Below are 56,003 nucleotides of genomic sequence, written 5' to 3' on the forward strand. Positions count from 1 at the left end.
CCTCGCGCCCGCAGGCCCTTGACAGCCCGCCCCAACCGCAAACTTCACGGCCTTGCGACTAGCCCGAGGCCGGTAGCGTTCGGAGTTTTCGGTGTGGTTCACGTTGACGACCTAAGCCCAGTCAGTTGGCGGCGGTCATGAACCGGTGGTCGCGCGCCGCGCACTCGGCCCTCACCCGACGCTCGGGTCGGCGCCGTCATCGGCGGGTCGTGGGGCTGCGGCGGTGGCCGTCAGGACGAGGACGGCGAGGTCATCGCGCAGTCGTTCGCCCCACCAGCGCTGGGCGTCGTCCATCAGGGCGGTGGCCATGTTCGCGGCGTGGCCTGCCGTAGTGGTGGACGGCAGAGAAGCGAGGATGGCGGTGAGGTCTTCCGGGTCGCGCTGGTCTGCGGCGCCGGCTCCTTCGGTGAAGCCGTCGGTGTAGAGGACCAGGGTGTCGCCGGGAGCCAGTTCCACTTCGGTGACCGGGTGGTGCGGCGTGTCCAGGACGCCCAGCAGGGCACCCCGCGTCTCCAGCGGTGCCGTAGCACCGTTCGCTCGCTGCAGGAGCGGTGCGAGGTGGCCGGCGCTGGCGATCTGCAGGCGGACGGGGGTGCGGGTGGTGTCGATGACGACGTAGACGAGGGTGCAGAAGGGGGCCTTCTGGCGGCGCAGTGCGTCATTGACCAGGTTGAGGACGTGGGTGGGGTCGCTGGTGTGCTGGGCGGCGGCCCACAGGGTGTGGCGGACCAGGCCGGTGATGGCGGCCGCGTCGGGGCCCTTTCCGCAGACGTCCCCGAGGACCAGGACGTGGCGGCCGTCGGGAGCGGTGAAAGCGTCGTAGAAGTCACCGCCGACGTGCAGGCCCTGACTGAACGGGGTGTAGCGGGCGGCCAGCTCGAGGCCGGGCAGGTCGGGCAGAGTGGGTGGGAGCAGGGGGCGTTCGAGGGCGCGGGTTGCGTCGCTGAGGCGGTTGAGCAGGCGGTCCTGTTGTGTTCCGACGGCTATCTGGTCGGCGATGTTTTCCAAGGTGGTCAGGGTCGAGCCGGGCAGTGCCAGGCGTGTGGTCAGCGACAGCACGCCGAGCAGCTCTCCGCCCGAGACAAGGGGGAAGGCGGCCAATGAGCCGGGAACGTCTGTGAGGTGTGAGGCGTGCGAGCCGGTCGGGGGCGAGGCGTCCAGTTGCGGACGGCGTGCCGCGACGACCTGTTGCACCAGGGCGCGTTGAGCCGTCTGACAGAAGGATGTTTCGGGCGAACCGGTGTCGTCTGCGGCGCAGATGGAGTGGGCCAGTTCACCGCGGGTGTTCAGGTTCCAGATGCAGACGCGGTCGGCGCCCAGGCGGTCGGTGGCAGCACGCACGCACCGGCGCAGGCGTTCGTCCAAGGGCCCTGGCGCCGTCATGGCGGCGGCGACTTCGGCGGTGAGCAGGGCGTGGCTGGTGCGTTCGGCGAGTTTGCGCTGGGCGTGCAGACGGTCGGTGACATCCTCGATGAGGACGAGGGTGCGGCTACGACCCTCGGTGTCCAGGACGTGTCGGACTGCCACGCGCAGGGCCTGGGACGTGCCGTCGCCGCGGACACGTTCGAAGACCGTGTCGGGCTCGGCCTCCCGGTGCTGCCCGGGGGTGGTCAAGTGGTGGTGCAGCGCGGTGCGCTGGTCTTCCGGGAACAGGTCGGTCACCGGCCGGCGCACCGAGTCCGGCTCGGTCAGCTCCAGGACGTCGGCGGCTCGCTGGTTCCAGGCGATCACCTCGGTGCCGTCCAGCATGAGCGCACCGATCGGGGCCTGGGCCAGGAACTGGCCCATCAGCCGCTCCCCCAGCTGCCGGGCGATCGAGGTGCCCGAGGACAGCCGCTGCTGGGCTGCCGCCTGCGCCGCGGCGTGCGTCTGGCGGTGGGTGAGCTGCTGCAGCAGCTCACCCACCACGTGGGGTATCCGCTGCGCTGTCGCGCGGTCTTCCACTCGGTGAACGACCTCGGAGGAGAACAGAAGCGGGAGTACGGCGAGCTCCTCGTGCGTGGTGGGAGTGGCCGTCACGACTACCGTCAGATCCGCAGGATGCGGCCGCAGGGAGTGGACGACGCCGGCAGGCGCCGTGACGTTCTCCCCCAGTACCGCCAGCGTGGGCCGTCGCAAGCCGGGCGTTCCGCCGGTGTAGGCCAGCACGTCCTCGGCGGTGCTCTGGATGATGTCGGCAGTCGTGGCCAGCTCGGCGGTGATGGCGTTGGCCGTCTGCGGGGGGAGGTCGACGAGCAGCAGCAGGGGCAGACTCGGGTTCACCGCTTCAGCCCTCGAGCAGGGGTTCGTCGAGCTGGGCACGGCCGGTCCACACCCGCAGCAGGTCGGTCGTGGGGGACATCACGTGCGCGGCGCGGGCGTCGCGCAGCATGCGGTGCAGGGGTGAGTGCTCGCCGTATCCGATACCGCCGACCAGGGTGAGGGCGTCGTTGATCGTGGCTTCAGCTGCGTCAGCGACCTCCGCTTTGGCGGAAGCCAGCCCGAGCAGAGCCTCCGGGCCGCCGATCTCCGCCTCGGCGGCGGCATGGTAGATCAGCCGTCGGGTGCGTTCCACGCGCGCCCACATCGTGCCCAGACGATGCTGGACGACCGGCTGCCCGGCAGCGGACCGGCCCACGCGCGACCCTTTGCGCCGCAGCAGATGGGTACGGGCCTCCACCAGGGCCGCCGCGGCGACACCGAGGTAGGTGCCGGCCATGGCCATTAGGAAGTAGGGGGCGACGACGTTGAAGACATACCAGATCTCATCGCCCTCCTTTCCCAGAAGGCACCAGTCGGCGATTTCGGCACCATGCAGCTTCAGCCCGCGTGAGGCGTTACCGCGCATACCGAAACCCTGCCAGGCCGGCCCCCACTCCAGTCCCGGCACGGTGGCGTCGACCACCGTGCACGAGAACTGTCCCGGCGGCTTTCCCGGGCCGGCAGCCAACGTGGACAGGACATAGGAATGCGCGTGGCCGGCATTGGTCACGAAGCTCTTCGCCCCGGTCAGCCGCAGCCGGTCGCCCCCCACACGCTCCATACGGGTCTGCGGCAGCCAGAACTCCCCACCCGTCCCCGGCTCGGACAAGGCCAGAGTCGTCAGATGCTCGCCGGCCCCGATCGGCTCCAGATACTGCTCCCGCTGCCGGCGGCTGGCCTTCGCAGCGATCACCGCCGAGCCGACAAGGTGCATACCAAAACAGATCGACGTCGAGGCACAGGCGCGCCCCGTCGCCTCACCGACCTGCGCCACCGCCAACAGGCCGTGTCCCATGCCTCCGCACTCGGTCGGTACCACCAGCCCACCCAGTCGGTACCGCAGCACGGCCATACCCTTGTCCGGCCATCTGTGCTCCTCGTCCACGGCCGCAGCCTCTGGGGCCAATACCTCCTCGGCGATCTCCCTGGCCATCGCCACCGCAGCCCCGAGCTCCACTCGCACCACCGCTGCACTCCGTTGCTTCACAGGGCCCGGTCGACAGCGTCAACGGGCACGACACTCCTCCTCGGCGCACTACTGCCAGACGCCCGTACCCCTCAACCGTACGGCGTACTCGATCGTCACCGAGTAGGCAGTGCCCGCTCGCAGACGTTGAGGTCGATGACCCCCTGACGGAAAAACAGGCTGTTACCTGCCGTAGCACCCGGGAACACGACCCCCGTCCACCTGGCCGCCGCCCCCGCACCACTCGTGCGGAGGCGGCACAGCGGAAGAGGAGACTCCATGACCAAGGCGCGAGACATCATGACCGGCGGAGCCGAGTGCGTCGGTGCCGAGGAGACGGTGTTGGACGCGGCCCGCAAGATGAAGGACCTCGGGGTCGGGGCGCTGCCCATCTGCGGCACGGACAACGAGCTGAAGGGTGTTCTGACCGATCGGGACATCGTGGTGAAGGTGCTGGGCGCGGGTAAGGACCCCGCCACCTGTCCGGCCGGGGAACTGGCCCAGGGTGAGGCCGTCACCATCGGCGCCGATGACGACGTGCAGGAGATTCTGCGCACCATGACCGACCACAAAGTGCGCCGCCTGCCGGTGATCGACGGCCACGACCTGGTCGGCATGGTCGCCCAGGCCGACGTCGCCCGCTCCCTGCCCGACCCACAGGTCGGTGAACTGCTGCAGGCGCTGTCCACTGACTGATACCGTCCCGCTGCCATGCCTCGGCCGCCCTCATCCCGGCGGATACGAGGAATCGCCGGGATGGGGCTCGGGGCAAACGGGACCGTACCTGCCCAGTGCGATCGCCCACACCGCCATGTGATGCCTCGGCATCGGTCGTGTCACGCTCTCACCATGGGCTGTGCGTGAAGGCGTCATGCTCACACAACTCAGGGACACGCTCCGCTCGGGGGTCTCCTGGAAACGTCGGCGCCGGTCAGTGAGGCGCACCCGGAGGGCTGCCCACCGGAGTCGGCTGAGCGACCGGCGGTCCGGCGGTTCGCTCGGTCGCCGGTAGTCGAGGGCTGACATCGGCCAAGCCACGTCCGCACGGTGTCGGCAGGGATGGCCAGATCGACGAGGCCGTTTACCCGCCCCGGCGCAGGCAACCCGTCCCTGCGTCATCGGGTGTTCGAACGACCGGTGCCAGGAGGAGACGACCATGCCTGCAGGATCCAGTTCCAAGCGCGAGCGTCAGTACGAGCACATCAAGGACAGCGCCGAGGAGCGCGGGGCCTCCCAGGGCCGGGCCAAGGAGATCGCCGCCAGGACCGTGAACAAGGAGCGTGCTCGCTCCGGTGAGGCGAAGTCCGCCAGCCGTAGCTCCACCAAGGGCAAGTCCCCGTCGCAGCGCGGCGGTGAGAAGTCCGGGTCCTCGCGCGGCGGAGGCTCGGACGGGGGCCCCACGCGGGAGCAGTTGTACCAGGAAGCGAAGAAGAAGGGGGTCGAGGGCAGGTCCACGATGAACAAGGACCAGCTCGCCAGGGCCCTCGGCCGGAGCTGACCCCTCCTCGCGCCCTGCCTCAGCCTTCTTCCAGCTTCCGCGCCCTGGGAGGCTGAGCGTGCTGGGAGGCTGAGCGGAGGAAGGATGCCGAACGCCCCGTCGGCCAGGCGGGACCGGCGCTGCCGGCGTCGGCTCGGCCGCCGACAGCGCCGCCCGCTCAGGACTTGTTGTCCGGTTCGTTGCGGCGAGTACCGAACTCTTTGTGCCCGTTCGGGCAGGTGGGGATCTTGTCCCCTTCCTCGACATGGACTTTCTCGCTGCAACTCGCGCAGTAGAAGTCGCCCGTCTTCTGTGCCTTCTCACCCGCTTTTGCCGTCATGAGCGGTCACCTCCGCGCTCCTGGTCCGTCGCAACCCGACCCTGCGTGCCCGCTGTGGTCGCCGCTCCCGTCCCTGCCGCTTCACCGAGGCCGGGTGCGACGGAGCCGTCCCCCGCGACGCCGAGTGCGACCTTCGTCCAGCCGGGCTCGCGCCGGTCGAAGCTCCGGTAGGCGTCCAGCGCGTCCTCGGTTCCGACCCAGCGGGTGATCAGCGGCGTGGGGTCGAGACGGCCCGCGGCGACCATGGACACCAGGTCCGGTACATAACGGCGGTGATTGCAGTTGCCCATCTTGAGCGTGAGGTTCTTCATGAACGCCTCACCGAACGGGTAGTGCTGCACCTGGGGCGGGTAGACCCCCACGGTGCCGATCGTGCCTGCCTTGGCCGCCATCCGCACCGCCCAGCGGGCCGCCAGCGACGGCGCGTCGCCCGGCACCCACGTCCCGCCGTCCGGGTTCTGTTCCGGGGCCGCCTCGTCCCGCTCGTGGTCGAACTGCTCGCCCTGACTGCGCAGGGCGTCGGCCGCCGGCCCGTGGGACGGGCGCTGGGCGTCCACACCCACGGCGTCGATCACCCGGTCCGCGCCGATGCCGCCGGTCAGCCGCACCACGGCCTCGACCGGGTCCTCGGCGTTGAAGTCGACCGTCTCGGCGTGCTGGTCACGGGCCAGCTCCAGCCGGTCCCCCACACCGTCGACGACGATGATGCGTCCGGCGCCCTGGATGCGGGCGCAGGCGATGGCGGCCTGTCCGATCGGCCCGGCCCCGACGATCGCGACCGTGTCCCCCGCGCCGATCTCGGCGAGCCGCGCCCCGAACCAGGCGGTGGGGTAGATGTCGGAGAGCAGGATGGCCTGGGCGTCGTCCACGGTGTCCGGCAGCGGGACCAGCCCGACGTGGGCGTACGGGATCCGGGCGTACTCGGCCTGGAGCCCGTCCAGTCCCCCGGCGGCCTCGGGACCGCCGAAGAAGACGGTGCCGGCCCGCGGGCCGCCGGGGTTGGCGTTGTCGCACTGCGCGTAGTAGCCGGCGCGGCAGTAGCTGCACGTGCCGCAGGCGACGGTGGACGGCACCACCACGCGGTCACCGGGTCGGAGGTTGCGCACGCCCGGCCCGGTCTCCTCCACGACTCCGACCGCCTCGTGGCCGAGGATGCGGCCCTCCCGCATGCCGGGCATGGTGCCGCGGATGAAGTGGAGGTCCGTGCCGCAGATCGCGGACGTCGTGATGCGCACGATCGCGTCGTGGGCATCCTCGATCTTCGGCTCCGGCACGTCGTCCAGGCGGATGTCCCCCAGTCCGTGCCACACGACAGCCTTCATGCGTGCCCTCCGTTCCTCACGTGCCCGGCCGGCCGGCCGCGGACGGGACAAGCCCGACCGCTGCGGCCGAGATGCGCAACCGCTCCCGGAGTTTCCCTCCCGCCCGGCTTGAAACGGTGGCCGGCTCTGGCTCTCCCGGGCCGCTCGGGGCACGGCTCACTGAGGCGGAGCACCCAGCGGGCTCGCGGCCAGCGCACGCGCGGTGCCGTACAGGTTGGCGGCCATCGCGCGGCCGGTCTTGTGGGCCCAGTCGTGACCGCGCCCGTCATCGAGGTAGTCCGGGCCCGGGCCGGGGCCGAGGTGCCAGTAGGTCCACGACTGACCGGGGATGGTGGAGCCGATGTCGCACAGGGCCCCGTTGATCTCGCTGATCAGGTGGTGCGCGCCGTCCTCGTTGCCGGTGACGACGACTCCCGCGACGCGGTTGTAGGCGACGGGGCGGTCCTCGTCGTCCGTCTCGGACAGCATGGCGTCCATGCGTTCCAGGACGCGCTGGGCGACCGAGGACGGCCTGCCGAGCCAGGTCGGGGACGCGACGACGAGGATCTGCGCCTGCAGCAGCTTGGCGTGCACCGCGGGCCAGTCGTCACCGGCGGCGACGGCTTCGCTGACCACGCCGGGATGGATGTCGAGATCCACGGCCCGGACGTACTCGACCTCGACGCCTTCGTTCTCCGCCAGCCAGTCGCCGACGACCTGGGCCAGTGCGGCGGTGTCGGACGGCTCGGGGGACTTTTTCAGCGTGCAGTTGACCACCAGTGCCTTCATGACACAGCCGTACCCCGCTGCGGGCGGGCAACCCGGTCGTGCACCCGACCGGGCCAAAACGGCACCGCCGTGTCTTCGCCTCTGCGGGCGACGGCATCAACGCTCTGCCGGCGGCCTGGGGGAACGGACACGGGAGTCATCCACTCCCCTCCTTCTCATACTCGTTCGACAGCCGACTCGTCCTGCGCAGGAGCCGGGTCCGCTGCTCGGCCCCGCCCGCGACGAGCCGTCTTCAGGTCGTTCCGTCACGGTCGAGAGTTCCCCAGTGACCGGGCTGCTCGGTGACGATGTTGCAAGCCTCCGCGATGACGCTGTCGGCGACCCAGCCCAGAGGTCGGACATCCCTCACCAAGGGTTCGTTGTCCGGGCCACGGGCCGCCTCCCGGCCCCGCAAGAGCCATGGCCGGGTACGAGCATCCTTGATCCGGGGCAGATGGCAGTAGTCGTAGAGTCGACGGGCGACCCAGACGCGCGCGGGCCGCTCTCCCCACCAGTCCTCCACGTCCAGTGAACTGGCCGACAGGCCCGGCAGCCTCAAGCCGGTCAAGTCGTCTTTGCTGCTCGCACGCGGCAAGTCACGCGCCGGGCCGAGGGACCAACGCACGTAGAGGCCACGGCGGCCGGTGACCAGCCGAGTCAGCTCGTCAAGGCTGGTCACGGTGGGCAGGTCGGCGGTCTCACCCATGCGGTGGTAGTCCTGTACGCGCAACGATCAGGCAGAGACCAGGGTGGAGTTTCCCTGCGGGCGAGCGGCGGCCAGCTGGCGGTGGGCAGCGACAAGCGCGGCATCGATGTCGCGGGTGCCGGTTGACACACACAGTGTGTAGGCGACATCGTCCATGCGCTGGCGCACGTCGGGGCTGCCCTTCTCCGCCTGCAGGGTCTGCAGGGTCTCGTACTGCTCGATCAGGTTCGTGAGTACTGCGGGGTGTGCCATGAGCATCGCTGGTCTCCTGACCGACATGAATCACGTGGCCTGTACATCGATCGCATACCCCCCAAGCCGACCGTCATTCCCAGCCCGACCGCGGGCAGGTTGTGACGCTTTTTCTCGTGCGATTCTGAACGAGGTGCTGGTCATCACGGTGAAAGAGGATCCGACCATTGGCGGCCGGGCCGTCCAGCCCGAGGAGATCACTGCTCTTGCCGGTGCCCACAGGACCGGACCTGAGGTGATCTCTCTGCGGGAATCCGCAGGAGGAGTCGCAGCAGTCAGCGCGGTCCTACGCGCTCGCCGTCTGTGCGGCGGCCTCGGCATCCCGTTGGCCGTGGCCGCCCCCAGCGTGGCCGCACGACATCTCTTGGAGGCGAACGCCGACACCACCACAAGCGTGGTGGTGCACGCCGGCGTCGGCACCGCTGTTGCCGCCTCCGCGTTCACCACGGCAGCGTGACCGGCTCGCACGCTGAGGCATGTGAGGTTTCACGCGGGCTCCGAAAGGTCCGGGCGGACAGGGCTGCATGCTGGGCGTGGCGGAGGACATCGTCTTCTGCGCGCGCCATCACTCAGTCGGTGGATACGGCCCGCCGGCTGCGCAGGACCGCGACACCGGCTCGCGGCCCTCTGCCACTCCTCGGCGGCGGCCTGTACCGGCTTCTGTTCTCCCAACGTCCACAGGAGCACAGACACGGCGCCATACCCCGGCCCTTCGAGGTCAGCCGCGGACGATGTTCTGCGCCTGCGGACCCTTCGGTCCCTGCCCGATGTCGAACGTGACGCGCTCGCCCTCGGTCAGCTCGCGGTAGCCGCTGCCCTTGATCTCCGAGTAGTGAGCGAAGACGTCCGGCCCACCTTCCTGTTCGATGAAGCCGAAGCCCTTTTCGGCGTTGAACCACTTCACGGTGCCGCTGGCCATGCCGTACGTCCTTCAGTTCACACAGGGAACCGCCCGGGAGGGGCCGCCCCAGCGCCTGTGATCAGGTGCCTCAACCGTTCTACCCGCTGCTGGAAGTTTCATCCGGTACACCCGCGAGCACCAGCACCGCTCATGGAGTCAGCTCGTCCTGATGACTGCCTCGCCATTCGGAGAGCAGGACCGTGGCGTCGTCGTCGAGTTTCCCGCCGTGGTGGTCCATGACGGCCGCCATCAGCCGGCGAAGGGTCTCGTGCACGGTGTGCCGGCCGGAGTGGTGACGCTTGACGAAGTCCGCGAAACGCGACCGTCCGAACTGCCTGCCGCGGGCGTCACGCGCCTCGATCACACCGTCGGTGTAGAGCAGTACGCGGTCGCCGGGTTGCAAGTGCTCGGTGCACTCGGTCACCGGCAGACCCAGGGCGGTGCCCATGGGACCGGCCGGCGGACAGGCCAACTCGGTCGTCCACCGGTTGTCGCGGATCACGATCGGGAGGTGATGACCGCGGTTGATCCAGGTCAGCCGTCCGGTGTCCATGTCGAGATCGGCCAGGATGCCGGTGACGTAACGACGGCCTTCGAACTGCTCCAGGAGCACCTGTTCCACCAGTTCACTGCTCTCGGCCAGTGACGCACCGTGGCGGCGGGCGTTGCGGCAGGCGGCGACGGCGACGTTCGCGGTGATCCCGGCGGTGGTGTCGTGTCCCATGGCGTCGAAGATCCCCAAATGCAGCACACTGCCGGCCACGGCGTAGTCGAAGGCGTCCCCGCCCACCTGGTAGGCGGGTTCCATGACCGCGCCCACGGTGGCGCTGTGCCCGGCGTACGCGGGAGGCGGGGTGAGGTTCCACTGCATCTCCGCGGCCACGTTCATCGGCTCGGTGCGCACCCGACGGGCGTAGGAGTCGCTGAAGGAGCGCTTGCTGAGCAGGAGCAGGGCCGTCATCGACGCCAGATCGCGTAGGGACCGGCGGGTCGGTTCGTCGTCGGCGTCGGTGTCGGCCCGCAGTACGCCGAGGCGTTCCACGCCGTCGGTGACGGCCACCCACCACCGCCGTCGCCCGTCCGGCGCGTCGCCCGTCGCCGGCTCGGCGAGCAGATCCACCCGCTGGTACGCCTGGCCGGGCAGACTGCCCTGGACGGTGAACTCCTGGCCACCGCTCCCGGCGTCGCGCCCCTTGCCGGTGAGCTGGCGCAGTACCGTCTCGCGGATGTCGACGACGAAGACCGCCGTGTCGTATATCCCGACCTCGGCGACGCGGTCGGCGATCAGTGCCGGGATCTCCTCCAGCGTGGCGGTGTGACTGGCCTGCATCAGCTCCAGAAGCGCCGACGCGGCCGCAGTCCTGTCAAGCACGGAGGCCATCGCTGGAGCCGTCACTGTCACCGTGCGCCGGGACCGGCACGGTCTCGTACATCCGGCACGAGCCCTGCTTCCGTCCGCCGCGCTGGGTCATGCGCGCGACATCGGACCCGGGTTCACAGCTCATAAGAGACATCGGAAGCACGGGGCGGATCATCGGCATCGCAGCTCCACTCCATCCGGCATATGCCGAACACTCGCCTACGGCGATTCATACCCACACCGATCAGTCACATGCGCCGTCGTGACACGCAGGACACACGGCGCGTGAGTGACGTCCTCCGTACGCCGGCGCACATCGACACGGACGCCCTTTCGGTGGCTGCAAGGGGCTCCCGTACCCGTGTGTGCCAGGTGCTCCTGGCCGGGATGCGGACGCTGTCACCGCTCACCGGTCCGGCCGGGACATCATGGGGAGGATGGTCCGGCCGTTCCGGCTGGCCGGGCAGACCCCGGAACGGCCGACTTTGGCAGCATAGTGTCCGTGTCGGCCTCTGACCACTTCGCGGCGCGCGGACAGGCACTGCCGTCCGGGGACGGGATCAAGCACGCCAGGGCCGCGGCGGCGCACACTCGTCGGTTCCGTCTGACGGTGGCCGAGACGATGTCGTCCGATCGTCTCCAGCGCTTCGATCCTCGGGTGTTTCAGCCTTCGACGCCGGTGGCTGAATGGGACGCCCCGACGGGCTTGGACTCGGGTGAACCTCGTTGCCTCAGGTAGATGGCGAGGATGGCCATGGAGGCGACGGCCAGCAGCTCGGACTGCCAGTTCTGCAGGGTGCGGCTCCAGAAGTCCGCGGAGGAAAGGTAGTCGGTCCACGAGACGGGGGCCTGCAGTTGACGCAGTTGCTGTTCGTTGTAGGCGGCGACGCCCGTGACGGACTGGGCCAGCCAGGACAGCAGGAAAATGGTTCCCATGACCAGGCCGAGCGAACGGGAGTACACGGCTGCGCGCCAGTCGGTGGCCGCGGCCCAGCGTGGGGAGTCGCCAGTGGCGTGCTCGCCGACCATCTGGTCCTCGTCCGACTCGGTACCGGCCTTGCCGAGTTCCTTGGATTCCGGTGAGCCTCGTTGCAGCAGGTAGACCGTGGCGAAGATGTAGAGGAAGAACTGCAGGTATTCCGACTGCCAGTTCTCCGTGACGTCGACGGCGAAGTCCGAGGTGGTCAGGTAGGCGCCCAGGCTGATGGGTGCCATACCCTCGCTGACGAGCTGGTTGTTGAACTCCGCGTGTCCGGCCACGGCCTGCCCGACCAGGGCGAGCAGGAACGTGAGCAGGAAGAACAGGCCCAGACTGTTGTGGCGCACGAACAGCCGCGCACGGCGCCTCCCCGGTGAGGTGCCCTTGCCGGACGTCGGTACGGCGTTCATCGGCGCATCAGTCCCAGCGCCATGAAGTACGCCAGTCCCACGGCTATCAGCAGGAGGGTCCCGACGAACAATGTCCTCACGGTCTTGTCACCCGCCTTTGATCTCGCACTGGTACGGCCGCTGGGGGCGCGGTCGGCATCCGGCGGCGGTCACCTTCCAGCCTTCGGGGAAGTGCGCCAGGAAGACGGTGTCGTGCTGGAGGACCACCCGGGCCTGGTCGCCGTACGTGTCCACGCTCCGCACGGCACCGGCCCGCGGAAGGTCCTGCTCACCGATCGCCTGTTCGCACCGGCTCTTGGTGGACTGCTCCAGCTCCTCCTTGGTGGAAGGCGCGAGGGCGGCGCACAGGACCGCACGCCGCCCGGTGTCCAACGCCCGTTCGAAGCGGACGACCTCCGCCGTGACGCCATCACGCCGCTCGGACGACGTCCCGCAGGAGCCGACGGTGACGAGAATCGCCAGCATCGCGGTCGCCACCCCGTACCGCCGTCTTGGATACCGCCTCCGCTGCTCCGTACCGGGACCGAGCGGAGCGCCGGCCCGTTCTGCCGTCTGCGCCGCCGTCATGCCGGAGTCGGCTCGTACGACCAGCGCAGCAGGGCCCCCAGCCCTCCGATCGGTACGTCCGGATCGTTGCCGTCCTCGTCCGAGGCGGGGACGACGAGAACGTCGGCGGCCGTGACGGCGGCGGCGCGCAGCAGCGCGTCGTCCGCGCGCACCGGCGTCGGCTCGCTCTCGCCGAGGGTCTGCGCGTCGGTCCGTCGCACCGCCACCTGGTCGGGCGCGGCACCCACCCAGGTCTCCCGGCCCAGGTCCGGTCCGCCGGGCCGGACCAGCAGGGTGTCGATGCGGTGCTCCCGGGCCGCCTCCACGAGGGCCGGCACGCCCTCGACCGCGTCCGTGGGCCGGTCGGCGCCCGCGCGTCCGGCGCGGAAGCGGTCGAGTGCCTCCTCGACTCGTCGGTGCCCGTGCCGGTGCCGGGCCTGCTCGACGGCCTCCTCCAGGGCTGGAGAGGAGGACCCGGCGGCTCGGCCTCCGTGTTCGGTCTGCACGGTGACCTGGCGGACGGCGTCGGGGAGCCGTTCGTACACGGCCGGCCGCTCGCGGGGATCGCCGGCCAGGACGACCAGATCGGCACCGCACTCCCCGTACGCGGCACTCAGCGCTTTGGCAATCTCGTCGGCGTTGTGCTCCCAGGTGTTCTCGACCTTGAGCTGGAAGTGCCGCTCGGACCAGTCGGACGACGCCGTACGGTGCACGGGATGCCGCTGTCCCTCGACCTGCCCCGCGTCCTGCGGGCCGGCCGCCCCGCGGAGCTCGAAGTCGGCGCCGGTCCGGTCGATGTACGCCACGAGGCAGACCGGGTCCTGGCCCGCCAGTTCCAGCAGCGGTGTCAGGCGGGGCAGCGGGGCCCAGGAGACGATCTGCCGCTGCGGCGGCCGGGACAGCCGGTGGCTGAGCACCACATCGCCGCCGGCCGCGAAGATCACTCGCCCCGCCGGGTCTTCCGCGGGCGTCATCCGCGTGAGGGCGTCGCGCACCGCTTCGACGGTCGCCGCGTCGGCACCCTCGTCCTCGAGCGTCCGGCACGCCTCGCGTACGGACAGCTCCCGACGCTTGGCGCCGGACTCGTCGTTCTGGGCGGGGTCGACGTACACGGTCGCCCACGGACCCGGGCGGTCGAAGAGCGGTTGCAGGGATGACAGCTGCACATTTCCTCCTTCGTTCACCCTCGTCGTCGGGCCGAGTGCCCTGGACGGGCGGGGCCACACGGCGCAGGTCATGTACCGGACCGGTCAGAGGCTGGTCAGGATCTGCGGGGCCAGATTCTTGATCATGGTGTTGGCCCAGCGCATCTGCCGCAGGGTCGCCGGGTGGCAGGCGGAGGCCAGGGCGAGCAGCTCGCCGTCCTTGCGGGCCTGTGCGGCCTGGGCGAGCATCTCCCAGTGCAGGGAGTTCTCCGCTGCGCCGAGGTGCAGTTCGCGCAGGTCGCGCAGGAGCAGGAGGCCGGGTTCGGGGCGGTGGGACAGCGCTTCGGACTCCTTCTCCCTGAGCGTGGACAGCAGGTGCGGAAGAGGCGTGCCGGTGGAATCGCCGATACCCAGGCCGAGGCGCCCGGCGGTGTCGGCCAGGCGCTGGGCGTGCTCGCGGGACCAGCCGGCCAGGTCCAGGGCGACGTGATGGACCTCGTGTTCCGTGCGGTGGCGCTCGGCCACGGTCGTCAGATGCCTGGCCAGATGCTTCTCGCCGTGGTGGAGGACCCGCAGGACGAATGTGATGCCGTTCACCGTGCCTCCTCCCGGAAGCTGTGCCACGTGGTGCCGGCCGACTCTGTGACGAACGCCGACCGGCCCCCGGTCGTGGGCGGCACGGCAACAGCACCTTGAGTCGGTGCGGGGGCGGACGCGGTGGTCGTCGGGGCGGGAGCCCTGTGGCCGTCGCCGCGTTCCACGAGGCGCAGCGCGGCCGCGGCGGTCTTGAACAGCGGCTGTTTGGAGACAGGGTCCCAGTCGGTGACGGTCGTCTCGTTCGCGGCCCGTCCAGGGGTGTCCCCGTCGGGGGCGTGCCCGGCTTCCGTGTCCCAGTAGCCGTAGTGGAAGGGGACGAAGAGCAGTCCCGCGCGGATGCCGGTGACACGCAGCCGTCCGCGCAGGGCGCCGCGGGGTGTGCCGACCTCCACCAGGTCGCCTTCGCCGAGTCCGAGCGCGGCCGCGTCGGTGGCGGACGCCTCCACCCATACGTCGGGGGCGGCCGCGTTCAGCTGGGGTGCCCGGGCGGTCTTGGTACGCGTGTGGAAGTGGTAGACGGTCCGGCCGGTGGTCAGCTGGAACGGGTACTCCTCGTCGGGCGCTTCGTGCGGCGGTAGGAATTCGGCCGCCTTGATCATGCCCTTGCCGTCGGGGTTGTGGGAGCGGTACTCGACGACCTCCTGTGCCGCGCCCGTCACCAGGTCCTTGCCGTACGACTCGCACACGTCGGGATGCGCCCAGCTGATGCCGTCGGTGTAGAGGCGCTCCGTTCCGTCGGGGGCCTGCTCGGTGCAAGGCCACTGGATGCCGCTCCCGCCGCGCAGCCGGTCGTAGGACAGACCCGTGTAGTCGCACGGCCGGCCCGCGCTGCACCGTTTCCACGCCTCGAACGCCGACTCGGGGTCGCGCCAGGTGATCAGTGGCCCGCCGTCCTTGTCGCGAAAGTCCATCCGGGCGGCGTAGTCGAGGAAGATGTCCAGGTCCGGCCTCGCCTCGCCGGGCGGGTCGACGGCCTTGTCGGACAGGTGCACCGTTCGGTCCGCGTTGGTGAAGGTGCCGGTCTTCTCTCCCCAGGACGCCGCCGGGAGGACCACGTCGGCCAGTTGCGCGGTCTCGGTCAGGAAGAGGTCCTGTACGACCACGAAGAGCCGGTCCTGCCCGAGGATCGAGCGGATCCGGGCCAGCTCGGGCAGGGACACCGCCGGGTTCGTTCCGCTGATCCACAGCATGCGGATCGAGCCCTGCTCGGCGTAGCGGAACATCTGCATGGCATGGGTGGGCGGCGCGTAGTGCGGGATGGTCTTCGGGTCGACGTTCCACACGCGCGCCAGGTCGGCGACGTGGTCGTCGTTCTGCCAGTTGCGGAAGCCGGGCAGGTCACCGTTGGCGCCGCACTCGCGGGTGTTCTGGGCGGTGGGCTGGCCGTTCATCTGCAGGACGCCGGCGCCGGGCTTGCCGAGCATGCCGCGGATCAGGTGCAGGTTGTTGATCTGGACGGCGGCCGCGGTGGCCTGGTGGGACTGGTAGACGCCTTGCAAGACCGTGGACAGCAGCCGGTTCGCCGTGCCGAGGAGTTCGGCCGCCTCGCTGATCCGGGCGGCCGGTACGTCGCAGATCCCGGCCGCCCATGCCGGGGTGCACTTCTCCACCCTGGCGGCCAGTTCCTCGTAGCCGACCGTGTGGGCCGCGATGTAGTCGTGGTCGACCCGGTCGGTTCGGATGATCTCCTGCAGGAGGGCGTTGAGCAGGGCGATGTTCGTGCCGAGGCGCGGGGCCAGGTGGACGGTGGCGTGGCGGGCCACCTGTGTGGGCCTGGGGTCGACGCAGACCAGGCGGGGCGGGTCGCCGCCGGCCAGCCGGTCCAGGACGCGCATCCACTGCACGGGCTGGGTCTCCGCGATGTTGTGCCCGAACAGGGCGATGACGTCGGCGTGGTCGATGTCGTCGTAGCAGCCGGGCTGCCCGTCACAGCCGAAGGACTCCTTCAGCGCCTCGGCGGCGGTGGAGGTGCACAGCCGGGTGTTGCCGTCCAGGTGGTTGGTGCCGATACCGGCGCGGGCCAGGACGGCGAGGGTGTAGTACTCCTCCAGGAAGAGCTGGCCCGTGGTGTAGAAGCCGATCGATCCCGGGCCGCGCTCCTCCAGCAGCTCCCGCGAGCGGGTGACCACCCGCCCCATCGCGGTGTCCCAGTCGCATTCCTCCAGGTGGCCGTCGCGCCGTACGAGTGGCCTGGTGAGGCGGTCGGGTGAGGCGTTGGCCTGCCAGGCGAAGAGGTCCTTGGGCCCGAGCCGGCCGTGGTTGACCCGGTCCTGTGCCCGCCCTCGCACTCCGGCCATGCGCCCGTCCACGACGGCGATATCCATGGCGTCCCCGTCGGAGTGGAGGACCGACGCGGTCTGCACCCATCGCTCCACCTGGTCAGGGCCGACACCTTCCGCCAGGTAGCTGTCGACGCGCGCGGGCCACGGCTCGTGCCGCCCGTACGGAGTTCGGGTACCCCAAGGCTCCGCGATCCGGTCCACCGATGAGTTCACGCTTGCCTCCCAGCACCCACTGCGGTCCCTGCGATGCCTCACGCACCACCGCCGCCGAGTACCCCCTTGCGGGAGGCGACGCACCCCGTTCCGGTCGCGGCGGGCTCACCTCGGTGACGTAGGGGAACCTCCCGAGGTGGCGTCGCCCGAACCGTGAGCGGACGGGCGGGATCGGCGGGCTGCCGGGAATCGGCCGGCGGCCGCCGGGACGGCCTGCCGACGATCCCAGGACTCCCCGCGCACGACGTCCGGGCCGAGCCCGACTGCCTGCCTCACCTGCGCACCGGCCATACGGGTCCCGCCATCAGATGGTCACGAGCAGCACGCGCATCCGGGTGCGCAACGGGAGTGTCATGAATTAGGTGGAAACTTCACCGGAAGGGACACCTGATGACGATCCAGAAGATTCACTCTCTCGAGACGGTGGGCGGCGTGTCGCTTGCCGTCGACGGGACGGCCGCGGACGGTGCGGACATGAGGAGAATGCCGGAGTCCGTGGACGGGCTGGGTCTGGACCTGCTGGACGCGCTGACGCTGCTGGCCAAGGAGAGGGTCCGCGGCGGCGGGCTGCGGCTGGTCGGTGAGGACGGTCTGCTGCCCGCGATCACGCAGCACCTGATGCAGGCCGCTCTGGAGGCCGAGCTGGAGGAGCACTTGGCCGCCGAGGCTGAGCGGGCCGGCGGGCGGGGCTCGCGTTCGGGCGGCAACGGCCGCAACGGGTACCGCACGAAGAAGGTGATGAGCGAGGTCGGGCCGATCACGCTGCAGATCCCCCGCGACCGGCTGGGCACCTTCCGGCCCCGCATCCTGCCCAAAGGGGCCCGTCGTACCGGCGCCCTGGACGAGATGGTCCTCTCGCTGACCGCCCGCGGCATGACCTCGGGCGAGATCGTCGCGCACCTGGACGAGGTGTACGGGATGAAGACGTCCAAGGAGACGATCTCCACGATCACCGACAAGGCGTTGGACTCGATGAACGAGTGGCGCACCCGTCCCCTCGACGCGATCTACCCGGTCGTCTTCATCGGACGCCATCCACGTCAAGATCAGGGACGGGCAGGTCGCCAACAGGCCCATCTACGTGGCCATCGCGGTCACCGCCGACGGCTACCGCGAGATCCTCGGCCTGTGGGCCGGCGACGGCGGCGAGGGCGCCAAGTTCTGGCAGCAAGTCCTCACCGACCTGCGCAATCGCGGGGTCAGGGACGTGCTCATGCTGGTCTGCGACGGACTGTCCGCCCTGCCGGACGCGGTCGCGAACGTGTGGCCCCAGACCGTCGTGCAGCGCTGCGTCGTTCACCTGATCAGGCAGAGCCTGCGCTACTCCTCGAGGCGGGACTGGCCCGAGGTCGCCGCCGACCTCAAGCCCGTCTACACCGCCGTCAACGAGGCCCAGGCCCGCGAGCGCCTCGACGAGTTCGACGCCAAGTGGGGCCACAAGTACGGCAGTATCGCCACCGTCTGGCAGCGGGCCTGGAGCGAGTTCGTGCCGTTCCTGGCCTTCCCCGACGCGATCCGCGAGGTCGTCTACACGACCAACAGCATCGAGTCCCTCAACGCCCGCTACCGCCGCGCGGCCACCGCCTGCGGACACTTCCCCAACGAACAGGCGGCACTCAAGAGGATCTACCTCGCCACCCTCGCCCTCGACCCCTCCGGCCGCGGCCGCAAGCGCTGGAACAACAAGTGGAAGGCAGCATTGAACGAGTTCGACCAGCTCTTCGACGGCCGCCTTACCGCCGGACGGGTATAGGCCAGTCGGACCAACCAAAAACCTGCAGGCCAAAGGGCCTAAAAACACCTAAATCATGATAGACCCTGCGCAACCGCATCCGGAAGCGGCGGCCGTAGGGCGGGGGGGTGCCTCTATGTCTTTGGTCAAGGCATCCCTGTCGGGTTTGGGGTGGTTCGGGGTTGCTGGGGTTATGCGGCGAGCTCGACGTCCGCGGGCGTGCGGGATTCGTAGAAGGTGCCGTCGCGGAGCATGGCGAACAGGACGCTGATGCGTTGGCGGGCGAGCCGGAGGAGGGCTTGGGTGTGGGTTTTGCCGCGGGCTCGTTGCTTGTCGTAGTAGATGCGGGAGGCTGGATCGGCATTCATGCAGGCGAAGGCGGAGAGGAACATGGCGCGTTTGAGCTGGCGGTTTCCGCCTCGGGGTGCGTGTTCGCCGTGGATCGAGGTCCCGGACGATTTCGTCGTGGGTGCGAGGCCGGCGTAGGAGGCGAGGTGGGCGGCGGTGGGGAAGCTGGTGCCGTCGCCGACGGTGACCAGCAGGACGGCGGCGGTCCTGACGCCGACGCCGGGCATCGACGTCAGGACCTTGGAAAGAGGGTGGGCCTCCAGCAGGCTGTTGATCTGGGCTTCCATCGCCCGGCGCTGGGTGTGGACGGCGGCGAGCTGGCCGGCCAGGGAAGGGATCACGATGTCCAGGGTGCCGGTGCCGGGGACGACGACGGTCTGCTCGTCCAGGGCGTCGAAGACGTCGTCGATCAGCCGGGTGGCCATGCGCGGGGCTTTCGGCCGGATGAGTTCGACGAGTCTGCGGCGTCCGGCTTTGCGCAGGGCGGCCGGGGATCCGTGGCGTTCCAGCAGCCAGGTCACGGCCTGGTGGTCGAGGCGCGGGCCCAGGACGCGTTCCAGGCTGGGGTGGAACTGGGTGAGCAGGCCGCGTATCCGGTTGGAGGTGCGGGTGGCCTCGGCGGCGAGGTCCTGGTCGAAGCCGGTCAGCACGGTCAGCTCGGCGGTGATCTCGTCGGTCAGTTCCAGCGAGCGCAGGGTGTGCGGCATGGTGCGGGCGGCGTCCGCGATCACGGCCGCGTCCTTCGCGTCGGTCTTGGCCTCGCCGGGGTAGAGGTAGGCGATCCGGCGCATGGCCAGGCCGGGCAGGTAGGCGACGCGGCAGCCGGCGTCCCGGGCCACGGTCAGCGGCAGGGCGCCGATCGAGGCGGGCTGGTCCACGATGACCAGGACCGTGCCGAACTTCGCCGCGAGCTTGTCGAAGACGGCCCGCAGCTTCGGCTCGCTGTTGGGCAGCGGCTTGTCGAAGACCTTCTTCCCGGCCGGGGTCAGCCCGTGGCCGTGGTGAGCGGACTTGCCGACGTCCAGGCCGAGGAACACGCCCACGTCTTCGATCTCGAACATCGCGCCCTTCCAGTGGCGTTGGTGGTGCCGGCCTCAGCTCGGGTGTCGTGCTCGCGCATCCACGTTATGCAGACCTGCCGCCCGCGAACCGTCCGGCATTGCACCGGACCGGGCGGTGGCCGGACCTCTGATCAGCGTCTCCGACGGACACCCCCGGACCCGGTGACACCACCCCCCAGGTCATGCCTTCGACAGGGGGACACAGTCATGCCGAGCCCGGAGGCCAGCGGCCCTCTTGCAGGACCGCGAAGAACATAACGGGGGCGGGGACTGCGGCGGGCGCGCAGCAACCCTTGCCCTGCCAGGCGTCCCGGCCTTTCCCTCACCGCGATTGCGGCGATCACGAGGGCGGCGATCGGGTCGGCCCAGGACCAGCCGAGGGTGGCGTTAAGCACCAGACCGACCAGCAGCACGGCGGACAGGTAGGTGCACAGCAGCGTCTGCTTGGAGTCCGCGACCGCGGAAGCGGAGCCGAGCTCACGGCCGGCCTTGCGCTGGGCGGCCGACAGGAACGGCATGATCGCCAGCGACAGAGCCGCGATGACGATGCCCGGGATCGAGCGGTCCGCCTCGCCGGAACCGGTCAGCGCGCGGACCGCGTCGAAGGCGACGTATGCGGCGAGGGCGAAGAAGGAGACGGCGATGACCCGCAGGGTCGTCTTCTCCCGCGCCTCACGCGTGGCGTGCTCGCGGGCGGAGAACTGCCAGGCGACCGCGGTCGCGGAGGAGACCTCGATGACCGAGTCGAGGCCGAAGCCGATCAGGGCCGTGGAGGAGGCGATCGTGCCGGCGGTGAGGGCGACGACCGCCTCGATGACGTTGTAGGTGATGGTCGCGGCGACCAGCAGCCGGATCCGGCGGGCGAGGGCCTCACGCCGGGCGGGACCGGGGCCCAGGGATATGGATATGTCCGCGCTCACGCTCAGCAGCAGCCCTTCGTCCCGGCGTCCGCGCAGGACCGGTCGGTCTCCACGGCCACCACCGCGGTCCGCAGGTCGTCCAGCGCGTGCCCGAGGCGCTCGTCGGCCAGCTCGTAGCGGGTGCGGCGACCGTCGGGGACGGCAACGACCAGACCGCAGTCACGCAGACACGCGAGATGGTTCGACAGCCGGGTCCGCGAGACACCGAGAGCGTCGGCAAGGTCGGCCGGATAGGCCGGCGCCTCACGCAGGGCGAGCAGGATCCGGCAGCGGATCGGGTCCGCGAGTGCCCGGCCGAATCGGGTCAGCGCGTCGAGGTCGGTGGCGAGTTGCAGCATGGCCATCACAATACACAGAATCCTGAACTCAGGTAATCGTGAACCATGATGGCGGTGCACCACGGGCGACAACCCGGGACCTCGCTCAGTGACGGGCCATCAGGGCGAGCGTCAGCTGAGCGTCAAGACTGCCGCGCCGTGGGCACGGGGATTGCCGCGCCACCCGCGCGGGCACACCGCACCACCTCCCGGCCCACAGGCGGCCCCCCAGGTCAGACAGTGTTCGCCGCACACACGGCACGCTTCACGTCGTGCACTTCGGGGAACAGGTCGAGAACAACCGGCCACACCTGCAGAGCGCAACAAAACCGCAGGTCAGATCCCCTTCATGGCGGGCTCAAGAATCGCGACGCACTCCACGTGCGACGTCATCGGAAACAGATCGAACACCCGCAGCGTCCGCACCCGGTACCCCCCGTCCCGGAAGTACCCGATGTCCCGGGCCAGGGCCGCCGGGTCGCACGCCACGTACGCGATCCGCCGGGCCCCCAGCGACGCCAGGTGCTCCACCGTCCGGCGTCCCGCGCCCGCCCGCGGCGGGTCCAGGACGATGAGGTCGGCCTCGGTGATCCCCGTGCGCGGCAGGACCGACTCGACCTTGCCCTGCTCGATCCGCACCCGGTCGAAGCCGGCGAGGTTGTGCCGCGCGTCCTCCACCGCCCGCTTGCCGGACTCGATGCCGAGGACCGCGCCCGACTCGCCGAGCCGGTCGGCCAGCGCGCCCGCGAACAGGCCCGCCCCGCAGTACAGGTCCAGCGCCATCTCGCCCTTGCGCGGCAGCAGGCCCTGCATCACGGCCGTGACCAGGGTGTCGGCCGCCTTCGGGTGGACCTGCCAGAAGCCCCCGGAGCCGACCCGGTAGGTCCGCCCGTCGGCGCGCTCCCGGACGAAGGGGCGCCCGTGGACGCGGTGCACGCCGCCGTCCTTCTCACCGACCCGCATCACCGACACCGGCCGGTCCAGTTCCACGATCGGCAGCCGCGCCCCGGGCCGCGGTGTGAGGATCACCTGCCGGTCCTGCGACCCGCTCGCCGCGATCGCCTCGACCGACGCCATGCCGGGCCACTCGCGCTTCTCGACGCCCAGCTCGCTGACGCCCTCGGCCGCGATCATGCAGTGGTCGATCGGCTCCACCTCGTGCGAGCGGTGCCGGCGCAGACCCGCGCGCCCCGCGCCGTCCACGGCGTACTGCACCCGCGTCCGCCACTGCGGCACCTGCCCCGCCGGCAGCTTGTCGCCCTCGGCCGGCATCACCGTGCCGTCCCAGCCCGCCTCCTCCGGCGTGAGCCCGGCGAGCCGCCGCAGCTGCTCGGCGACCACCTCGCCCTTCAGCCGCCGCTGCGCCCCCGGCCTGGCGTGCTGCCAGTCGCAGCCGCCGCACCGGCCGGGCCCGGCGTAGGGGCAGGGCGCCTCGATGCGGTCCTTGGACGCCGAGAGCACCTCGACCGCGTCCGCCCGCAGGAACCGGGCGTCCTCCTCGCCCTCGGTCACCCGGGCGACGACCCGCTCACCGGGCAGCGCGTGCCGGACGAACAGCACCTGCCCCGACTCGGTCCGCGCGATGCAGTGCCCGCCATGGGCGACGGGGCCGACCTCGACCTCGTACTCCTCCCCGACGAGCGATCCCACCTGCGGTTTCTTCGGTTCTGCCTGCATGGCGGGGGCGCTCCAGATACGAGAGGGGGTACGACCGGACAACAGCCCACCAGTCTACGTGCTCCCCCGCCCGCCGACGCCCAGCGCCGGCGCGCGGGCGGCGGCCCGCTCACTCCTTGCCGCTGGGCTCCCGGGGGCGCTCCTGCGCCGGCCCGCGCCGCACCGACCCGGGCGCGTTCCACTCCTGCCGCTTGCGGGCCCGCTTCTTGGCCACCTCCGACGACGCCAGCTGGTAGGGCACCGACGTCACCATCACACCGGGCGTGAACAGCAGCCGGCCCTTCAGCCGCAACGCGCTCTGGTTGTGCAGCAGGTGCTCGTACCAGTGCCCGACCACGTACTCCGGGATGATCACGGACACCACGTCCCGCGGCGACTCCCGCCGCAGGCTCTTCACGTACTCGATGACCGGCCGCGTGACCTCGCGGTAGGGCGAGTCCAGCACCTTCAGCGGTACGTCGATCCCGCGCCGCTCCCACTCCGCGTGCAGTGCCTTGGTGTCGGCCGGGTCGACGTTGACGCTGAGCGCCTCCAGGGTGTCCGAGCGCAGCAGCCTGGCGTAGGCCAGGGCACGCAGCGCCGGGCGGTGGATCTTGGAGATGAGGACCACCGAGTGCACCCGCGAGGGGCGGAGGCTGTCGTCGCTCGGGCCGTCGGGGGCGGCGAGTTCCTTGGCGACGTGGTCGTAGTGGCGGCGGATCGCGGTCATCGTCGCGTAGAAGATCACCATGCCGAGCAGCGCGACCCAGGCGCCGTGGGTGAACTTGGTGACCAGGACGACGACGAGGACCAGGGCGGTGAAGAAGGCGCCGAAGGCGTTGATCGCGCGGGAGCGGACCATGTGGCGGCGCTCGGCGGGGTCGGTCTCCGTGGCCAGATGGCGGTTCCAGTGCCGGACCATGCCGGTCTGGCTGAGCGTGAAGGAGACGAACACGCCGACGATGTACAGCTGGATCAGCCGGGTGGAGTCGGCCTCGTAGATCCACACCAGCAGGGCGGCGGCGCCGGCCAGCAGCACGATGCCGTTGGAGAAGGCGAGACGGTCGCCGCGGGTGTGCAGCTGGCGCGGCAGGTAGCGGTCCTGGGCGAGGATCGAGCCGAGCACCGGGAAGCCGTTGTACGCCGTGTTCGCGGCGAGGAACAGCACCAGCGCGGTGGCCGCCGCCAGCACGACGAACAGGAGGCTGCCACGGCCGAACACCGCCTCGGCGACCTGCGAGATGACCGGGTTCTGGACGTAGCCGGGGCCGACCGGCACACCGTTGTCGAGCAGGTCGTGGGCCGGGTTCTCGGCCATCCGCACGTCCGACGCCATGGCGAGGCCGATGATGCCGCAGAACATGGTGACGGCGAGCACGCCCATCAGCGTCAGCGTGGTCGCGGCGTTGCGCGACTTGGGCTTGCGGAAGGCCGGGACGCCGTTGGAGATCGCCTCGACGCCGGTGAGCGCGGCGCAGCCGGAGGAGAAGGCCCGCAGCAGCAGGAAGACCAGGGCGAAGCCGGCGAGCCCCTGCTGCTCGGGCTTGATCTCGAAGTCGGCCGTCGGCGCCCGCATGGTGTCGTCCAGCACCAGACCGCGGAAGGAGCCCCAGGCGATCATGATGAAGACGCCCGCGACGAAGACGTACGTAGGGATCGAGAAGAGCGTGCCCGACTCCTTGACCCCGCGCAGGTTCATCAGCGTCAGCAGCAGGATCACGGCCATCGCGCAGAGCACCTTGTGCTCGACGACGAACGGGATCGCCGAGCCGAGGTTCTCGATGCCGGAGGAGATGGAGACGGCGACGGTCAGCACGTAGTCGACCAGCAGGGCGCTGGCGACGGTGAGCCCGGCCTTGGGGCCGAGGTTGGTGGTGGCGACCTCGTAGTCACCGCCGCCGCTCGGGTACGCGTGCACGTTCTGCCGGTAGGAGGCGACGACCGTGAACATCAGCAGGACGACCGCGGCGGCGATCCAGGGGCTGAAGTGGTAGGCCGACAGGCCCGCGATGGACAGGACCAGAAGCACCTCGCCGGGCGCGTACGCCACGGAGGAGAGCGGGTCGGAGGCGAAGACGGGAAGTGCGACGCGCTTCGGCAGCAGCGTCTCGCCCAGCCGGTCGCTGCGCAGTGCGCGCCCGATCAGGATCCGTTTGGGCACGTCGGTCAGTTTGGACACAACAGAGGATCGTATGCCTTCGACCTGGAAGTCGCCCACCAGCCTCCCCGCATCTGCCCCCCGGGTGAAAAACCCGGCAGGTCAGGCCAGGGGTCCGGCGGGCGCCGACATCTTCATGCCTATATGACAAAACCTTCGTCGTGTGACCGCTCCCCGACCTGCTGGAGGCTCCATGCCCGCGACCGCAGAGCTCATCGGCGCCACCGCCGCCCTGGTGGGCCTCGGCATCCTCACCGTCCTCAGTGTCTGGAGCATCAGCCGCCGTTGATCAGGGGCGAAACCGTGCACGGGGGTCCCCGCCGCGGACCGCGCGTGTGTAGCTTGGTCAGCGGTCTGAGACCCTGTTTCAAGCCAAGTCAACATCTCCTGACCTCGGAAGGACGGTCGTGCACATCGTCATCATGGGCTGCGGCAGAGTGGGGTCCGCTCTCGCCCAGACCCTGGAGCAGCAGGGGCACACGGTCGCCGTGATCGACCAGGACCCCACCGCCTTCCGACGACTGGGCTCCTCGTTCGGTGGCCGCAGGGTCACCGGTGTCGGCTTCGACCAGGACACCCTGCGCGAGGCGGGCATCGAGGAGGCCGGCGCCTTCGCCGCGGTCTCCAGCGGCGACAACTCCAACATCATCGCCGCCCGGGTGGCCCGCGAGATGTTCGGCGTGGAGAACGTCGCGGCCCGCATCTACGACCCCCGCCGTGCCGAGGTCTACCAGCGCCTCGGCATCCCGACCGTCGCCACCGTCCGCTGGACGGCGGACCAGATGCTGCGCCGGCTGCTGCCGTCCGGGTCGGAGCCGCTGTGGCGCGACCCCACCGGCGGCGTCCAGCTCGCCGAGGTGCACGCCTCCAGCGCCTGGGTCGGCCACAAGATCAGCAGGCTCCAGGAGGAGACGGGGGTCCGGGTGGCGTTCCTCACCCGCCTCGGCGAGGCCATACTGCCCACCTCGCAGACGGTGCTTCAGGAGGGCGACCTGGTGCACGTGATGATGCGCAGTGACGATGTGGAGAAGGTCGAGGCGGCGTTCGCCGAGGGGCCCATGACGGGAGGCGGTCACTGATGCGCGTCGCCATCGCCGGAGCCGGCGCGGTCGGCCGGTCGATCGCCGGTGAGCTGCTGGAGAACGGCCACGAGGTGCTGCTCGTCGACAAGGCGCCGACCGCCATCTCGGTCGAGCGCGTCCCGCAGGCGGAGTGGCTGCTCGCCGACGCCTGCGAGATCACGTCCCTGGACGAGGCGGCGCTCCAGCGCTGCAACGTCGTGATCGCCGCGACGGGCGACGACAAGGTGAACCTGGTCGTCTCCCTGCTGGCCAAGACGGAGTACGGCGTCCCGCGCGTCGTCGCCCGCGTCAACAATCCCAAGAACGAGTGGCTGTTCAACGAGGCCTGGGGCGTCGATGTCGCGGTCTCCACCCCGCGCCTGATGTCGGCCCTGGTCGAGGAGGCGGTGAGCGTCGGCGACCTGGTCCGCCTGCTGCGCTTCAGCCACGGCGACGCCAACCTGGTGGAGCTGACCCTGCCGGACGAGTCGGCCCTGGCCGGCACCCAGGTCGGCGACGTGGAGTGGCCCGAGGACACCTCACTGGTCACCATCATCCGGGGCACCCGCGTGCTCACCCCGACCCAGGAGGACTCCCTGGAGGCGGGCGACGAACTGCTCTTCGTGGCCGCGCAGGCCCGTGAGGAGCAGCTGGAGGACCTGCTGTCGGTCCGCCGGGAGCACCCGGCCGACTGAGGCCGTCCGTCCCACGACGAGAGGGGGCGCCCTGCGGTCCGCAGGGCGCCCCCTCTCGTCGACGGTCCGGCGCCTACCCGGCCGAGGACCGGGCCTCGGCCTCGCGGCGCTTCTCCTCCGCCTCCATCTCGGCGAAGACATCGATGGGCGGCGGCGCCTTGGCCAGGAAGACCCAGGTCAGCCATACCGCCAGCAGGAAGGGCGGGATCTTCAGCGCGACCAGCACCCAGCCGAACTGGGTGGTGTCGGCCCACCAGTACAGCGGGAAGAGGATCGCGGACTTGGCGAGCAGGATCAGGCCCCACGCCCAGCTCGCCTTGGCGTAGGCCTTCTTGCGGCCCGGGTTGCGGGTGCGCCAGGAGAGGTTCTCCTTGAAGACCGGGCCGAGCATCAGGCCGATCAGTGGGACACCGGCCAGCGCGGTGATGATGTACGCCAGCGCCAGGCCCAGCGTGTAGAGCATGCCCGGCAGGTAGAAGTCCTTGGCGTCGCCGGTCATCATCGCGAAGACGACACCGAACGCGACGCCGAAGACACCGCTGAAGGCGTGCTTCGCGGTGTCCCTCATGACCAGGCGGACCACGACGAGCAGCAGGGACACGCCCAGCGCGGCGAGCGCCGACAGGTGCAGGTCCTTGTTGATCGTGAAGATGGACACGAAGAGGAGGCCCGGCACCACCGTCTCGATCATGCCCCGCACGCCGCCGAAGGCTTCGAACAGCGCGGCCTCCGTCACTGCCCGGGCTTCGTGCTCCGTGTCTTCGGTGTGTTCAGTCGGCTTGTCGAGCGACGTCACCGGCTACTCCCGTCCGAGGGGTCTCAGTTCGTACTTGGGGTTGAACAGCACCCGGCGGCCCCGGCTCATCGAGATCCGGCCCGATGCGATCAGCTTGCGCCCCGGTTCTATCCCAACGATGGAGCGCCTGCCGAGCCACACCACGTCCAGTGCGGCGGAGCCGTCGAACAGCTCGGCCTCCAGGGCCGGGACGCCCGCGCGCGGACGCAGCGTGACCGTGCGCAAGGTACCAGTAACCGTGACGATCTGCCGGTCATGGCAGTCACCGATGCGCGTACAGCCCGCGGTCTCGGCGTCCTCCCGCAGTTCCTCGGACTCCAGGTCCTCCTGCGACGAGGAGAGCCGGTCGAGCATGCGCCGGAACCGGCCCACCGGCTTTTCGGAACGAGGAACAGCACTCATGTCTGAAGCCTACCGGGGTGACTGACAGCAACCTACCCCCCGTCTCGTACCCCGGTGCCGCCGCCCGAACCGGCCCGCCGGTCCCCTCTCACCACTCGAACCGGTGGTCCGTCCCGGGCTCCGTGACGCGGTGCCGCGGACGCGAGAGGTCCGCCCCCCGGCTTCCGCCGCGGCTGCGCCGTGGACACCCGCAGGCCCGCCCCGTGCGGCGACGAGGGCCGCACCCCACCCGGGGTACGGCCCTCGTCGGTTCTGCCGTTGTCTCGCCGCTGTCCGCCGTCTCAGCGGACCTCGGTGATCTCCGGTCCGCGCTGGAGCTGGCCCATGCCGCCGGAGAAGCGGGAGCCCTGGTCGTCCTGCTGGACGCCCTCGGGGACCATCTGCGCGTCGTTCGGCAGCTTGAGGACGATGGGGTCGCGGGGCGCCATCGGTCCCTCGCCGCGGACCACGACCGTGTCCCGGAAGACGTTCTCCAGCAGCCCGGCCGCCTGCGGCTGCACCGCGCCCTGACCCGAGATCACACCGCGCAGGAACCAGCGGGGCCCGTCCACGCCGACGAACCGGACGACCTGGAAGCCGCCCGTGCCGTCCGGCAGCTGCACCGGCACCTGGGCCCGCAGCTCCCAGCCCAGCGGCCCCTCGACCTCGTCGACGATGCCGCCCTGCTGGGTGATGCCGGCGGCGATCTCCTCGCGGACCTCGCCCCAGATGCCCTCGCGCTTGGGCGCGGCGAAGGCCTGGAGCTGGACGGCGCTGTCCCGGAGCACGACGGTCGCCGCGACGATCGCGTCACCCGCGACCTCGACCCGCAGCTCCATGCCGTCCACGCCCGGCACGAACAGCCCGCCCAGGTCCACCCGGCCCTCGGCCGGGTCGCGCACCTCGGTGCTGTCCCACGGCCCGTCGGGACGCGGCCCCGGCTCCAGCCGCACCCGCTCGCGACCGACCTCGTCGTCCGCCTCAGCGTCGACGCTGTCGACGACCTGCTCGGCCTCGCCGGCCGCGTCCTCGGCGGCACCCTTCTTCTTGCGACGTCCGAACACGTCACTGTCCTTCCCGGTCGGATACGACCGCAGCGTATCGATTCCCACCCGCCTTGCCGCCGACGGCGGCATGACCGCTTGTGCCGCCCCCGTCGCCCACCGCGGCATGGCCGCCGGTGGACCCGAAGCCCCCCTCGGCCCGCGCCGAGCCGGGAAGCTCCGCCACCTCCTGGAAGCGGACCCTCTCGACCTGCTGGACGACCAGTTGGGCAACCCGGTCGAAGCGCTCGAACCGCACACTCTCGCGCGGGTCGAGATTCACCACGATCACCTTGATCTCCCCACGGTACCCGGCATCAACCGTCCCCGGGGCATTCACGAGGGCGACACCGCAGCGGGCGGCGAGACCGGAGCGTGGGTGCACGAAGGCCGCGTACCCCTCGGGCAGCGCCACAGACACCCCGGTGGGCAGCACGGCCCGTTCGCCGGGCGCGAGCTCGCACGCCTCGGTGGTGCGCAGATCGGCACCCGCGTCACCGGGGTGCGCATACGCCGGGAGCGGTACGTCCGGGTCGACGCGCCGGACGAGCACGTTCAGGGGGGCGCGGCTCACGGGTTCACCTCGAAGGCGCGGGCGCGCCGGATCTGGTCCGGGTCGCTCATGGCGGCCCGGATCTCCTCCGCGCGGCCGTGGTCGACGAAGTGGTCGATCCCGACCTCTATGAAGAGCGCGTCGGCACGGACCGCGACGGGGCCGTCGGGAGCGCCGACGCGGCCGGTCGCGGTCGAGTAGATCTTCCGCCCGGCCACCGCGGTCACCTCGGCCGCGAGGTGCAGCGTGGTGCCCACCGGCACCGGCCGGACGAAGTCGGTCTCCAGCCGGCCGGTCACGGCGATGGTGTGCAGCAGCCAGTTCAGCGAGCCGAGCGTCTCGTCCAGGGCGGTGGCGAGCACCCCGCCGTGCGCGAGGCCGGGGGCGCCCTGGTGTTCCGGCCGGACGGTGAACTCGGCGGTGATCGACACCCCTTCGCCGGCCCGCGCCGCCAGGTGCAGCCCGTGCGGCTGTTCGCCGCCGCAGCCGAAGCACTGGCCGTAGTGCGCGCCGAGGAGTTCGCCGGGCGCGGGCGCGTCGTCGTGCCGCACCGGCTTCCGTGCGCCGGCGGGGGGTGTCAGAACCGGGGATGTACCACTCACAGGCGCAGACCTTACCCGCGCGTCGGGGACCCACGGACACCGTGCCAAGCTTGACGTCATGCAGCTCTCCGCCACCCCGTACGAAGAACGCCTCACCGCGCCCCGCTCCTGGTGGCTGATCAGTCTCCTGGTCGGTCTCTCGTTCGCCCTGATCCTGCTGCCGTTCGGCACGCTGCCGCTGCTGGGCGGCCTGGTCGGCGGCACGGCCGCGGCGGCGGTGGTGGCCAGTTCGTACGGCTCGGTGCGGATCCGGGTGGTGGGCGGCTCGCTGGTCGCGGGCGAGGCGAAGGTGCCCGTCACGGCGCTGGGCGAGGTGGAGGTCCTCGACCCGCAGGAGGCCCGGGCCTGGCGCACGCACAAGGCCGACACCCGCGCCTTCATGCTGCTGCGCGCCTACGTCCCCACGGCGGTGCGGGTCGAGGTGACCGACCCCGTGGACCCGACGCCGTACCTGTACCTGTCGACGCGCGAGCCGCAGCGGCTGGCGGAGGCGATCAGGACGGCACGGGAAGCGGCCGCGGCCTGATCCGCCCGACCCGGACGGCAACCCTCCGAACGACCGGCCCGCGAGCGGCAGGCCTTCCGACGGCAACCCTCCGAACGGCCGGCCCGCGAGCGGCAGGCCTTCCGACGACAGGCCTCCGGACGGCAGACCCTCGAAGCGCGGCGCCCGGCCCGCAGGTCCTCGGACCACAGCGCCCGGGGCCGCCGGGTGCGCCCACCGGAGCTCGGCCGCTCAGCGCCCGAGTTCCTCCTGCCGGCCGACGTCCATCGGCAGCGCGTCCGCGGGCCGCTCCAGGGGCGGCAGCTCGGTCAGCCGGTCCCAGGGCACCTGCATCCTGCGCAGGTCCGCCCGGATGCGCGCCGCGAGCTTCTTGGTGTCCCGCCGGTTCATGACGGCGCCGACCGCGGCCCCGACCATGAACGGCATCAGGTTCGGCAGGTTGCGCACCATGCGCTTCATGATCTGCTGGCGCAGCTCGCGCTTCACCGGCCGGCCGAGCGCGGAGTTGATCGAGGCCGGCTTCATGGGGTCGACCCCGCGCTCCTCCGACCAGGACTTGATATAGGCGCTGCTGCGGTCCATCACGTTGCCCGCCGGCCGCACGCCGTAGACCTCGTGGAGCTCGGCGATCAGCTTCAGCTCTATCGCCGCGACGCCGGTGATCTCCGCGGCCAGTTCCGCGGGCATCGCGGGCGGTACGGGAAGCATCGCCGCGGCCCCCACACCCGCGCCGACCGTCGCCGAGGCGTTGGCCGCGCCCGCGACGAGCTTGTCGGCGATCTGTTCGGGGCCGAGGCCCGGGAACTGCTTGCGCAGCGTCGCCAGGTCGCGTACGGGGATGCGCGGGGCGAGATCGATGATCCGGTCGGCGAGGTATCCGAGACCCGCCCTGGCGTGTCCGCCGCCCTTGCGGACGCCTTCCCTGGCCAGCTCTGTGGCCCTGTCCCGGATCACCGCAGCCCGCCGCCTGGCGGCGGGCGCGGGACCGTGAGCCGGCACCGGGAGTTCAGCCCGGTCACCGGCCGGTTCGAGCGAGGCCGGCTCCGTGGGGACGGGTCCCGTACCGGAGGAGCCCCGCTCGTCGTCACGCACGCCCTGAGGGCCGTCGGACGGCCCCGAGTCCGCTCCCCAGGGGAAGCGGCGCTTCCGAGGTGGGGTCGAGCCAGTCACGGCCGACCCCGCCTCAGTCGCAGTCGCGGCAGATCGGCTGACCGTTCTTCTTCCGGGCCAGCTGGCTGCGGTGGTGTACCAGGAAGCAGCTCATGCACGTGAACTCGTCCTGCTGCTTGGGCAGCACACGGACGGCCAGTTCCTCGTTCGAGAGGTCGGCGCCGGGCAGTTCCAGGCCTTCGGCGGCCTCGAACTCGTCGACGTCAACGGCCGAGGCGGACTTGTCGTTCCGCCGGGCCTTCAGTTCTTCCAGGCTGTCCGAGTCGACGTCGTCGTCGGTCTTGCGTGGGGTGTCGTAATCGGTGGCCATGTCGCTCTCCCCCTCCGGGTGTCTGCGGTGTCTCCAGCGCACGTAACGCGTGAGAGGCCGGACTTGTGCCCGACCCGAGGCGGAGATTTTGCCTCACATCAAGGTCTGTTACTCAATCGACACCCAACCGGACTCCTCACGAGTGATCGGCTTGGATGGCGATCGGGACCGTACACGGTCCGAATGTCGCACTTCAAAGGGGTCCCACCGTGTACTTCCCGTGATCAAGCCGCTGGAAAACCCGGATTTTCCGGGCTTTCCGGCCGGTCACATGATCACGGAGAGTGGATAGCCGGAAAATCGCCCTTGTGATCGATCACACATGAAGCCACCGGACGGGTTCCCCGAAAGTTCCGCGCAAAGCGAACATCCCCGGGTGTGTCGCCGAACGGTCAGATCGGGAAGGTGACACGCATCACGAGCCCGCCTCCCTCCCGCGGCCGCGCCGCGATGTGCCCGCCGTGCGCGCGGGCCACGGACCGGACGATGGACAGGCCCAGGCCGACGCCCTTGTCGCTGCCGGTGCGCTCCGTGCGCAGCCTCCGGAACGGCTCGAAGAGGTTGTCGATCTCGTACGCCGGCACCACCGGCCCGGTGTTCGCGACGACCAGGACGGCCTGACCGTGCTGGATCTCGGTGGTGACCTCGACCCAGCCGTCCTCGGGCACGTTGTACCGGACCGCGTTCTGCACCAGGTTCAGCGCGATCCGCTCCAGCAGGACGCCGTTGCCCTGGACGACCGCCGGCGCGCGGGTGCCGCGGATCCGCACGCCCTTGGCGTCCGCCTCGCCGTGCACCTGGTCGATCGCCTGCGAGGCGACCTCGGCGAGGTCCACGGGCTTGCGTTCGACGATCTGGTTGTCGCTGCGGGCGAGCAGCAGCAGGCCTTCCACGAGCTGCTCGCTGCGCTCGTTGGTGGCCAGCAGCGTCTTGCCCAGCTGCTGGAGCTCCACGGGCGCGTCCGGGTCGGACAGGTGCACTTCCAGGAGCGTGCGGTTGATCGCCAGCGGGGTGCGCAGCTCGTGGGAGGCGTTGCCGACGAAGCGCTGCTGGGCGGTGAAGGCCCGCTGCAGCCGCTCCAGCATGTCGTCGAAGGTGTCGGCCAGCTCCTTGAGCTCGTCGTCCGGGCCGTCCAGCTCGATCCGCCGGGACAGGTCCGACCCGGCGACCGCGCGGGCGGTGCGGGTGATCCGGCCGAGCGGCGAGAGCACCCGGCCCGCCATCGCGTACCCGAAGGCGAAGGCGATCACGGCAAGACCGAGGAGGGCCAGCAGGGAGCGGCTGAGCAGGTTGTCCAGGGCGTGCTGGCGCTGTTCGTTGACGCAGGCGTTCATGGCCTGGTTGAGCTCGTTCGCGGTCGGCGAGCCCGGGAAGTTGCAGGTCTCGCTCGCGACCTGGCCGGAAAGGATCTTGAAGGGCAGGTCGCTGCCCACGTTCATGGCGTTCGCGGCGAGCAGGTAGATGATCGACAGCAGCACGATGCCGGCGATCAGGAACATGCCGCCGTACAGCAGCGTGAGCCGTATCCGGATGGTCGGCCGCAGGAGCGGGAAGGGGGGTGCCGCCTTCCTGGGGTCCCAGGTGGGTTTCGGGGGCGCCTGGGGAGGCGCGGGGTGCGTGGCCACCGGTGATCAGATCCGGTAGCCGGAGCCGGGCACGGTCACGATGACGGGCGGCTCGCCCAGCTTCCGGCGCAGGGTCATGACGGTCACGCGCACCACGTTGGTGAACGGGTCGGTGTTCTCGTCCCAGGCCTTCTCCAGCAGCTGCTCGGCGGAGACGACGGCGCCCTCGCTGCGCATCAGGACTTCCAGGACGGCGAACTCCTTCGGCGCGAGCTGCACCTCCTTGCCGTCCCGGAAGACCTCGCGGCGGTTCGGGTCGAGCTTGATGCCGGCCCGCTCCAGGACGGGCGGCAGCGGCACGCTCGTGCGGCGGCCCAGGGCCCGCACGCGTGCGGTCAGCTCGCTGAAGGCGAAGGGCTTGGGCAGGTAGTCGTCGGCGCCGATCTCCAGGCCCTCGACCCGGTCGCTGACGTCGCCGGACGCCGTGAGCATCAGCACGCGCGTGGGCATGCCCAACTCGACGATCTTGCGGCAGACGTCGTCGCCGTGCACCAGGGGCAGATCGCGGTCGAGCACGACCACGTCGTAGTCGTTGACGCCGATGCGCTCCAGGGCGGCCGCACCGTCGTACACGACGTCGACGGCCATGGCCTCCCGGCGCAGTCCGGTGGCCACCGCATCGGCGAGCAGCTGCTCGTCCTCGACGACGAGTACGCGCACGTCGCTAGTCCTTCCTGTGTCCACCCGCGGCGCGTTTCGGGGCGCGTGCGAGCAGGGGTCTTCGGGGGTGTGTGACCTCCATCCTGCCCTTTTCGGCCATAAGTCGGCAGTAAGGCGGTGGCGGGCGGCGGGCGCGGACCCCGGGCGGCCTGGGCGGTCGCGGCGGCGGGCGCGGCAGGCGGCACCGCGGGAAACGTCGCGGGATCCGGGAAGGCCAACTTTTCTGCCGTGGTTGAGGTTTCTGCGGGAGAGAGCGGGGGGAGGACGGTTTACACCCCGCGATCACGCTCTGCTTGTGCCGCAGCACCATGCGGTACGCCGCGGTCCGCTTCCGCAGAGTGGGCGTGGGTGTCCGGCACCGTCGCCGCCCGGCAGGGCTGTGCTGGGCACCCATGGGAGACGTGATCGCCCCTTCCGAACGGCACATCCCGTGCCATCGACCCACGACCCAGGACGAGGGGGCGCAGCATGGACGCATTCACCGCAGGACTTCTGCAGCGCATAAGGGCGACCGAGTCCGACCTGACGCGGGCCCGGAGCGAGGGCGACGACTTCCTCGTCGAGGTGGAGCAGGGTGAGCTCGACGACCTGCACCGTCTCGCCGCCGAACACGGTGTGGAAGTCGGCGCGCCGAGCGTCTGACCCGTACGAGACCCGCACCGGAGGCGCACGAGGACGGTACGGGACCAGTGCGACGGCGGGCCCCCGGCGACTTTCGTCGCCGGGGGCCCGTTCCTGCTGCGGGCGGCTTCCGGGCGGCTCAGTCGTGCCAGGCGCCGAAGTCCTCCAGGAGCCGCTGGAGGGGCTGGAAGACGCCGGGGGTGCCGGCCACCGTCAGCTCGCGTGACAGGCGCTGTGCCGGGCGTCCACCGGTCAGGGCGCCCGCCTCCCGGGCGATCAGGTCGCCGGCGGTGTAGTCCCAGGCGTTGAGTCCGCGCTCGTAGTAGCCGTCGAGGCGGCCGGCGGCGACGTCGCACAGGTCGACGGCGGCGGACCCGCCGCGCCGGATGTCCCGGACGAGCGGGACCAGTTTCCGGACGACTTCGGCCTGGTGCGTGCGGACCTCGGTGACGTAGTTGAAGCCGGTGGAGATCAGGGCCTGGTCCAGCGGCGCGGACGGGCGGCAGGCCAGCCTGCGCTCGCCGTCCCACGCTCCGGTCGCCCAGGCCCCGCCGCCGCGCACCGCGTGGTAGGTCTCGCCGCGCATCGGCGCCGCGACCACGCCGGCCACGGTCTCCCCGTCCCGCTCGGCGGCGATGGACACCGCCCAGGTGGGCAGCCCGTAGAGGTAGTTCACCGTGCCGTCGAGCGGGTCGATCACCCAGCGGACACCGCTGCTGCCCTCACTGGAGGCGCCCTCCTCGCCGAGGAAGCCGTCGTCGGGGCGCCGGTCGGAGATCAGGTCGGTGATCAGCTTCTCCGCCGCGATGTCCATCTCGGTCACCACGTCGACGGGGCTGGACTTGGTGGCGGCCACCGCGAGGTCGGCCGGGCGGCCGTCCCGCAGCAGCTCTCCGGCGCGGCGGGCGGCCTCCTGGGCGAGCCGCAGCAGGTCCAGGTGGTGGGCGTCGGTCACGGGGCTCCTCATGCGTAGGGACTGTCGGCGCCCGCGGCGGCGGGGCGCGGGGCGCGGGCCGGGCAGCAGCCCACCGGGCACAGGTCGTGGCTCGGGCCCAGCGCGCCCAGGGCGCACGGCGTGACCTGCCGGCCCCGCTCCGTGGCGGCCCGCTCCAGGACGAGGTCGCGGATCGCGGCGGCGAACCGCGGGTCGTCACCCACGGTGGCCGAGCGGCGCACCGGCAGGCCCAGTTCCTCGGCCTTGGCCTCGGCCTCCGTGTCGAGGTCGTAGAGGACCTCCATGTGGTCGGAGACGAAGCCGATGGGGGCCATCACGACGGCCGGGACGCCCGCGGCGTGCCGCTCCTCCAGGTGGTCGCAGATGTCGGGCTCCAGCCACGGGATGTGCGGGGCGCCGGAGCGCGACTGGTAGACGAGCTGCCAGGGGTGGTCGACGCCGGTGCGCTCGCGGACGGCGTCGGCGATCAGCCGGGCGACGTCCAGGTGCTGCCTGACGTAGGCGCCGCCGTCACCGTGCTCCTCGACCGGGCCGGAGGTGTCCGCGGCGGAGGTCGGGATCGAGTGCGTCGTGAACGCGATGTGCGCGCCGTCCCGGACGTCCTCGGGGAGGGCGGCGAGGGACCGCAGCACGCCGTCGGCCATGGGCTCCACGAAGCCCGGGTGGTTGAAGTAGTGCCGCAGCTTGTCGATCTTCGGCACGTCCAGGCCCTCCGCCTCCAGGGCGGCGAGCGAGTCGGCCAGGTTCTCGCGGTACTGGCGGCAGCCCGAGTACGAGGCGTAGGCGCTGGTGGCGAGGACCAGGACGCGGCGGCGACCGTCACGGACCATCTCCCGCAGGGTGTCCGTGAGGTACGGCGCCCAGTTGCGGTTTCCCCAGTACACCAGCAGGTCCAGGCCGTGGTCGGCGAAGTCCTTGCGCAGGGCGTCCAGCAGGGCGCGGTTCTGGTCGTTGATCGGGCTGACTCCGCCGAACAGGAAGTAGTGCTGCCCGACTTCCTTGAGGCGTTCCGTGGGAATGCCGCGCCCGCGGGTCACGTTCTCCAGGAACGGGACCACGTCGTCCGGCCCCTCGGGGCCGCCGAACGAGAGCAGGAGCAGGGAGTCGTAGGGGGTGGCATCGAGCGCGTCTGGCATGACTCCGATCCTGCCACCCGGCACCGACAGTGAGGTAATGGCGGGGTACCGCACGGGTGCGCGGCCGCCCGTGGCCGTGGGCCGCCGCCCGCCCGGGTGACCGCCCGCCGCCCGCCTCGGTGATCACCCGCCCGCCGAGGCGAACCCGCGGGTGCGTTAGGGTCACCTAACTCGTAAGCTGTATGGGCCACCTTCACGCCTTACTCCTCAGTAGCCGAGCCGTGCCGCGCCCCGCCGCGCCGGCGCCGGCGACCTCGCCGCCCTTCCGACCCGCCCGGAGACCCAGTGCCCAGCCCCTACCGCGCCCTGTTCGCCGCTCCCGGCTCCAAGGGCTTCTCCGCCGCGGGACTCCTCGGCCGGATGCCGCTGTCGATGATGGGCATCGGCGTGGTCACGATGGTCTCCCAGCTCACCGGGCGGTACGGGCTCGCGGGCGCGCTGTCGGCCACCATCGCGCTGGCGGCGGCGGTGGCGGGCCCGCAGGTCTCCCGGCTGGTCGACCAGTACGGGCAGCGCCGGGTGCTGCGCCCGGCGACGCTGCTGGCGCTGGCCGCGGCGGCGCTGCTGCTGCTCGCCGCGCACTTCCGGTGGCCGGACTGGGTGCTGTTCCTGGCCTGCGCGGGCATCGGGTGCGTACCGAGCGTCGGCGCGATGATCCGCGCCCGCTGGGCGGAGCTGTACCGGGGCACGCCGCAGTTGCACACCGCGTACTCCTTCGAGTCAGTGGTGGACGAGATCTGCTTCATCTTCGGGCCGATCATCTCCATCGGCCTGTCCACCGCCTGGTTCCCCGAGGCCGGCCCGCTGCTGGCCGCCGGCTTCCTCGCGGCCGGCGTCTTCTGGCTGACCGCCCAGCGGTCCACCGAGCCCGCCCCGCACCCGCGCGAGCGGCACGGCGGCGGCTCCGCGATGCGCTCCCCCGGCCTCCAGGTGCTGGTGACCACCTTCGTGGCCACCGGCGCGATCTTCGGCGCGGTGGACGTGGTCACCGTGGCCTTCGCCGACGAGCAGGGCCACAAGGGAGCGGCGAGCGTCGTCCTCGCGGTGTACGCCCTGGGCTCCTGCGTGGCGGGGGCCGTCTTCGGGCTGCTGCGCTTCAAGGGGGCGCCCGAACCCCGCTGGCTGCTGGGCGTGTGTGCGATGGCCGTGAGTATGATCCCCCTCCTACTGGTCGGAAACTTGCCGTTTCTGGCCGTGGCGCTCTTCGTCGCGGGCCTGTCCATCGCTCCCACGATGATCACGACGATGTCCCTGATCGAGGAGCACGTACCCCGCGCGCAACTGACCGAGGGCATGACCTGGGTGAGCACCGGGCTGGCAGTGGGGGTCGCCCTCGGCTCCTCCGCGGCCGGCTGGGTGATCGACGCGGCCGGCGCGCGTGCCGGGTACGGGGTTCCGGCGGTGGCCGGGGCCGTCGCGGTCGCGGTCGGTTTCCTCGGTTACCGCCGGCTCAAGCGGCCGGCCCCGGGTCGGGGAGGCACCGTTGAGCAGCACAGCGAGCGGGAGGAACGGCACGTGGCGTAACTGGGGCGGCACTGTCGCCGCCCGCCCGGCGCGGGAGGTCGCGCCCGCCTCCGTGGAGGAGCTGGCCGACGCGGTGCGGCGGGCGGCGGAGGACGGCCTGCGGGTGAAGGCGGTCGGCTCGGGGCACTCCTTCACGTCCATAGCGGTCACGGACGGGCTGTTGATCCATCCTCACCTGTTGACCGGCATCCGCCACATTGACCGGGAGGCCGGCACCGTCACGGTGGAAGCGGGCACTCCGCTCAAGAGACTCAACGTGGCCCTCGCGCGCGAGGGGCTGTCGCTGACGAACATGGGCGACATCATGGAGCAGACCGTCTCGGGCGCCACCAGCACCGGCACCCACGGCACGGGCCGCGACTCCGCCTCGATCGCCGCCCAGATCCGGGGCCTGGAGCTGGTCACCGCCGACGGCTCGGTGCTCACCTGCTCCGAGCGGCGGAACCCGGACGTCTTCGCGGCCGCCCGGATCGGCCTCGGCGCCCTGGGCGTCGTCACCGCGGTCACCCTCGCCGTCGAGCCGCTCTTCCTGCTCACCGCGCGCGAGGAGCCGATGACCTTCGACCGGGTCACCGGTTCCTTCGACGAACTCTGGGCCGAGAACGAGCACTTCGAGTTCTACTGGTTCCCGCACACCGAAAGCACCCACACCAAGCGCAACAACCGCAGCGCCGGCCCGGAGCGCCCGGTGGGGCAGGTCAAGGGCTGGTTCGAGGACGAATTCCTCTCCAACGGCGTCTTCCAGGTGGCCAACCGGGTGGGCCGCGCGGTGCCGGCCGCCGTCCCCGCGATCGCCCGGATCTCCAGCAGGGCCCTGTCCGCGCGCACCTACACGGACATCCCGTACAAGGTCTTCACCTCCCCGCGCCGGGTGCGGTTCGTGGAGATGGAGTACGCCGTCCCGCGCGAGGCGGCCGTGGCGACGCTGCGCGAGCTGAAGGCCATGGTCGACCGCTCGCGGCTGCGGATCAGCTTCCCGGTCGAGGTGCGCACCGCTCCGGCCGACGACATCACGCTGTCCACGGCGTCGGGCCGGGACACCGCGTACATCGCCGTCCACATGTTCCAGGGCACCCCCCATCAGGCGTACTTCACCGCCGCCGAGCGGATCTTCACCGCGCACGAGGGACGGCCGCACTGGGGCAAGGTGCACACGCGGGACGCGGAGTACGTCGCCGGGGTCTGGCCGCGCTTCGGCGAGTTCACGGCGCTGCGGGACCGGTTGGATGCGGAACGGCTGTTCCAGAACGACTACTTGCGCCGGGTGCTGGGGTCGTAGCGGACGCGCCGGGCGTCGGGGCCGAGGCCGGCTCGTCCCCGGTGTCCGTCCCGTTCCCGCCGCTCGCGCTCGCGCCGGGCGCCGGCGTCGAACCGCCGGTCGTGGTGGCGCCGCTCCCGGCCGGGGCGCCACCTGACGGCGTGGCGCCTCGGAGGTGTCCGGCGTCGCTGTGGGAGCAGGCGTCGAACCGCCCCCGCCGGACGCGGAATCGGTGCCGGTACCCGAGTCGGCACCGGAATCGGAGCCCGAGGAGTCTGAGGAGTCCAAGGAGTCTGAGGAGTCCGAGGAGTCCGAGGAGGACGGCGTGTTCCGGCCGGCGAGTCGTCCTCGACCGTCGTGCCGCCCCCGCCGCCGACGCTGCTGCCGGAGGCCGGTTCGTGGGCGGTGATGCCGGTCATCGCGACGCCGAAGGCCAGGGCCGCCGCCGGCAGCGGGCGCCGCCGGCCTTGCCCGCGCGCGGTGGACCGTGCCCGCGGTGGACTCGCCGGGCGGGCGCGGTGCCTGCTCCGCCGGGCCCGGCGAGGACCACCGCGTCGCGAAGCTGCTCACCGGTCCGCGAGAAGACGTGCTGCAACAGCGAACCGCCGCGGGTGGCGACGGCACTGACGACTCCGGCGCCGAGGATCGTTCCGTGGACCCCGAAGCAGGAGGCGAGCAGGGCGGCCGCCACCGCGGCCAGAAAGCTGCCCGCGACCTGGGACACGCTCGGGTCGATCCGCCTGTTCCGCACCGTCTCCCCGGTGCTCGGCTCCTGGACGACATCGGGCCTTCCACGCATTACGGGGCCTTGCCTGCCTTTCCCGCACTTGGCCGACCTGAGGTACGAGAGGGGGACGTACGGCCGGAACCGGCAGTTTCCGTTCCCGGCCATTCCGTGAAGTACGCCACGCGTTTGACCGGGAGAACCCGTCAGCGACGGCCAACCGCCGTCCCCCGGAAGAAGTTGGGCGGCGCGCCAATCCACGCGCGTGGTCCGAATGGAGTACTGTTGCGAGCCCTGGGTCCGGTCTCCCGCCAGGGCGTCCGGGACCTTGACGGACCACCGGGAGGGGGCTTGGTGCCCAGGGTGACGGAGTTGGTCACTCAGCGTTGCGAATAGGTAACCGTGCCATAACGGCGGTCCCGGGCCCGCGCCCGACACGCCGGGCAACTCGGCAAGGTTGTGGCAGGCTGCACCCGGGCAGGCCACACTCGACTAGCGGAAGCAGCGACGCACGTGACGTCGGCAGGCACCACCCGGGAGGTCCCCATGCCCGAACTGCGTGTCGTGGCCGTCTCCAATGACGGCACACGGCTGGTGCTGAAGGCTGCGGACAGCACGGAGTACACGCTTCCGATCGACGAACGGCTCCGCGCCGCCGTACGCGGCGACCGTCCCCGCCTCGGCCAGATCGAGATCGAGGTGGAGAGCCATCTCCGCCCCCGAGACATCCAGGCGCGGATACGCGCGGGCGCGACGGCGGAAGAGGTCGCCCAGCTGGCGGGCATTCCCGTGGATCGCGTACGCCGCTTCGAGGGCCCCGTGCTGGCCGAGCGCGCCTTCATGGCCGAGCGGGCCCGCAAGACCCCGGTCCGCCGCCCCGGCGAGAACTCCGGGCCGCTGCTCGGCGAGGCCGTGCAGGAGCGGCTGGTGCTGCGCGGCGCCGAGAAGGACACCGTGCAGTGGGACTCCTGGCGCCGCGACGACGGCACCTGGGAAGTGCTGCTGGTCTACCGCGTGGCGGGCGAGCCGCACTCGGCGAGCTGGACGTACGACCCGCCCCGGCGGCTCGTCCAGGCCGTCGACGACGAGGCCCGCTCGCTGATCGGCGAGGCCGACGACCTCGGTACGCCCGAGCCCAGCTTCCCCTTCGTGCCGCGCATCGCCCGGCTGCCGCGTGAGCGCACGCTCGAGCGTTCCGCCGACCGGGAGCGGCCGAGCCTGCCGCCGCCCTCGGCCGACTCCGCCGAGGAGAGCGCGGGCGAGCGCGACTCGCTGACCAGCCTGCTGGAGGCGGTGCCGAGCTTCCGGGGCGACCTGGTGGTCCCGGAGCGTCCGGCGCCCGAGCCGGTGGAGGAGCCCGCCGCCGAGTCCGAGGCGGAGGAGCCCCCGGCGCCGGCCGCCTCGGCCGGTTCCGCCTACGCGGACGTGCTCATGCCGCGCTCCGTCGGCAGTCACCGGGACCGCCTGGTCGGCGCCACCGACCGCCAGGCCGAGGCCGACGGCGTCCGCCCCGGCCGCAGAGCGGCGGTCCCGAGCTGGGACGAGATCGTGTTCGGGACACGCCGCAAGAAGCAGGAGTAGCAGGCGCCGCGGAGGCGACGGAAGCCTCAGCCGTCACCCGAACGGCGGTACGACAGCGAAGGCCCGCGTCTGCCCGTCAGGCGCGGGCCTTCGGGCTGTGGCCCACAGCGGTGCCATGCCGGTGGTGGATCCGGCGCCGAGGGCTGCTGAGGGTCCGGTGCGGGCCCGCCGGGTCGGCGCACGGCCGGCTGCGGGCCCGGCTCCACGCCCTGCTGCTGCCGGTCGGCACGGGGCCTGCTGCGGTCCGATTCCACGCCCTACTGCGGATCCGGCCCCACGGCGACCGGGCGTGACGGGTCCGACGACCACTCCGACCACGAGCCGACGTACAGCGCCGCCGGAACCTCCGCGACCGCCAGCGCGAGCACCTCGTGCGCCCCGGAGACCCCGGAACCGCAGTACACGCCCACCTTCGCCCCGTTGTGCGCCCCCAGCGCGTCGAAGCGCGCCCGGAGCTGTTCGGCGGGCAGGAAGCGGCCGTCCGCCCCCACGTTCTCGTTCGTCGGTGCGGACACCGCGCCCGGGATGTGCCCGCCCACCCGGTCGATCGGCTCCACGTCCCCCCGGTACCGCTCCGCCGCCCGCGCGTCGAGCAGCACACCCGAGCGGGCCAGTGCCGCGGCCGCGGCCGCGTCGAGCAGACCCTCGGCGCCCGCCACCGGCCGGAAGTCGCCCTCCTCGGGTGTCGGCTCCACCTGCGACAGCGCGCCCTCCCACGCGGGCAGCCCACCGTCCAGCACCCGCACGTCCGGGTGCCCCGTCCAGCGCAACAGCCACCACGCGCGTGCCGCGGCCCAGCCCTGGCCGCCGTCGTACACGACGACGCGCCGGCCCGGCGACACGCCCGCCCGGCGCATCGCGGCGCCGAACTCCGCCAGGTCCGGCAGGGGATGGCGCCCGTGCGCGCCGGGCGCGGAGGCCAGTTCGCGGTCCAGGTCCACGAAGACGGCGCCCGGGATGTGTCCGGCCGCGTACTCGGCCCGACCGTCGAACGGCGGCTCCCCGGCGGCCTTGGCCACACTCAACTGCCAGCGGACGTCGAGCAGGACGGGCGGGTTCGGCCCGGCCAGGTCGTCCGCGAGTTCGGTTGCGGTGATGATGGCGTTCATGGCCACCATCCTCGCGCACAGGTGGCCACGATCGTCCGGGTCCGGCTACTCTGCTCGGCCAGACCGATCCGCTCACCGAGCGTGCGGTATCCACTGCGCGACGTAAGCGTCGACGCCTCGGAAGAACCCCTCGACACAGAGCACCGCAGTGCGGGCAGGCGGCGGGCGCGGTGCGGAGTGCGGCGGCGTGCCGTGGAGGATGGGCCGCCGAGAGGGGCGGGCATCGGCACGGGGGTGCGGGAGCGGAAGCGACGCGGCCACCGCGAGGGGCCGAGGAGAGAGTGACGATGACCGAGGCACGGGGGCCGGCCGGCCGCGACGGCGCAGCGCACGCCCGGTTCGCACCCGGCACGCCCTGCTGGGTGAGCCTGATGGTGCACGGCCTGGCGGCGACCCAGGAGTTCTACGGAACCCTGTTCGGCTGGGAGTTCCGCCCCGGCCCGCAGCAGCCGGGCCCCTCTGTGCGGGCGCTGCTCGACGGCCGCGAGGTGGCGGGCGTCGGCCGGCTGCCCCCGGACCGGCATCTGCCCGTCAACTGGACGCCGTACATGGCCTCCGACGACGTCGACCGGACCGCGGAGACGATCCGCCTGTGCGGCGGCACGGTCGGCGTGGGGCCGCTCGACGCGGAGGACGCCGGGCGGCTCGCCATCTGCTCGGATCCCTCGGGGGCCGTCTTCGGCGTCTGGCAGGCGGCGGCCCACCACGGCGCCCGCCTCACCGGAGTGCCCGGGACCCCGGCCTGGCACGAGCTGCTGACCTTCGAGTCGGAGAGCGTCGCCAAGTTCTACGGGACCGTCTTCGGCTTCCAGCCGGAGCCCGTGGTCTCCGCCGACCTCGACTACCTCACCCTGCACCTCGCCGGCCGCCCCGTCGTCGGCCTGCACGGCGTGGGCACGTCGCTGCCGCGTGACCGGGGTCCGCACTGGCTGACGTACTTCGAGGTGGCCGACGTCGACGAGGCGCTGGAACATGTCGGCGGGCTGGGCGGGCACGTCCTCAGACCGGCGCACGAGAGCGCGCACGGGCGCGTGGCCACGGTGACCGATCCCGAGGGCGCGCGCTTCGCGCTGATCCGGAGCCGGCATCCGGAGCCGGCCGGCGCCGGCTCAGGCCGGTGACACCGGCAGCACGTCGGGCGAGAGCGCCGCGGCGTGCGCCGAGGCGGCCGTCATCCGGCGCCGGTGATGCCGGCGGCACAGCACCTCGTAGCCGACGGTGTCCGCCTGGTTGACGTCGCCGACGACCACTTGGGCGCCCTCGACGACCATCTGGCCGCCGACCGTGCGCGCGTTGTGCGTGGCCCGCGCGCCGCACCAGCACAGGGCCTCCACCTGGAGCACCTCCACCCGGTCGGCGAGCTCCACCAGCCGCTGGGAGCCGGGGAAGAGCTTGGTGCGGAAGTCGGTCGTGATGCCGAAGGCGTAGACGTCCAGGCCCAGGTCGTCCACCACGCGCGCGAGTTGGTCGATCTGCTCCGGCGCCAGGAACTGCGCCTCGTCCGCGATCACGTAGTCCGTGCGTCCGCCCTGCGAGAGATGGTCGACGAGGTACGCGTACAGGTCCATGCCGTCGGCGACCTCCACCGCGTCCGTCACCAGGCCGAGCCGGGAGGACAGCTTGCCCTCGCCGGCGCGGTCGTCGCGGGTGAAGATCATTCCTTGCAGCCCGCGCGCGGAGCGGTTGTGCTCGATCTGGAGAGCCAGCGTCGACTTCCCGCAGTCCATCGTTCCGGAGAAGAACACCAGCTCGGGCATGAGAGGGGGAGCACCTTTCGGCGTATCGGCGGGGGATCGGGGAGATCGACGGCGCGGGGCGGGAGGGAGGGGGTCAGGAGCGTACTTCGAGCAGCGGGACCAGCTGCTCGGCAGGGGTCATCGAACCGTGGTTGCCGACCATGGACGACTCCTTGGGCTCCCGCTCGGAGGCGATGAGCAGGACGTCGTCGCACGCGGCCGCGACCACGTCGCCGATGCGCGCGTACACCCGCTCGTCGATGTGCGGTCCGAACCAGCCCGCCGCGATCGCCTCGTCCCGCGAGGCCACCCAGAACTGCTCGCCGAGCACCTCGCGCCAGCAGGTCAGAACGTCGTTCTCGGCGCCCGGCACCGCGTACACGTGCCGCGCGCGGCCTTCGCCGCCCAGCAGGGCGACGCCCGCGCGCAGCTCCCAGTCCTCGTCGAAGTCGATGCGGTGCCGCTCGTCGAAGGGCACGTCGACCATGCCGTGGTCGGCGGTGACGTAGAGCGCGCTGCGCGGCGGCAACTGCTCGGCCAGGCGCTGGACCAGGCGGTCGACGTACATGAGCTGGCCGACCCAGGTGTCGGAGGCGAGGCCGAAGCGGTGCCCGGCGCCGTCGAGTTCGGCGTAGTAGGTGTAGACGAGGCTGCGGTCGGCGGCGGCGAGCTGCTCGGCGGCGCAGTCCATGCGCTCCTCGCCGGTCAGCCGTCCGTGGAACGTTCCGCCGCTGAGCGCGACCTTCGTCAGCGGGGTGTTCTGGAAGGCGGGGGACGAGACCTGCGCGGCGTGCACGCCGGCGCGGTCGGCCAGCTCGAACACCGTGGGGTACGGCTGCCAGGGGGCCGGAGGGGTCCAGGGCTGCCAGCGGAGCTGGTTCATCAGCCCGCCGGTGGCCGGGTTCCGCACGGTGTAACCGGGCAGGCCGTGCGCACCCGGCGGAAGGCCGGTGCCGACGGAGGCGAGGGAGGTCGCGGTGGTCGCCGGGTAGCCGGCGGTCAGGGGGCGGCCCGTGCCGCCGCGCGAGGTGGCGAGGAGCGAGGTCAGGAAGGGCGCCTCCGCGGGGTGCGCCGCCAGCTGCTCCCAGCCGAGCCCGTCGATCAGGAACACGCAGACCCGGTCGGCGGGGGTCAGCTCGGTGATCGCGGCGGTCATGCCGGGTACGCCCAGGCCGGCCGCCAGCGTGGGCAGCAGATCGGCGAGCGAGCCCGTGCCGTACTCGGGACGGGGGGCGGAGGCGACGGCGAGGGGCTCGGGGTGGTCGTCCCAGGCGTGGGCGGGCTGGGCCATCAGCGCGCGGGGTCCGCGGTCGCCTCGGAGATGGCCTGCGCGAAGACGAGCGCCTGGCGGACCGTCTCCGGGCCGTCGCCGGCCTCGCTGACGCGCAGGCTGAGGTCGTCGGCCGTCGAGTTGCCCGTGTAGCCGTGGTCGGCCTCGCAGTTGGGGTCGCCGCAGGCGGCGGGCTCCAGGTCGATACGGGAGACGGCGCCCCAGCCGATGGTCAGCACGACCTCGCGCGGGAGGGTGCCCGGCGTGTACGACTCGGGGTTGGCGACCACGCGGCTGACCACGACGGAGGAGATCCGGTCGAGCTTCACCGACTCCGTCGACGTCGTGGCGTACGGCGTCGGGGAGGTGCTGTCGGCGGCCTGCTCGTCGGTGTGGCTGACGATGAAGCGGTGGTCGGTGAGGACGAGCACGGTCACATGCCGCCGCACCTCGTTCTGGTCGAACGTGGTCTCCTGGTGGACCAGGTACGACTGGACGGGCTCGCCGCCCACGGCGGCCTCCACCGCCTCGGCCACGAGGGCCGGGTAGTAGCCGCTGCGCTCGATCGCCGCACGCAGCCCCTTGGTCGTCGTACTGGTCTTGGCCATGCCGTCCATCCTACGGGGGCTCACAGACTGCGAGGCACCGCTCGGACGGTCCGAATCCGGGGGCTCCGTACGCGGGCAGGGTCCCCGGGCTTCACCACGGGCAAGGTCCCGGGGCTCCGTACGCCGGCGGGTCCCGGGACTCCGTACGCCGGCGGGGCCCGGGCCCGGACACGGGCGGGGTCCCGGGCTCAGTACGTGGGCAGGGTCCGCGGGCCGAGGTCGTCGCGGACGGGGGGCGGGGCGAGGCGGACGGAGGCGCCGAGGACGCTCAGGCCGTGCGGGGCGACGACGACCGGCTCCAGGGTGACCGCCACCCCCCGTACGCCGGCGGGTCCCGGGACTCCGTACGCCGGCGAGGCCCGGGCCCGGACACGGGCGGGGTCCCGGGCTCAGTACGTGGGCAGGGTCCGCGGGCCGAGGTCGTCGCGGACGGGGGGCGGGGCGAGGCGGACGGAGGCGCCGAGGACGCTCAGGCCGTGCGGGGCGACGACGACCGGCTCCAGGGTGACCGCCACCACTTCCGGGTGGTCGTCGACCAGGCGGGACACCCGCAGCAGCAGCTGCTCCAGGGCGGGGGTGTCGACCGGGGTGGAGCCGCGCCAGCCGAAGAGGAGCGGCGCGGTCCGGATGGAGCGGATCAGCGAGGTCGCCTCGCGGTCGGTGACCGGGACCAGCCGGTGCGCGGTGTCGCCGAGCAGCTGGGAGGCGGCTCCGGCGAGCCCGAAGGAGAGCACCGCTCCGGCGGCCGGGTCGATCACGGCCCGGACGACGGTGTCCACGCCGCGCGGGGCCATCCGCTGCACGACCGGCCGCAGCTCCTCGGGCCTGCCGAACAGCTCCGTCAACTCCGCGTAGGCGCGACGCAGTTGCCCCTCGTCGGCGAGATCGAGCCGTACGCCGCCGAGGTCGGCGCGGTGGCGCAGGTGCGGGGCGGTGGCCTTGAGGGCGACGGGGTAGCCCAGGGCGCGGGCGGCCGCCGCCGCGGCGTCGGGGGTCGGGGCGGACAGGGCGCGGTGCACGTGGATGCCGTAGCGGCCCAGCAGCTCGCAGGTCGCCTCCGCGCCGAGGGTGAGCCCCTGCCCGCGTGCGAGGAGCCCGCCGATCAGCTCCGCGGCGCCCTTCTCGTCGATGTCGTCGTACTCGGGCACCTTCCCGGGGTCGGCGGCCTCCCGCCGCCACTGCGCGTACTTGACGGCCTCGGCGAGGGCGCGGACGGCGCGCTCGGCGGCGGGGTAGGCGGGGATGAGGTGGGAACCGGCGGGGGGCGGCGCGGGGGCGGTGCGCGTCTCCGGGGCACCGGCCGGCTCGGCCCGGCCCGCGGCGCGGGTTCCGTTCGCGGCGCCGGGCACCGGCCCGGCCGCCTGGGGCGCGGTGCTCGCCGCGGCCGACAGGGCGTCCGCGAGCCCGCCCAGCTCCACATGCACCACCAGGACCGGCTTGGAGGGGACCGCCGCCGCGGCCGACCGCAGGGCCTCCGCCAGTGCCGCGTCCCCCGCGGTCCCCTCCCCCACCACCGGTATCGCGGTCACCACGACGGCGTCACAGGTGGTGTCGGCCAGCGCCCGCGCGAGCGCCTCCCGGAAGGTCTCCGGCGTGGCCGCCGTCGTGAGGTCCAGCGGGGCCTGCGGCCGCAGCCCCTCGGCCAGGCAGGCGTCGTAGGTCAGCAGCCCCAGCGACTCGGAGTTGCCGAGGATCGCCACGCGCGGGCCGTCGGGCAGCGGCTGGCGGGCGAGCAGCAGCCCGGCGTCCACGAGTTCGGTGATCGTGTCCACCCGGATCACGCCCGCCTGCCGCAGCAGCGCGGCCACCGTGGTGTGCGGCAGCCGTGTCGCGCGGACCGCGTGCCCCTGCGGCGCCGCGCCCCCATGGCGCGCTCCCTGCACCACGACCAGCGGCTTCGCCACCGCGGTGCGCCGCGCGAGGCGGGTGAACTTGCGCGGGTTGCCGATGGACTCCAGGTACATCAGGACGACGTCGGTGTCCGGGTCGTCGTACCAGTACTGCAGGACGTCGTTGCCGGAGACGTCCGCGCGGTTGCCGGACGAGACGAACGTCGACACGCCCGTGACGCCGGTGACCCCGCCACCGCGCCGGTGCAGCCGGGACAGCAGCGCGATGCCGATGGCGCCGGACTGCGCGAACAGCCCGATCCGCCCGGGACGCGGGGCCTGCGGAGCCAGCGAGGCGTTGAGCCGGACCTCCGGGGAGGTGTTGATGATCCCGAAGGCGTTGGGCCCGATGATCCGCATGCCGTACGCGCGCGCCTGCCGCACGAGTTCCCGCTGGCGCTCGCGCCCCCCGGGGCCGCTCTCGGCGTACCCGGCGGAGACCACGACGAGGCCCTGCACCCCGTGCTCCCCGCACTCGGCGACCACCTCGGGCACGAGCTCGGCGGGCACCGCCACGACCGCGAGGTCGACGGGCCCGTCGATGTCCCGCACCGAGCGGTACGCCGGCACTCCGCCGAGTTCCTTCCGCCCCTCGGGAAGCGCCCTGTTCACGGCGTACAGACGGCCGGTGAAGCCGGCTTCCCGGATGTTGCCGAGCACGCTGCGGCCCACGCCCCCGGGCGTGCGCCCCGCGCCGACGACGGCGATCGACCCGGGGGCCAGCAACCGCCGTACGGACCGTCCTTCGGCGCGCTGCTCCCGCGCGCGCTGCACCGCGAGCGAGCGGTCGGTGGGTTCGAGGTCGAATTCCAGGCGGACGACGCCGTCCTCGAAGCTGCGCTTCTGGGTGTACCCGGCGTCCGTGAACACCTTGATCATCTTGGTGTTGGCGGGCAGCACCTCGGCGGCGAAACGGCGGATGCCGCGCTCCCGGGCGACGGCACCGATGTGCTCCAGCAGGGCGGAGGCGACGCCGCGGCCCTGGTGGGCGTCCTGCACCAGGAAGGCGACTTCGGCCTCGTCGGCGGGCGCGGACGCGGGCAGCCCGTCGGCGCCGATGCGGTCGTAGCGTACGGTGGCGATGAACTCGCCGCCGACGGTGGCGGCGAGCCCCACCCGGTCCACGAAGTCGTGGTGCGTGAAGCGGTGGACGTCCTTGGCGGACAGGCGCGGGTAGGGCGCGAAGAAGCGGTAGTACTTCGACTCGTCCGAGACCTGCTCGTAGAAGCTGACCAGGCGCTCGGCGTCGTCGATGGTGATGGGCCTGACGCGTGCGGTGCCGCCGTCGCGCAGCACCACGTCGGCCTCCCAGTGGGCGGGGTACTCGTGCCGGTCCGACGGGCTCTGCATGGGCCCCAGAGTACGGCTCGCGTCCGACAACGGCGCGAGGCAGTCTGTGGAAAGGGCGGGGCCGGGCCGAGGCCGCGGTCCGGGACCCTCCGCGGCGGGGCGCAGGTCCCGTCGGGCCACGCTTCACGATGTGGGAAACTGGTCTAGACAACCCTGACCACCTGAAGGGCAGCATCACATGGCTGAGCGCCGCGTCAACGTCGGCTGGGCCGAGGGCCTCCACGCCCGCCCCGCCTCCATCTTCGTCCGGGCCGCCACGGCCGCAGGCGTCCCGGTGACGATCGCCAAGGCGGACGGCAACCCCGTCAACGCGGCCTCCATGCTGGCCGTCCTGGGTCTGGGCGCCCAGGGGGGCGAGGAGATCGTCCTGGCCTCCGACGCCGAGGGCGCCGACGCCGCGCTCGACCGTCTGGCCAGGCTGGTCGCGGAGGGCCTGGAGGAGCTCCCCGAGACCGTCTGAGCCCGCCCGCGGCATGTCCGAGGCCGCGTCGTCCCTTTCCGGACGGCGCGGCCTCGTCGTGCGCGCGGCACACGCGGCGGCAATTCACGCCGCGTTCCAGGTTCACTCGGCAGCAAATCGGCGGCCGGGACACGGAAATGCACGGTACGCCGAAAAAGGGCAGCGGAAATGCCCAGCCACCGAATACTTCCTCTTTGTATACGGCGCCCTTGTTAATACCGCGGGCCGGACGTGTTTACGGGACGTTGCGAAGTCCTCACACGCTCCGCGCGGTCGCCGTTGCCGGAGAATCGCAGCCGGTGCGCGCCGGTCGCACGCTCGGTGTGCAGCGCCGTGAGCGCCCGCGCGCGCTCGCTGTCACCCCGCGCCACCGCGTCCACGATCGCGCCGTGCTCCGTCCAGGACTCCACGGGGCTGACGGACACCTCCACGGCGTACATCCAGGCGATCTTGTGCCGCAACTGGGTCAGCATGGCGATCAGCGCGGGGCTGCCGGAGGCCTGGGCGAGCGTCTCGTGGAACCAGCCGCCCAGAGAGCGCAGGTCGTCGCTGCTGCCCCGCCTGGCCCGCTCCTGACCCAGCCGGACCAGGCCGCGCAGCACCTTCAGATGGGCCTCGGTGCGCCGCTGGGCGGCCCGGGAGGCGCCGAGCGGCTCCAGCAGCATGCGCATCTCCAGCAGGTCGGCGGCCTCCTGCTCGGTCGGTTCCGCCACGCACGCACCCGCGTGCCGCCGGGTCACCACGAAGCCCTCGGCCTCCAGGGTGCGCAGGGCCTCGCGGACGGGGACCCGCGAGACGCCGTACCGGCGGGCGAGGAGTTCCTCGGTGAGCCGGCCGCCGCGCTCGTAGACACCCGCGACGATGTCGTCCCGGATCGCGGTGCACACCGAGTGCGCCGGAATACGCATGACCGACCTCCGCCTTAATCCCCGTGCAACGTCGACGATTGACGTGTGTTCAGCGACTCTATTGCAATGAGCCGCAATTTCCGACGGCGGGGCGGAATCATGGATATTTTTTGGACAGAGAGATGCCCGAAACCCCGAAAGCCCCGGCTCGGGGAGCCGGGGCCGCGGGGGCGGGCGACGCGCTGTCAGGCGGTCAGAGGTCGACGCCGTGCGAGCGGAGGTAGGCCACCGGATCCATGTCGGTGCCGTACTCCACGCTCGCCCGGACCTCGAAGTGCAGGTGCGCCCCGGTGACGTTGCCGGTGGCGCCGGACAGGGCGATCTGCTGCCCCGGAGTGACCGTCTGCCCCACCGAGACCCCGATGGACGACAGGTGACCGTACTGGGTGTACGTCCCGTCGTTCATCTTGATCACCACTTGATTGCCGTACGCCCCGCCCCACCCGGCCTCGACCACGGTGCCGGAGCCGACCGCGTGCACGGGAGTGCCGCTCGCGGCGTGGAAGTCGACACCGGTGTGGCTGCCGGAGGACCACAGGGTGCCGCCGGTGCGGTAGCCGGTGGAGACGTAGGAGCCGCTGATCGGCGGCACGTGGGCGGTGAGGCGCTCGCGCTCGGCCTCGCGGGCGGCGCGCTCCCTGGCCTCGCGCGCCTCCTTCACCCGCTCCTGCGCGCGCTGCGCGGCGGCGGCCTCGGCCCGCCGCTCGGCGGCGGCCTCCGCGGCGGCCTGCTGCTGCGCGGCGGCCTGGGCGTCGATCTGCTCGGCGACCGAGTCGCCGATGGAGACGACCGGGAGCAGGCCGGTCTGCTCGGCCGCCGGCTCGGCGGCGAGCGCGGGAGCCGTCAGGGTCCCGACGACTCCGGTGGTGGTGAGTGCCGCGACACCCGCCGCGTGGGCGGTGGTGCGCCGCATCCGGCTGGGACGGCGATGCTTCCCGGTGGCGCGCGTGAACGCCATGTGGTGGCTGGTCCTTTCCTTCCCTCTCGCCTACCGGGTTAGCTGACGGGTTCGGAGCAGGAAGGTCTCCTACGGACTCCCTCGCGGCGCGCGGGCGTCCGATTCACCCCAGGGACTGCGGTGGGTCCCCGGCTCCCCTGGCTCGCGCCGTACGGGGACTCGGCGATGGCTGTCCGGTGCCGCGGATGCGGCGCACTGCCTGACGGACAGCCCGGAAGACGCTAAACGGGGCATCTTTCCATCCCCAAACCCACCAGCGCGTTTGTAGCGCATCCCACAGGTCAGACAGGCAACCTCTCCCGCAATTGGGACATAAAGCGGCCCTGGTGACGCTTCCGTCACCAGGGCCTCTCGACGCGCGTGCGCCCGCCGGCGCCTACTCGGCCGTCACGACGGTGACTTCACCGATGCCGAGGGCCTCCACGGGCGCCTTGATCTGCGCCGCGTCACCGACGAGCACAGTCACCAGGCGGTCCACCGGGAAGGCGCTGACGACCGCCGCGGTGGCCTCCACCGTGCCGGTCGCGGCCAGCTGCTGATAGAGCGTCGCCTGGTAGTCGTCGGGCAGGTGCTGCTCGACCTGGTCGGCGAGGGTGCCCGCCACGGCCGCCGCGGTCTCGTACTTCAGCGGGGCCACACCGACGAGGTTCTGCACGGCCACGTCCCGCTCGGCGTCCGTCAGGCCCTCCGCGGCGAGCCTGCGCAGCACCGTCCACAGGTCTTCCAGCGCGGGGCCGGTGTTCGGCGTGTCGACGGAGCCGCTGATGGCGAGCATGGCGGCGCCGCTGCCGTCGGGGGCGGAGCGCAGCACCTGGCCGAACGCGCGCACCCCGTAGGTGTAGCCCTTCTCCTCGCGCAGGACGCGGTCCAGGCGGGAGGTGAGGGTGCCGCCCAGGCAGTACGTGCCGAGCACCTGGGCCGGCCACACGCGGTCGTGCCGGTCGGGGCCGACGCGGCCGATCAGCAGCTGCGTCTGGACCGCGCCGGGACGGTCCACGACGACCACCCGGCCGGTGTCGTCGGCGGTCACCGGCGGCACCGGCCGCGGCTGTGCCGGGGAGCCCGTCCAGGCGCCCAGGGTCTCGTCGAGCAGCGCGTCCAGCTCGACGCCGGTGAGGTCGCCGACGACCACGGCGGTGGCGGTGGCGGGGCGGACGTGCCGCTCGTAGAAGGCGCGCACGGCCGCGGAGTCGATCTTCGCGACGGTCTCCTCGGTGCCCTGGCGGGGGCGCGCCATGCGCGAGGCCGCCGGGAACAGCTCCTTGGAGAGCTCCTTGGCGGCCCGGCGGGCGGGGTTGGCCAGCTCGTGCGGGATCTCGTCGAGGCGGTTGCGGACCAGCCGCTCGACCTCGCTGTCGGCGAACGCGGGCGCCCTGAGGGCGTCGGCGAGCAGGCCGAGGGCCTTGGCCAGCCGGGAGGCCGGCACCTCCAGGCTCAGCCGGACGCCGGGGTGGTCGGCGTGGGTGTCGAGCGTGGCACCGCAGCGCTCCAGCTCGGCGGCGAACTCCTCGGCGGAGTGCTTGTCGGTGCCCTCGGAGAAGGCCCGCGCCATGATCGTGGCGACGCCGTCGAGGCCGGCCGGCTCGGCGTCCAGCGGCGCGTCCAGGAGCACCTCGACGGCGACGACCTGCTGGCCGGGGCGGTGGCAGCGCAGCAGCGTCAGGCCGTTGCCGAGCGTGCCGCGGGTGGGGGCCGGGAACGCCCAGGGACGTGCGTCGCCCGGCTGCGGCTGGGGGTGGAAGTCCATCGTGGCGAGCTCGGTCACTTGGCCGCCTCCTCGGTGTCGTCGCCGGCTGCGCGCGGGGCGTCGGTGTCGGTGTCGTGGGCCGGTGCGGCCCCGGTGGCGCCGTCCTGTGCGGTCTCCGTGCCGCCGGTCTCGGCGGCCTCATCGGCCTCCGTGGCGTCCGTGACCGTCGGCTCGTAGACGAGCACCGCGCGGTTGTCGGGCCGCAGGCGGGCCTTGGCGACCTCCTGGACCTCCTCGGCGGTCACCTCCAGGACGCGGTCGACGGCGGTCAGGGCGAGCTTGGGGTCGCCGAACAGTACGGCGTACCGGCACAGTTCGTCGGCGCGGCCGGCGACCGTGCTGAGCCGGTCCAGCCACTCGCGCTCCAGCTGGGCCTGGGCCCGCTCCATCTCCTCGGCCGTCGGGCCCTCCTCGGCGAACCGGGCGAGCTCCTCGTCGATGGCGGCCTCGATGACCGGCACCTCGACGTCCCCGGACGTCTTCACGTCCAGCCACCCCAGGGAGGGCGCCCCGGCCAGCCGCAGCAGGCCGAACCCGGCCGCCACCGCCGTCCGGTCCCGGCGTACCAGCCGGTTGTACAGGCGGGACGACTCGCCGCCGCCGAGGACGGTCAGCGCCAGGTCGGCGGCGTCGCACGCGCGCGTGCCGTCCTGCGGGAGCCGGTAGGCGGCCATCAGGGCGCGCGCCGGGACCTCCTCCTCGACGACCTCGCGGAGCTGCCCGCCGATGACCTCGGGCAGCGCGCCGTCGCGCGGGGCGGGCTTGCCGTCGTGCGAGGCGATGGAACCGAAGTACTTCTCGATCCAGGCGAGCGTCTGCCGGGGGTCGATGTCGCCGACCACCGACAGCACCGCGTTGTTGGGCGCGTAGTAGGTGCGGAAGAACGCGCGGGCGTCCTCCAGGGTCGCCGCGTCCAGGTCGGCCATCGAGCCGATCGGCGTGTGGTGGTAGGGGTGGCCCTCCGGGTAGACGAGCGCGGTGAGCTTCTCGAAGGCGGTGCCGTACGGGACGTTGTCGTAGCGCTGCCGGCGCTCGTTCTTGACGACGTCCCGCTGGTTCTCCATGGACTCGTCGTCCAGGGCCGCCAGCAGGGAGCCCATGCGGTCGGCCTCCAGCCAGAGGGCGAGCTCCAGCTGGTGGGCGGGCATGGTCTCGAAGTAGTTGGTGCGCTCGAAGCTGGTGGTGCCGTTGAGCGAGCCGCCGGCGCCCTGCACCAGCTCGAAGTGACCGTTTCCCTTCACCTGGGCGGAGCCCTGGAACATCAGGTGCTCGAAAAGGTGAGCCAGACCGGTACGCCCCTTGACCTCGTGGCGCGAGCCGACGTCGTACCAGAGGCACACCGCCGCGACCGGGGTCAGGTGGTCCTCGGAGAGCACCACGCGCAGGCCGTTCTCCAGGCGGTGCTCGGTCGCTGTCAGGCCGCCGGAGCCTGCCTCGGCTGTGGCCGTGTGACCCATGGGCATGTACGTCCCTTCGATCGCGGTGCGGTCGGGAAACCGCGGATTTCCTGCCAGTCCTGCCACTGTATGCAAGCGCGCGGACCTGGTGCGAAGTTCCCGCAGCGGGTACGCCGAGAGCGAGAACCGGGTCGCCCGGTGCGAGGGCGTAGCCTGCGGGGCAGCGCGGGGCAGGACGGCCCACGTCGGGTCCAGGGTCCGCGTTGTCAGTGCCGCGGTCCACAATGGTGCGCGGCAGACGCCGTTCACGCTTCAGCACGAGTGAGCCGCAGGGACCTGAGCGCCCCGTGGGGAACGACCAGAAAACAGGAGGAGCCGGCAGCGATGGCCCGCCGCAGCACGAAGACCCCGCCGCCCGACGACTCGTACGAGGAGCGGATCCTCGACATCGACGTCGTGGACGAGATGCAGGGCT

The 56,003-nt window shown here is 71.9% G+C and carries 52 protein-coding genes, 3 pseudogenes and 1 riboswitch (1 of these 56 running past the window's edge); of the genes and pseudogenes, 14 read left to right on the top strand and 41 right to left on the bottom strand.

Annotation, left to right across the window (positions count from 1 at the left end):
* Positions 1-171: 171 nt before the first annotated feature.
* On the bottom strand, positions 172-2,262 hold the full coding sequence (locus ACFF45_RS06640) for a SpoIIE family protein phosphatase (RefSeq protein WP_381343182.1): 2,091 nt from the start codon (positions 2,260-2,262) through the stop codon (positions 172-174).
* Positions 2,263-2,266: 4 nt separating this feature from the next.
* Entirely contained in the window at positions 2,267-3,427 is a 1,161-nt protein-coding gene (locus ACFF45_RS06645) for an acyl-CoA dehydrogenase family protein (protein WP_381343185.1), read from the bottom strand.
* Between the two features lie 279 nt (positions 3,428-3,706).
* On the opposite strand from ACFF45_RS06645, the gene ACFF45_RS06650 reads away from it, so the two are divergent.
* Both ACFF45_RS06650 and ACFF45_RS06655 read left to right on the top strand, forming a co-directional pair.
* Positions 3,707-4,123: a CBS domain-containing protein gene (locus ACFF45_RS06650; protein WP_381343188.1), complete on the top strand. Its 417-nt coding sequence runs from the start codon at positions 3,707-3,709 to the stop codon at positions 4,121-4,123.
* A 460-nt stretch (positions 4,124-4,583) separates the two neighbouring features.
* The gene (locus ACFF45_RS06655) at positions 4,584-4,925 is read left to right on the top strand and encodes a plasmid stabilization protein (RefSeq protein ID WP_381343190.1); all 342 of its coding nucleotides are present in this window, start codon (positions 4,584-4,586) and stop codon (positions 4,923-4,925) included.
* Between the two features lie 157 nt (positions 4,926-5,082).
* On the opposite strand, the gene ACFF45_RS06660 is transcribed toward ACFF45_RS06655, so the two are convergent.
* The 5 genes from ACFF45_RS06660 to ACFF45_RS06680 all read right to left on the bottom strand — a co-directional run bounded on the left by ACFF45_RS06660 (position 5,083) and on the right by ACFF45_RS06680 (position 8,277).
* A complete protein-coding gene (locus ACFF45_RS06660) occupies positions 5,083-5,244 on the bottom strand; it encodes a zinc ribbon-containing protein (protein WP_381343193.1) in 162 nt (53 codons plus the stop codon).
* Positions 5,241-6,566, bottom strand: a complete 1,326-nt coding sequence (locus tag ACFF45_RS06665; protein WP_381343196.1) for a zinc-dependent alcohol dehydrogenase — start codon at positions 6,564-6,566, stop codon at positions 5,241-5,243. Before ACFF45_RS06665 ends, ACFF45_RS06660 begins: the two co-directional genes overlap by 4 nt.
* Positions 6,567-6,722: 156 nt before the next feature.
* Positions 6,723-7,334 (bottom strand): flavodoxin family protein, encoded by a 612-nt coding sequence (locus tag ACFF45_RS06670; RefSeq protein WP_381343199.1) that lies wholly within the window; start codon positions 7,332-7,334, stop codon positions 6,723-6,725.
* 232 nt (positions 7,335-7,566) lie between these two features.
* Positions 7,567-8,019 carry a DUF6098 family protein gene (locus tag ACFF45_RS06675; RefSeq protein ID WP_381343202.1) on the bottom strand — a complete coding sequence of 151 codons (453 nt, stop codon included), beginning with the start codon at positions 8,017-8,019 and terminating at the stop codon, positions 7,567-7,569.
* A 27-nt stretch (positions 8,020-8,046) separates the two neighbouring features.
* Complete coding sequence (locus ACFF45_RS06680; RefSeq protein ID WP_381343205.1) at positions 8,047-8,277, bottom strand: DUF5133 domain-containing protein; 231 nt, start codon at positions 8,275-8,277, stop codon at positions 8,047-8,049.
* Between the two features lie 127 nt (positions 8,278-8,404).
* Here ACFF45_RS06680 and ACFF45_RS06685 point away from each other — a divergent pair, with 127 nt between their 5' ends.
* A complete protein-coding gene (locus tag ACFF45_RS06685; protein WP_381343208.1) occupies positions 8,405-8,728 on the top strand; it encodes a hypothetical protein in 324 nt (107 codons plus the stop codon).
* Between the two features lie 261 nt (positions 8,729-8,989).
* Here the strand turns inward: ACFF45_RS06685 and ACFF45_RS06690 are convergent, their stop codons facing one another.
* The 7 genes from ACFF45_RS06690 to ACFF45_RS06720 form a co-directional block, all read right to left on the bottom strand.
* Entirely contained in the window at positions 8,990-9,190 is a 201-nt protein-coding gene (locus ACFF45_RS06690; protein WP_381343211.1) for a cold-shock protein, read from the bottom strand.
* Between the two features lie 130 nt (positions 9,191-9,320).
* Positions 9,321-10,553 carry a PP2C family protein-serine/threonine phosphatase gene (locus ACFF45_RS06695; protein WP_417801361.1) on the bottom strand — a complete coding sequence of 411 codons (1,233 nt, stop codon included), beginning with the start codon at positions 10,551-10,553 and terminating at the stop codon, positions 9,321-9,323.
* A 642-nt stretch (positions 10,554-11,195) separates the two neighbouring features.
* Positions 11,196-11,921 (bottom strand): DUF6766 family protein, encoded by a 726-nt coding sequence (locus tag ACFF45_RS06700; protein WP_381343214.1) that lies wholly within the window; start codon positions 11,919-11,921, stop codon positions 11,196-11,198.
* An 87-nt stretch (positions 11,922-12,008) separates the two neighbouring features.
* Positions 12,009-12,386, bottom strand: coding sequence for a hypothetical protein (locus ACFF45_RS06705; RefSeq protein WP_381343217.1), 378 nt, complete (start codon positions 12,384-12,386; stop codon positions 12,009-12,011).
* A gap of 98 nt (positions 12,387-12,484) precedes the next feature.
* Complete coding sequence (locus tag ACFF45_RS06710; protein WP_381343220.1) at positions 12,485-13,633, bottom strand: baeRF2 domain-containing protein; 1,149 nt, start codon at positions 13,631-13,633, stop codon at positions 12,485-12,487.
* Positions 13,634-13,717: 84 nt separating this feature from the next.
* The gene (locus ACFF45_RS06715; RefSeq protein ID WP_381343223.1) at positions 13,718-14,209 is read right to left on the bottom strand and encodes a hypothetical protein; all 492 of its coding nucleotides are present in this window, start codon (positions 14,207-14,209) and stop codon (positions 13,718-13,720) included.
* Entirely contained in the window at positions 14,206-16,704 is a 2,499-nt protein-coding gene (locus ACFF45_RS06720; RefSeq protein WP_381343226.1) for a molybdopterin oxidoreductase family protein, read from the bottom strand. Before ACFF45_RS06720 ends, ACFF45_RS06715 begins: the two co-directional genes overlap by 4 nt.
* 483 nt (positions 16,705-17,187) lie before the next feature.
* On the opposite strand from ACFF45_RS06720, the pseudogene ACFF45_RS35620 reads away from it, so the two are divergent.
* Positions 17,188-18,457: pseudogene (locus ACFF45_RS35620) on the top strand (IS256 family transposase).
* Between the two features lie 170 nt (positions 18,458-18,627).
* Here ACFF45_RS35620 and ACFF45_RS06735 read toward each other — a convergent pair.
* The 5 genes and pseudogenes from ACFF45_RS06735 to ACFF45_RS06755 all read right to left on the bottom strand — a co-directional run bounded on the left by ACFF45_RS06735 (position 18,628) and on the right by ACFF45_RS06755 (position 24,917).
* A complete protein-coding gene (locus ACFF45_RS06735) occupies positions 18,628-19,845 on the bottom strand; it encodes an IS110 family RNA-guided transposase (protein WP_381343232.1) in 1,218 nt (405 codons plus the stop codon).
* Positions 19,846-20,050: 205 nt separating this feature from the next.
* A pseudogene (locus tag ACFF45_RS06740) lies at positions 20,051-20,765 on the bottom strand (cation efflux transmembrane domain-containing protein).
* A 2-nt stretch (positions 20,766-20,767) separates the two neighbouring features.
* A complete protein-coding gene (locus ACFF45_RS06745; protein WP_381343235.1) occupies positions 20,768-21,103 on the bottom strand; it encodes an ArsR/SmtB family transcription factor in 336 nt (111 codons plus the stop codon).
* Between the two features lie 315 nt (positions 21,104-21,418).
* Entirely contained in the window at positions 21,419-22,759 is a 1,341-nt protein-coding gene (locus ACFF45_RS06750; protein WP_381343238.1) for a class I SAM-dependent RNA methyltransferase, read from the bottom strand.
* Between the two features lie 109 nt (positions 22,760-22,868).
* Positions 22,869-24,917 carry an APC family permease gene (locus tag ACFF45_RS06755; protein WP_381343241.1) on the bottom strand — a complete coding sequence of 683 codons (2,049 nt, stop codon included), beginning with the start codon at positions 24,915-24,917 and terminating at the stop codon, positions 22,869-22,871.
* 386 nt (positions 24,918-25,303) lie between these two features.
* Here ACFF45_RS06755 and ACFF45_RS06760 point away from each other — a divergent pair, with 386 nt between their 5' ends.
* Both ACFF45_RS06760 and ACFF45_RS06765 read left to right on the top strand, forming a co-directional pair.
* Positions 25,304-25,975, top strand: coding sequence for a potassium channel family protein (locus ACFF45_RS06760; RefSeq protein ID WP_381343244.1), 672 nt, complete (start codon positions 25,304-25,306; stop codon positions 25,973-25,975).
* Positions 25,975-26,652, top strand: coding sequence for a potassium channel family protein (locus ACFF45_RS06765; protein ID WP_381343247.1), 678 nt, complete (start codon positions 25,975-25,977; stop codon positions 26,650-26,652). The genes ACFF45_RS06760 and ACFF45_RS06765 overlap by 1 nt, the downstream gene beginning before the upstream one ends.
* A 73-nt stretch (positions 26,653-26,725) precedes the next feature.
* Here ACFF45_RS06765 and ACFF45_RS06770 read toward each other — a convergent pair whose 3' ends face one another.
* The 5 genes from ACFF45_RS06770 to ACFF45_RS06790 form a co-directional block, all read right to left on the bottom strand.
* Positions 26,726-27,448, bottom strand: a complete 723-nt coding sequence (locus ACFF45_RS06770; protein WP_381343250.1) for a DUF3159 domain-containing protein — start codon at positions 27,446-27,448, stop codon at positions 26,726-26,728.
* A gap of 3 nt (positions 27,449-27,451) precedes the next feature.
* Positions 27,452-27,850, bottom strand: coding sequence for an OB-fold nucleic acid binding domain-containing protein (locus ACFF45_RS06775; RefSeq protein ID WP_105968602.1), 399 nt, complete (start codon positions 27,848-27,850; stop codon positions 27,452-27,454).
* 281 nt (positions 27,851-28,131) lie between these two features.
* Entirely contained in the window at positions 28,132-28,893 is a 762-nt protein-coding gene (locus ACFF45_RS06780) for a DUF3710 domain-containing protein (RefSeq protein ID WP_381343253.1), read from the bottom strand.
* 1 nt (position 28,894) lies between these two features.
* On the bottom strand, positions 28,895-29,446 hold the full coding sequence (gene dut / locus ACFF45_RS06785) for a dUTP diphosphatase (RefSeq protein WP_381343255.1): 552 nt from the start codon (positions 29,444-29,446) through the stop codon (positions 28,895-28,897).
* Entirely contained in the window at positions 29,443-30,027 is a 585-nt protein-coding gene (locus ACFF45_RS06790) for a PaaI family thioesterase (protein WP_381343258.1), read from the bottom strand. Before ACFF45_RS06790 ends, dut begins: the two co-directional genes overlap by 4 nt.
* A gap of 58 nt (positions 30,028-30,085) precedes the next feature.
* Between ACFF45_RS06790 and ACFF45_RS06795 the strand changes: the two genes are divergently transcribed.
* Positions 30,086-30,553: a DUF3093 domain-containing protein gene (locus ACFF45_RS06795; RefSeq protein ID WP_381343260.1), complete on the top strand. Its 468-nt coding sequence runs from the start codon at positions 30,086-30,088 to the stop codon at positions 30,551-30,553.
* 210 nt (positions 30,554-30,763) lie between these two features.
* On the opposite strand, the gene ACFF45_RS06800 is transcribed toward ACFF45_RS06795, so the two are convergent.
* The 4 genes from ACFF45_RS06800 to ACFF45_RS06815 form a co-directional block, all read right to left on the bottom strand.
* Positions 30,764-31,702, bottom strand: coding sequence for a hypothetical protein (locus ACFF45_RS06800; protein ID WP_381343263.1), 939 nt, complete (start codon positions 31,700-31,702; stop codon positions 30,764-30,766).
* A gap of 13 nt (positions 31,703-31,715) precedes the next feature.
* On the bottom strand, positions 31,716-32,012 hold the full coding sequence (locus ACFF45_RS06805) for a DUF4193 domain-containing protein (protein ID WP_381343265.1): 297 nt from the start codon (positions 32,010-32,012) through the stop codon (positions 31,716-31,718).
* Between the two features lie 392 nt (positions 32,013-32,404).
* Entirely contained in the window at positions 32,405-33,637 is a 1,233-nt protein-coding gene (locus ACFF45_RS06810; protein WP_381343268.1) for a sensor histidine kinase, read from the bottom strand.
* Between the two features lie 6 nt (positions 33,638-33,643).
* Positions 33,644-34,297: a response regulator transcription factor gene (locus ACFF45_RS06815; RefSeq protein ID WP_007385219.1), complete on the bottom strand. Its 654-nt coding sequence runs from the start codon at positions 34,295-34,297 to the stop codon at positions 33,644-33,646.
* A 468-nt stretch (positions 34,298-34,765) separates the two neighbouring features.
* Here ACFF45_RS06815 and ACFF45_RS06820 point away from each other — a divergent pair, with 468 nt between their 5' ends.
* Entirely contained in the window at positions 34,766-34,939 is a 174-nt protein-coding gene (locus ACFF45_RS06820; protein WP_381343271.1) for a hypothetical protein, read from the top strand.
* A 118-nt stretch (positions 34,940-35,057) separates the two neighbouring features.
* On the opposite strand, the gene ACFF45_RS06825 is transcribed toward ACFF45_RS06820, so the two are convergent.
* Positions 35,058-35,873 carry an inositol monophosphatase family protein gene (locus tag ACFF45_RS06825; RefSeq protein ID WP_381343470.1) on the bottom strand — a complete coding sequence of 272 codons (816 nt, stop codon included), beginning with the start codon at positions 35,871-35,873 and terminating at the stop codon, positions 35,058-35,060.
* A gap of 8 nt (positions 35,874-35,881) precedes the next feature.
* Complete coding sequence (locus ACFF45_RS06830; protein ID WP_381343273.1) at positions 35,882-37,009, bottom strand: ferrochelatase; 1,128 nt, start codon at positions 37,007-37,009, stop codon at positions 35,882-35,884.
* 285 nt (positions 37,010-37,294) lie between these two features.
* Between ACFF45_RS06830 and ACFF45_RS06835 the strand changes: the two genes are divergently transcribed.
* Both ACFF45_RS06835 and ACFF45_RS06840 read left to right on the top strand, forming a co-directional pair.
* On the top strand, positions 37,295-38,533 hold the full coding sequence (locus ACFF45_RS06835; RefSeq protein WP_381343276.1) for an MFS transporter: 1,239 nt from the start codon (positions 37,295-37,297) through the stop codon (positions 38,531-38,533).
* The gene (locus ACFF45_RS06840) at positions 38,493-39,812 is read left to right on the top strand and encodes a D-arabinono-1,4-lactone oxidase (RefSeq protein WP_381343279.1); all 1,320 of its coding nucleotides are present in this window, start codon (positions 38,493-38,495) and stop codon (positions 39,810-39,812) included. Before ACFF45_RS06835 ends, ACFF45_RS06840 begins: the two co-directional genes overlap by 41 nt.
* Positions 39,813-40,206: 394 nt before the next feature.
* Here ACFF45_RS06840 and ACFF45_RS06845 read toward each other — a convergent pair whose 3' ends face one another.
* On the bottom strand, positions 40,207-40,590 hold the full coding sequence (locus ACFF45_RS06845; RefSeq protein WP_381343282.1) for a hypothetical protein: 384 nt from the start codon (positions 40,588-40,590) through the stop codon (positions 40,207-40,209).
* A gap of 471 nt (positions 40,591-41,061) precedes the next feature.
* Here ACFF45_RS06845 and sepH point away from each other — a divergent pair, with 471 nt between their 5' ends.
* Positions 41,062-42,096, top strand: a complete 1,035-nt coding sequence (sepH, locus tag ACFF45_RS06850; RefSeq protein WP_381343284.1) for a septation protein SepH — start codon at positions 41,062-41,064, stop codon at positions 42,094-42,096.
* Between the two features lie 257 nt (positions 42,097-42,353).
* Here sepH and ACFF45_RS06855 read toward each other — a convergent pair whose 3' ends face one another.
* The gene (locus tag ACFF45_RS06855) at positions 42,354-43,205 is read right to left on the bottom strand and encodes a sulfurtransferase (protein WP_381343287.1); all 852 of its coding nucleotides are present in this window, start codon (positions 43,203-43,205) and stop codon (positions 42,354-42,356) included.
* 287 nt (positions 43,206-43,492) lie between these two features.
* On the opposite strand from ACFF45_RS06855, the gene ACFF45_RS06860 reads away from it, so the two are divergent.
* The gene (locus ACFF45_RS06860) at positions 43,493-44,326 is read left to right on the top strand and encodes a VOC family protein (protein WP_381343290.1); all 834 of its coding nucleotides are present in this window, start codon (positions 43,493-43,495) and stop codon (positions 44,324-44,326) included.
* Here ACFF45_RS06860 and ACFF45_RS06865 read toward each other — a convergent pair.
* The 5 genes and pseudogenes from ACFF45_RS06865 to ACFF45_RS06885 form a co-directional block, all read right to left on the bottom strand.
* Positions 44,315-44,962, bottom strand: a complete 648-nt coding sequence (locus ACFF45_RS06865; protein ID WP_381343293.1) for a thymidine kinase — start codon at positions 44,960-44,962, stop codon at positions 44,315-44,317. The genes ACFF45_RS06860 and ACFF45_RS06865 overlap by 12 nt on opposite strands.
* Before the next feature lie 73 nt (positions 44,963-45,035).
* On the bottom strand, positions 45,036-46,232 hold the full coding sequence (locus ACFF45_RS06870) for an alkaline phosphatase family protein (protein ID WP_381343295.1): 1,197 nt from the start codon (positions 46,230-46,232) through the stop codon (positions 45,036-45,038).
* Complete coding sequence (locus ACFF45_RS06875) at positions 46,232-46,828, bottom strand: DUF5998 family protein (protein ID WP_381343473.1); 597 nt, start codon at positions 46,826-46,828, stop codon at positions 46,232-46,234. Before ACFF45_RS06875 ends, ACFF45_RS06870 begins: the two co-directional genes overlap by 1 nt.
* Before the next feature lie 179 nt (positions 46,829-47,007).
* Positions 47,008-47,133: pseudogene (locus ACFF45_RS06880) on the bottom strand (hypothetical protein); the annotation flags it as partial.
* Positions 47,134-47,208: 75 nt separating this feature from the next.
* Positions 47,209-50,058 (bottom strand): bifunctional acetate--CoA ligase family protein/GNAT family N-acetyltransferase, encoded by a 2,850-nt coding sequence (locus tag ACFF45_RS06885; protein ID WP_381343298.1) that lies wholly within the window; start codon positions 50,056-50,058, stop codon positions 47,209-47,211.
* Between the two features lie 178 nt (positions 50,059-50,236).
* On the opposite strand from ACFF45_RS06885, the gene ACFF45_RS06890 reads away from it, so the two are divergent.
* Positions 50,237-50,518, top strand: a complete 282-nt coding sequence (locus ACFF45_RS06890) for an HPr family phosphocarrier protein (RefSeq protein WP_381343301.1) — start codon at positions 50,237-50,239, stop codon at positions 50,516-50,518.
* 212 nt (positions 50,519-50,730) lie between these two features.
* On the opposite strand, the gene ACFF45_RS06895 is transcribed toward ACFF45_RS06890, so the two are convergent.
* The 4 genes from ACFF45_RS06895 to ACFF45_RS06910 form a co-directional block, all read right to left on the bottom strand.
* Positions 50,731-51,426, bottom strand: coding sequence for a GntR family transcriptional regulator (locus tag ACFF45_RS06895; RefSeq protein ID WP_381343304.1), 696 nt, complete (start codon positions 51,424-51,426; stop codon positions 50,731-50,733).
* Between the two features lie 193 nt (positions 51,427-51,619).
* Positions 51,620-52,384, bottom strand: coding sequence for a M23 family metallopeptidase (locus tag ACFF45_RS06900; RefSeq protein WP_381343307.1), 765 nt, complete (start codon positions 52,382-52,384; stop codon positions 51,620-51,622).
* 12 nt (positions 52,385-52,396) lie between these two features.
* Positions 52,397-52,559: riboswitch (cyclic di-AMP (ydaO/yuaA leader) on the bottom strand.
* 201 nt (positions 52,560-52,760) lie between these two features.
* Complete coding sequence (locus ACFF45_RS06905) at positions 52,761-54,149, bottom strand: M16 family metallopeptidase (RefSeq protein WP_381343309.1); 1,389 nt, start codon at positions 54,147-54,149, stop codon at positions 52,761-52,763.
* Positions 54,146-55,588, bottom strand: coding sequence for a M16 family metallopeptidase (locus tag ACFF45_RS06910; RefSeq protein ID WP_381343476.1), 1,443 nt, complete (start codon positions 55,586-55,588; stop codon positions 54,146-54,148). Before ACFF45_RS06910 ends, ACFF45_RS06905 begins: the two co-directional genes overlap by 4 nt.
* Before the next feature lie 324 nt (positions 55,589-55,912).
* Between ACFF45_RS06910 and ACFF45_RS06915 the strand changes: the two genes are divergently transcribed.
* Positions 55,913-56,003 carry the 5' end (the start) of a DNA gyrase/topoisomerase IV subunit A gene (locus tag ACFF45_RS06915; protein WP_381343312.1) on the top strand. The gene runs 2,369 nt beyond the window's last position, so only the first 91 of its 2,460 coding nucleotides appear in the window; the start codon lies at positions 55,913-55,915; its stop codon lies beyond the right edge, outside the window.

Origin of the sequence: Streptomyces cinereospinus (genome assembly GCF_042430725.1) — a bacterium.
Lineage (GTDB): Bacteria > Actinomycetota > Actinomycetes > Streptomycetales > Streptomycetaceae > Streptomyces > Streptomyces cinereospinus.

What these genes read in the sequence shown, in the direction of transcription:
- ACFF45_RS06805 (WP_381343265.1), bottom strand. Translation starts at nt 32,012, where the DNA reads ATGGCCACCGATTACGACACCCCACGCAAGACCGACGACGACGTCGAC.
- ACFF45_RS06735 (WP_381343232.1), bottom strand. Translation starts at nt 19,845, where the DNA reads ATGTTCGAGATCGAAGACGTGGGCGTGTTCCTCGGCCTGGACGTCGGC.
- ACFF45_RS06830 (WP_381343273.1), bottom strand. Translation starts at nt 37,009, where the DNA reads ATGCCAGACGCGCTCGATGCCACCCCCTACGACTCCCTGCTCCTGCTC.
- ACFF45_RS06885 (WP_381343298.1), bottom strand. Translation starts at nt 50,058, where the DNA reads ATGCAGAGCCCGTCGGACCGGCACGAGTACCCCGCCCACTGGGAGGCC.
- ACFF45_RS06865 (WP_381343293.1), bottom strand. Translation starts at nt 44,962, where the DNA reads ATGCCCGAGCTGGTGTTCTTCTCCGGAACGATGGACTGCGGGAAGTCG.
- sepH (WP_381343284.1), top strand. Translation starts at nt 41,062, where the DNA reads ATGCCCGAACTGCGTGTCGTGGCCGTCTCCAATGACGGCACACGGCTG.
- ACFF45_RS06895 (WP_381343304.1), bottom strand. Translation starts at nt 51,426, where the DNA reads ATGCGTATTCCGGCGCACTCGGTGTGCACCGCGATCCGGGACGACATC.
- ACFF45_RS06910 (WP_381343476.1), bottom strand. Translation starts at nt 55,588, where the DNA reads ATGGGTCACACGGCCACAGCCGAGGCAGGCTCCGGCGGCCTGACAGCG.
- ACFF45_RS06875 (WP_381343473.1), bottom strand. Translation starts at nt 46,828, where the DNA reads ATGGACGGCATGGCCAAGACCAGTACGACGACCAAGGGGCTGCGTGCG.
- ACFF45_RS06705 (WP_381343217.1), bottom strand. Translation starts at nt 12,386, where the DNA reads ATGCTGGCGATTCTCGTCACCGTCGGCTCCTGCGGGACGTCGTCCGAG.
- ACFF45_RS06655 (WP_381343190.1), top strand. Translation starts at nt 4,584, where the DNA reads ATGCCTGCAGGATCCAGTTCCAAGCGCGAGCGTCAGTACGAGCACATC.
- ACFF45_RS06670 (WP_381343199.1), bottom strand. Translation starts at nt 7,334, where the DNA reads ATGAAGGCACTGGTGGTCAACTGCACGCTGAAAAAGTCCCCCGAGCCG.
- ACFF45_RS06690 (WP_381343211.1), bottom strand. Translation starts at nt 9,190, where the DNA reads ATGGCCAGCGGCACCGTGAAGTGGTTCAACGCCGAAAAGGGCTTCGGC.
- ACFF45_RS06680 (WP_381343205.1), bottom strand. Translation starts at nt 8,277, where the DNA reads ATGCTCATGGCACACCCCGCAGTACTCACGAACCTGATCGAGCAGTAC.
- ACFF45_RS06695 (WP_417801361.1), bottom strand. Translation starts at nt 10,553, where the DNA reads ATGGCCTCCGTGCTTGACAGGACTGCGGCCGCGTCGGCGCTTCTGGAG.
- ACFF45_RS06675 (WP_381343202.1), bottom strand. Translation starts at nt 8,019, where the DNA reads ATGGGTGAGACCGCCGACCTGCCCACCGTGACCAGCCTTGACGAGCTG.
- ACFF45_RS06700 (WP_381343214.1), bottom strand. Translation starts at nt 11,921, where the DNA reads ATGAACGCCGTACCGACGTCCGGCAAGGGCACCTCACCGGGGAGGCGC.
- ACFF45_RS06765 (WP_381343247.1), top strand. Translation starts at nt 25,975, where the DNA reads ATGCGCGTCGCCATCGCCGGAGCCGGCGCGGTCGGCCGGTCGATCGCC.
- ACFF45_RS06660 (WP_381343193.1), bottom strand. Translation starts at nt 5,244, where the DNA reads ATGACGGCAAAAGCGGGTGAGAAGGCACAGAAGACGGGCGACTTCTAC.
- ACFF45_RS06860 (WP_381343290.1), top strand. Translation starts at nt 43,493, where the DNA reads ATGACCGAGGCACGGGGGCCGGCCGGCCGCGACGGCGCAGCGCACGCC.
- ACFF45_RS06650 (WP_381343188.1), top strand. Translation starts at nt 3,707, where the DNA reads ATGACCAAGGCGCGAGACATCATGACCGGCGGAGCCGAGTGCGTCGGT.
- ACFF45_RS06845 (WP_381343282.1), bottom strand. Translation starts at nt 40,590, where the DNA reads ATGCGTGGAAGGCCCGATGTCGTCCAGGAGCCGAGCACCGGGGAGACG.
- ACFF45_RS06795 (WP_381343260.1), top strand. Translation starts at nt 30,086, where the DNA reads ATGCAGCTCTCCGCCACCCCGTACGAAGAACGCCTCACCGCGCCCCGC.
- ACFF45_RS06745 (WP_381343235.1), bottom strand. Translation starts at nt 21,103, where the DNA reads ATGCTGCAACTCGCCACCGACCTCGACGCGCTGACCCGATTCGGCCGG.
- ACFF45_RS06750 (WP_381343238.1), bottom strand. Translation starts at nt 22,759, where the DNA reads ATGCAGGCAGAACCGAAGAAACCGCAGGTGGGATCGCTCGTCGGGGAG.
- ACFF45_RS06870 (WP_381343295.1), bottom strand. Translation starts at nt 46,232, where the DNA reads ATGGCCCAGCCCGCCCACGCCTGGGACGACCACCCCGAGCCCCTCGCC.
- ACFF45_RS06775 (WP_105968602.1), bottom strand. Translation starts at nt 27,850, where the DNA reads ATGAGTGCTGTTCCTCGTTCCGAAAAGCCGGTGGGCCGGTTCCGGCGC.
- ACFF45_RS06665 (WP_381343196.1), bottom strand. Translation starts at nt 6,566, where the DNA reads ATGAAGGCTGTCGTGTGGCACGGACTGGGGGACATCCGCCTGGACGAC.
- ACFF45_RS06820 (WP_381343271.1), top strand. Translation starts at nt 34,766, where the DNA reads ATGGACGCATTCACCGCAGGACTTCTGCAGCGCATAAGGGCGACCGAG.
- ACFF45_RS06855 (WP_381343287.1), bottom strand. Translation starts at nt 43,205, where the DNA reads ATGAACGCCATCATCACCGCAACCGAACTCGCGGACGACCTGGCCGGG.
- ACFF45_RS06890 (WP_381343301.1), top strand. Translation starts at nt 50,237, where the DNA reads ATGGCTGAGCGCCGCGTCAACGTCGGCTGGGCCGAGGGCCTCCACGCC.
- ACFF45_RS06900 (WP_381343307.1), bottom strand. Translation starts at nt 52,384, where the DNA reads ATGGCGTTCACGCGCGCCACCGGGAAGCATCGCCGTCCCAGCCGGATG.